The sequence below is a fragment of the Polymorphospora sp. NPDC050346 genome (assembly GCF_040655695.1).
GTDB classification, from domain to species: domain Bacteria; phylum Actinomycetota; class Actinomycetes; order Mycobacteriales; family Micromonosporaceae; genus Polymorphospora; species Polymorphospora lycopeni.
The window spans coordinates 1-57,671 of sequence record NZ_JBFAKM010000042.1 but is presented as its reverse complement, the minus strand read 5'-3'; the positions used below and the strand labels follow the sequence as shown (position 1 = coordinate 57,671).

The window sequence follows — 57,671 nt, the reverse complement described above, 5'->3', positions numbered from 1 at the left end:
GCCGGGTTGTTCAGCTCGTGGGTCAGGCCGGCCGAGAGCTGGCCGAGGGCGAGCAGCCGTTCCCGCTCCCCGACCGTGTTCTGGGCCGCCCGCATCCCGTAGAACAGGCCCTCCAGCAGGTGCATCGCCATCGGGAACCAGTCGCGCATGACGTCGGCGAACGTCTGCGCGGGCAGGACGAGGAACTGGGCGTCGGTGAGCGCGGTCAGCGAGTTGCGGTACGTCTGCGGCACCCGGTCGCCGAGGTACGCCTGGGTGGCGCCGCCGTACACCCCGCGCTGGTCGGTGCGGGTCACCTCGACGTCCTCGCCGCGGACCCGGCCGCGCAGCGCGATCGTGCCGTTCAGGAGCACGTAGAAGCAGGTGGCGTCGTCGCCCTCGGCCCAGACGGTGGCGCCGGCCGGATGCGCCTCGACCCGGCCCTGCCCGCTGAGGAAGGTCAGTTGTTCGTCGTCGAGCGCCTCGAACAGGAACAGGGTCCGCAGCTCGTCGACCCCGAGCGTCGGCAGGTCGGCCCCGCCCGGCACCGGCGCGGTCACTGGGCGGCCAGGTAGCGGTGGACCAGCGACACGGCCATGGCACCCTCGCCGACGGCCGACGCGACCCGCTTGACCGACTCGGCGCGTACGTCGCCGGCGGCGAACACCCCGGGCACACTCGCCTCCAGGTGGTAGGGGTCGCGGGGCAGCGCCCAGCCCGCTGGCCGCCCGCCGCCGGCCATCAGGTCCGGGCCGGTCAGCACGAAACCGCGCGGGTCGCGCCGCACGGCGCCGCCGAGCCATTCGGTGCGCGGCTCGGCGCCGATGAAGATGAACAGCCACGACGTGTCGACCGTGCGGGTCCGCCCGTCGCGGGTGTCACGCAGTTCGAGCCGTTCGAGATGGTCGTCGCCGGAGCCGCCGACGACCTCGGTGAACGGGTGCACCTCGATGTTGTCGATCCCCTGGATCTGCTCGATCAGGTACTGCGACATCGACCGCCGCAGGTCGCCGCCGCGGATCAGCATGTGCACCCGGCCGGCGTACCGGGAGAAGTGGACCGCGGCCTGCCCGGCGGAGTTGGCCCCGCCGACGACGTAGACGTCGGCGCCGGCGCAGCTCGGCGCCTCGGTGGTCGCCGAACCGTAGAAGACGCCCTGGCCGGTGAGCTCGTCGAGGCCGGGTGCGGCCAGCCGGCGGTAGGCGACACCGGTGGCGAGCACGACGGTGTGCGCGGCGATCGAGGTGCCGTCGGCGAACCGCAGCACCTTCGCCGAACCGGCCGCCTCCAGCCCGACGACGTCGCGGGCGCTGAGCAGCTCGGTGCCGAACTTCAGCGCCTGCCGGCGGGCCCGCTCGGTGAGCTGGGAACCGGACACCCCGTCGGGAAAGCCCAGGTAGTTCTCGATCCGGCTGCTCTGGCCGGCCTGGCCACCGGTGGCCCGCCGCTCGACCAGCATGGTGCGCAGCCCCTCGGACGCGCCGTAGACGGCGGCGCCGAGCCCGGCCGGCCCGCCACCGACCACGACGAGGTCGTAGAAGTCGGCGGCCGGGGTGGTGCTCAGGCCGATCTGCGCGGCCAGGTCGGCCTCGGACGGCATCACCAGCGACTTGCCGTCCGGCGTCACCACCAGCGGTACGTCGCTCGCGGTCACACCGGCGGCGGTCAGCAGCTGGCCGCCCTCGGGCTCGTCGGCGAGCAGCCACCTGAACGGCACGAGGTTGCGGGCCAGGAAGTCGCGTACGGCGAACGACGGCGCCGACCAGCGGTGCCCGACGACCCTCATCTCCGTGATCGCCGGATCGGGTGTCGCCTGCCATGCCTCGAGCAGGGTGTCGAGCACCGGATAGAGCTTCTCCTCCGGCGGGTGCCAGGGTTTGAGCAGGTAGTGGTCGAGGTCGACGACGTTGATCGCGTCGATGGCGGCGTTGGTGTCGGCGTACGCGGTCAGCAGCACCCGGCGGGCGCGGGGGAATAGGTCCATCGCGGCCTCGAGGAACTCGATACCGTTCATCGCCGGCATCCGGTAGTCGGCGAGCAGGACCGCGACCTGCTCGCCGCGCAACTTGATCTCACGCAGCGCGTCGAGGCCCTCGGCACCGGAGGCGGCCCGCACGACGCGGTAGCGGTCGCCATACCGCCGCCGCACGTCGCGGGCCACCGCCCGGGACACGGCCGGGTCGTCGTCGACGGTGAGGATCGCCGGGTTCGCCATGCGGTAATCAAAGCACCTTCCCGGTTACCGGCAGGCTACCGACCACGGCGGGCATCAGGGGGCCGGGCGTGGGTAGTCGCAGCCCGTGGCGCCAGACCCGTGGCACGACGTACGCCGCACCGCCCGCCGGACCCTGACCGTGCTCGGTCTGGTGCTGGCCGGCGCGCTCGGGCTGCTGCTGATCTACGCGACCCGCCGGATCCTGGTCTGGATCCTGGTCGCGCTCTTCTTCGCGGTGGCGCTGAACCCGGCGGTCGACTGGTTGCAGAAGCGCGTGCCCCGCTGCCGGCGCTGGCTGGCCACGCTGGTCGTGTTTTTGGCCGTGTTCGCCCTGCTGGGCGGCCTCGGTGCGCTGTTCGTGGTGCCGCTGGCGCAGCAGGGGGCGCGGATCGCCGACGAGCTGCCCCGGTTCGTGGAGCAGGTGCAGTCCGGTGACGGGCCGGTCGGCCGGCTCGCCGAGCGCTACCACGTCGTCGAGCAGGTACGCGCCAACGTCGAGCCGCTGCGCGGCCACGTCGCGGACCTCGGCGGCCCGACGGTGGCGATCGCCCGGGGCGCCTTGATCACGGTCGCCGCGATCGTGACGATCTTCGTGTTGTCGTACCTGATGGTCCTGCAGGCCCCGAAGGTGACCGGCGGCCTGCTCGGCCTGCTGCCCGAACGCCGGGCGCGGCGGGCCCGCCGGCTCGGGCACGAGTGCGCCCGTACGATCACCGGCTACCTCACCGGCAACCTGCTGATCAGTGTGATCGCGGGTACGGCGACGTTCATCGTGCTGACCGTCCTCGGCGTCCCGTTCGCGCCGCTGATCGCCCTGTTCGTCGGCATCACCGACCTGATCCCGCTGGTCGGCGCCACGATCGGGGCGGTGGTGGCGGTGCTGGCCGGGTTCACCCAATCGGTGACCGTGGGCATCGTCCTGATCGTCTTCTTCGTCGTCTACCAGCAGGTGGAGAACCACCTGCTCCAGCCGGTGATCTTCGCCCGTACGGTGAAGCTGAACCCGCTGACGGTGCTGATCTCCATCCTGGTCGGGGTGGAGCTGGCCGGGATCGCCGGGGCACTGCTCGCCATCCCGGTCGCCGCCATGATCCAGATCATCGCCCGGGACCTCTGGGCGGTGCACCGCGCCCGCCGGATCGCGGCCGCCGGACCGGCGCCGGACGGCTGACGGCACGGCGCATCCGGGCGTTCGGCATGCGGGGTACGGCGGGAGCCGGCAGGCTCGCAGGGGTGGACACCGCGCTCGAACTCGCCGGCCCGCTGACCCACGACGAGCTGCGCCGGCTCGACGCCTACTGGCGGGCCGCCAACTACCTGACGGTCGGGCAGATCTACCTGCTGGACAACCCGCTGCTGCGCGAGCCGCTACGCCCCGAGCACGTCAAACCCCGGCTGCTCGGCCACTGGGGCACCAGCCCGGGGCTGAACCTGATCTACGTACACCTGAACCGGGCGATCGTCGCCCGCGACCTGAACATGATCTACGTGGCCGGGCCCGGACACGGTGGCCCGGCGATCGTGGCCAACACCTGGCTGGAGGGCACCTACAGCGAGCTGTACCCGTCGGTCGGCCGCGACGAGGACGGCCTGCGCCGGCTCTTCCGGCAGTTCTCGTTTCCCGGCGGCATCCCCAGCCACGTCGCGCCGGAGGTGCCCGGCTCGATCCACGAGGGCGGCGAGCTGGGCTACTCGCTGTCGCACGCGTACGGGGCGGTGATGGACGACCCCGACCTGGTGGTGGCGTGCGTGATCGGCGACGGTGAGGCGGAGACCGGCCCGCTGGCCGGTAGCTGGCTGTCGAACATGTTCGTCGACCCGGCTCGCGACGGGGCGGTGCTGCCGATCCTGCACCTCAACGGCTTCAAGATCGCCAACCCGGCGGTGCTGGAACGCATCCCGACGGACGACCTGCTGTCGATGATGCGCGGGTACGGCTACCAGCCGTACCTCGTCGAGGGCGACGACCCGGCCCGGGTGCACCAGGAACTCGCCGGCACCCTCGACGTCGCCCTGGACGCGATCGCCGCCATCCAGGCCCGCGCCCGCGGCACAGCCGCCAACCAGGCCCGCGCCCGCGGCCACGCCGGAGCCGAACCCTCCCCCGACGGCCACCCCGGACACCGGCCCCGCTGGCCGATGATCATTCTCCGTACGCCGAAGGGCTGGTCCGGGCCACGGGAGGCCGACGGGCACCGCGTCGAGGGCACCTTCCACGCCCACCAGGTGCCGCTCGCGGTGTCCCGGGGCAACCCCGAACACCTGGCCCGGTTGGAGCAGTGGCTGCGCTCGTACCGGCCGGAGGAACTCTTCGACGCCACCGGTGCCCCGGTCCGCGACCTGGACCGGCTCGTACCGCCCCGGGACCGGCGGATGAGCGCCAACCCGGTCACCAACGGCGGCCTGCTCTTGCGCGACCTGGCCCTGCCCGACTTCCGCGCGTACGCCGTCACCGTCGACCGGCCCGGCGGCCCCGACGCCTCGGCGACCGGGGTGCTCGCCAACTGGCTGCGTGACGTGATCGCCGCCAACCCGGACCGGTTCCGGCTCTTCGGCCCCGACGAGGTCGAGTCGAACAAGCTCGGCGCCGTGTTCGAGGTCACCGACCGGGCGTTCGTCGGCCGGATCACCCCCGACGACCAGGATCTCGCCCCCGGCGGGCGGGTGCTGGAGGTGCTGTCGGAGCACCTGTGCCAGGGCTGGCTGGAGGGCTACCTGCTGACCGGCCGGCACGGCGTCTTCACCAGCTACGAGGCGTTCATCCACATCGTCGACTCCATGGTCAACCAGCACCTCAAGTGGCTGAAGGTGACCCGGAACATCCCCTGGCGGCGGCCGATCGCCTCGCTCAACTACCTGCTGTCCAGCCACGTCTGGCGGCAGGACCACAACGGCTTCTCCCACCAGGACCCCGGCTTCATCGACCACGTCGTCAACAAGAAGGCCGAGGTGGTCCGGGTCTACCTGCCGCCGGACGCCAACACCCTGCTGTCCACTATGGATCACTGCCTGCGCAGCCGGCACTACGTCAACGTCGTCGTCGCCGGCAAGCAGTCCGGGCCGAACTGGCTCGGCATCACCGACGCCATCCTGCACTGCCAGCGCGGCCTCGGCGTCTGGGACTGGGCCGGCACCCGCACCGGCGAGGAACCCGACGTCGTCCTCGCCTGCGCCGGCGACGTGCCGACCCTGGAGACCCTGGCCGCCGCCGCCCTGCTCCGCGAGCACCTGCCGGACCTGCGGGTACGCGTCGTCAACGTCGTCGACCTGATGCGCCTGCAGCCCGACACCGAACACCCGCACGGCCTGCCCGACGCCCAGTTCGACGCCATCTTCACCCGCGACCGGCCGGTCATCTTCGCCTACCACGGCTATCCGTGGCTGATCCACCGGCTGACGTACCGGCGTACCAACCACGCCAACCTGCACGTACGCGGCTACAAGGAGGAGGGCACCACGACCACCCCGTTCGACATGGTCATGCTCAACGACCTGGACCGCTTCCACCTGGTCACCGACGTCATCGACCGGGTGCCGGGGCTGGGCGGACGGGCCGCGTCGGTACGGCAGAGGATGGTCGACGCCCGCGTCGCGTGCCGCGCCCACACCCGCGAGTACGGCGAGGACCACCCCCGCATCACCGGCTGGCGCTGGCCCGCCCCCGCCTGATCCGCCTGATCCGCGTGATCAGGGAGTAAGTCGCGCGTGTCGTCGGCGGGTCGGCCTCTCCACTCCCTGATCACGCGGATCATGGCCGGGCGGCGCGGAGCGGGCGCCGGGGCCGACGGGGCGATGGCGGCTGTTAGCGTGCCGGTCATGCATCGCAGCCGCCTGTACGGCGTGTTCGTCGACTCACCCCGTGCCGAGGCCGACGCCGCCGTCTCCTTCTGGAGTGCCGCCCTGGGCGTGACACCCGAGCGGCCGGCCGACGACGAATACACCGTGCTGCCCGGCGCCGCCGGCCACGAGCTGGCGTTCGAGGTGCAGGCCGTCGACGACGCCCCGCGCTACCACCTCGACATCGAGACCGACGACGTGGCCGCCGAGGTGGCCCGGCTGACCGCGCTCGGCGCCAAAGAGGAGGCGCGGCACGACGGCTGGACCATCCTGCGCGCGCCCGGCGGCCACCTGCTGTGCGTCGTACCCGTACAGAGCGACCGGCCGTTCTTCTACCGCCACGCCCGCACCTTCGACTCCTGAGCACGTGCCACCGGCTCGAAGATCCGCGTGATCAGGCAGTGGAGACCACGACCCGCCGACGACCCGCGCGACTCAATCCCGGATCACGCGGATCGGTGCGGGGCGGGGAGGCCGATCGGGTTCATCGCCGGCAGGTGGGTGCGGGCCGCCATGGCGATCGGGTGGAGCAGGGAGGCCAGCCGCTCGGTCGCCGTACCGCCCAGGCCACGCCACGGCGCGACGGCCAGCTCGTCGGTGCGGCGTTCGATGTCGTCGCGGGCGGTCCGCGCGGCCGTGGTCGGCCTGCCGTCGGCCTCCAGCCAGCCACGCTCCACCAGCCGGGTGGCGGCCGCGTCCCACTCCTCGTCCGACCAGCCCCGGTTGGGTTGCAGGACCTCCCGGTCGCTGTCCAGGGCGGACCGCCACACCAGCGCCTCGACCCCGTCGAGACCGGCGTTGACCAGCGTCGCCACGTGCCCGTCACCGCGGTGCTCGCGCAGCACGGTCGCCGCCTGCCACAACATCCCGACCGGGTCGGCCGGCCACGGCAGGTCGGCGTGCGCGGCGGCCAGCGCCCGCCCGGCGAGATCGGCCTGACCGGCCGCCGCCCGCAGCAGTTCCGCCGCCTCGGCCACGTCGGCCGCCGGCACCGACCCGAGTACGTCGTCGAGCGCGGCCCGGGCACCGTCGAGCCGGGCGGCCAGGGTGTCGGCCGGGGTGGCCCGGGTCCACACGTCGGGCAGGGCCCGCCGCACCATCGCCGGGTGGAAGCCGAAGAACGTGGCGTGGACCGGGCCGGGGCCGACCGGCCCGAACGCCGCGGCCCGGCCGGCGAAGTAGCCGCGCCAGTAGCCGCGCAGCCCGACCGCCTCGTAGCGGGCCCGGGCCTGCGGCGCGAAGTAGGTGACCGCGTGTACCGGTTCGAAGAGGGTCCACATCCGTCGCGCCCGGTCCATGCCGTCTCCCGCCTCCGGTCCGATGATCATCCGACTGTCGCACACACGTCGGGCCAGTAAACCCGACGGCGGGAACACGGCACGTGCCATGTTCCCGCCGTCCCCCCGTTTCGGGACAAGAGGTGCCGGTCCGCACGGTTGGGGGGCAATCCGCGCGGACCGGCACCGGCCTAATTGGTTTCGACAACTCCGGAGCAGGCGAACCGCAGGGAGATGTCGATCTCGGCGTCGTAGCTGTTGGAATCGAGCAGCCCGGTCAGGACGATCTCGCCGGCCGGCAGCTTGTCGGCCGTACCCTCCTGGAGGGTGGCGCTGCCCGCGAACGAGTCGCCGGGCTCCAGTTCGACGAAGCCCTCCGGCTGGCTCATCTTGGCGTATCCCGCCGACATCGTGTTCAGGTACCGACCCTTGTGCCGCAGCAGGCTCAGCGTGATCGACGAGGTGTCCTCGGTGTCCACCGTGTAGCCGTCGCCGGACTTGACCAGCGAGACCTGACCCTGGCCGCCGACCTTGGCGTCGGTGTCGAAGTAGACGCTGACGATCAGGTCGCCGGTCGACTTCGAGCGGTAGCAGCGCGTCGTGGCGACCCAGCCCGGTGTCGTACCCGGCAGGTCCCCGCCTTCCAGCTTGATCTCGCCGCGCGGGACGGTCGAGACCGTCGCCGTACACGCCGAACCACCCTCGAGGCCGGCGAACACCAGCGTGTCGCCGCGCTGGAGCAGGTCGCCGGCCACCCCGCCGAAGCCGGCGATCAGCGCCAGCTCCTCGTCGCCGAGCTTGCCGTACGTCAGCCGGTCGACCAGCCGCCACTGGCCGGCGGCCAGCATCTTCGACAGGTCCTGGCAGGGGCGGGCGCTGGCCAGCGTCACCTGGGTCTCGGTCTGCGTCACCGGTACGACGTCGGCGGAGACGTACAGGCCGGCGAATGTGGTCAGTCCGCCCCCGGCGGTCGGGGCACCCGCGTCACCGCGGTTGCCCATCGTGGGTCCTTCGTCGTCGCCGGTGCAGGCGACCAGTCCGGCCATCGCCAGCAGGCCGGCGGCGAGCAGCAGCGCCCGGTGGGGTTTAGAGGCCGTCATAGGAGTACTTCACCTTCGGGCAACGCGGGTCCTCTTGCACCCGCACGATGGGCCAGGAGAGGTCGCTGAACGGGAAGCTGCTGCCGCCGAGCAGGATCTCGACGTCGCCGACCGGCCGGCCGACCCGGTAGTCGGCCAGCACCTCGAACTGGGTGCTGAGGAACGGATAGAAGCGCAGTACGCCGTCGAGGAACTGGGCGCCGCCCTCGCCCTTCATGATGAAGAACGGGTTCGGGCCCTGCCGGTCGTTGGTCATGACGCTGATCTCGTTGTCCTGGCCGGCGAAGCCCTTCGGCACGTTGACCCCGGTGACCGCGCCGGCGGCCTGGAGCATGCCACTGCTCTCCGCACCGGCGTACCCGGCCGTGCCCTTGAACGGACCGGCCACCCCGGTGCAGCTGACCAGGTCGACGTGGACGTCCATCAGCTTCGCCAGGAGAAGGTTCACCTCGCTGCTGCCCTGGGCCAGGATGATGTCCGCGCCGTGGTATTTCACCTCGATGGTGATGGTCTGCGCCGGCAGTCCCGCCTTGACCAGGACCTCCTTGAGCAGGTCGAAGGTCTTGCCGATACCGAAGCCGACGGCGTTGGACAGGAAGCCGTAGGCGTCGCCCAGCTCGAACGGGAAGCTCTCCTTGTCCAGCTTCGCGATGAACAGGGCCTTGCCCTTCAACTCCTCACCCTCGCCCGCCGGGTCCTCGACCGGTGGCTTGACTTCCAGGGTCGCCTTGCCGTCGTCACCGGTCTTCGACCCACGGGTGAGCTTGGCGCTGTCCGCCGAAATCGCCTTCAGCAGTTGGTTGCCACCCTCCTGGTACCCGCCGAGCAGTGGCTGCTCGCTGGCCCACTTGATGGTCATGCCCTTCATCGGGCCGGGCTTGGGGACGTCGACCCCGGCCAGTGCGTAGCACTCCAACTTGTCCAGGGCGATCCCCGCGTCGAAGAGCGCGGTCGCGGTGAGCGTGACATGTTCGTCCCGGGTGCCCGCCCGGTGCTTGAAGTGCGTGCTGCTCTTGTCGGCGGTGAGGTCGAGGCGGGCGCCGAGCATCAGCAGGATCGCGCTCGCCGCCGCACCGGCCTTGCCCCACGCCTCGTTCGCCTTGTCGAAGGCCTCCTTGCCGCCTTCGGTGAGGAACTCCTTGGACAGCCGGTCCTTCAGTTCACCCTTGAGGAAGTCGGCGTGGGCCTTGCCGGCCGCGTCGCCGGGACTGGCGAAGATGGCGGCGAACTCGCCGCACGGCCCGGCCGGGTCGGCGTGAGCGACCCCGCCGCCGAGCAACCGGTCGACCAGTCCGGGGCGTCCCAGTGCCTGCGGCTTGGCGCCCGGCTTCACCTCGCCGAACCGGCTGGTGGCGTGCCCCAGCAGCAGCGTGGTCTGCAACGGGTCGAGGAAGACCGACGCCGGGTCGGCACCGGGGAAGAACACCTGCTGGCGGTGGGCGGCGAGGGCGCGTACGCCGGCCGCCGCGGTGACGAAGACCGGGTTGTCGCCCGGCTCCTTGCCCCAGTTGCCGATCGCGGCGGTGAGCTGGGCGAACGTCGGGTCCTTCTCGGTCAGCCCGACCGAGGTGAGCAGGGTCGCGAACTCCTCGACGGAGTAGCGGTCACCGGCCCGGGTCGCCCGGGCCAGAAGCGGGACGAGCTCGGCGTAGACCGGCGCGTCGACCATCGCCAGCTGGTCGGGCACCGCCACGACCGGCCCCTTCGCGGACACGATCGCGTGTCCGGAGCGGCGCAGCAGTTCGGCGGTCGCCGCGGCCGACCGGTCCGCGTCGTCGGAGAGGATGTCGGCGACGAGTTGCTCGGCCGCCTGTGCCGGGTCGTCGGGCAGCCCCTTGGCCACCGCCTCGACCGCGGCGCTGTCGACGCTGCCGGCCTTGTCCGGCTCGTCGTCGTCGCCGGGGGTGCATCCGGTGGCGACGAGCGCGGCGCAGATGAGCGCCGCCGTCGATCGTCGCCATCGGGCTCGGGTGGTTCTGCGTCGTACGCCGCCACCTCGTGCACCGCAGGAGGTGCGTGTCATCGGTATTTCCCTTCGCAGCCGGGGCCTGCCCCGTGGTGGCACGCGTCAGTGCCGCCCATGAAGCAGTGAAGCCGCCGGCTGTCCCGGGCAACCAGGGACCGTTGTCCCACCGCTTCGGGATCTTCACGGGCGCTGAGTCCTGCCCACGCCGGCGTCGGCCCGGCCGATCGGTCCGGAAGCGCGACAGCCACCGAGCGCGGTGCTCGGTGGCTGTCGGAGCCGGTCGGGGCGGGCTCAGCCCTCGACGACGGTGATCACCAGCGGACCACCCGGTGGTTGCTCGGTCTGGCCCGGGTAGCCCACCCGGGTCCGGTTCCCGGCCGCGTCGGTCAGGGTGAAGCCGACCGTGTACTGACCGGGTGCGAGAGATCCCGGGTACGCGGTGAGCCCGATCAGGCCGTCCGCCGGCTCCTGGACACCGCGCGAGGAGCCTCCCCGCGACGCGCCGGCGGCGTTGTAGATCGTCATGCTCATCCCGGTCACCGGGGCGGGTGAGGTGGTGTCGACCGCCACCGTGAGCGGGATTCCCGCGCCGGCCTGCAACTCGGCCTGGGTCCAGTCCGTCTTGGACAGTGATGCCGACAGCACGGCCGGCGGGACCGAGTCGGCCACCCGGGTGATCGCGAGGCCCAGGTCGGCGTTGCCGTACGCGGTGCCGTAGAACGCTTCGTTGCCGGCGGCGTCCTTCAGCACGATGCCCGTGATCACGCACTCACTCGCGTGGGTACCCATCTCGATCGGCACCACGGCGGTGCCGTCCGCGCGGATGGTCGGCGTCGTGCTCGCCGCGCACCAGCTCACCTCGACGTGGACCGACGCCAGCCCGCCGACCCCGCCGGACGGGGTGAACACGAGTTCGGCGGTCTTGGGCGTACGCCAGTTGTCGACGACCTCGGGCGTCACCGTGAAGCCGGTCGCGGAGATCACGTCGTTGCGGCTCACCCGGACGGTCGGGGCGGACACCCCGGTGAGGACGTTGGTGTGCCCGGCGTTGTCGGTCAGCACGACCTTGAGCACCGACCAGGCACCGGCCGGACTGCCGGCCGGGATCACCGCCGTCACGGTGCACCACGCGAAGGTGGGGTCGGGGACGTCGTTGCCCTCGCCGCACTGGGGCGCCCAGCCGCCGAGGTGCTCAACGGCGAAGGGCGCGACGACGCGCTGCCCCTGCGGTCCGGCGAACACCACGCGTCCCTTCCAGAAGCCGCTGCCCTCGTCGCTGACCAGGGTGCGGTATCGCAGCGTCACCCCGTTGCCGTCGTCGTAGACGGCGGTCGGCTGGCCGGGTGCCAACGTGAGCCAGGTGACGTAGGGCGCCGTCCCGTCCACGAGCTGGGTCACGCTGAACTGGGCGGCCGGGTGGGCGAGCGCGGCCTGGCCGAGCGTGCGGCTGTTGCCCCGGTCGTCCTCGATCGTCACCTTCGTGACCCGCCAGACGGCCGCCGTCGCCGCGCCGTACTGGGGCACCTGGAAGGTGTATTCGTAGTCGGAACTGCGCACGTCGCCGGCATGCGACCACACCTGTGCGGGAGTGGAACCGAGGGCGTAGGTGACCGTCCGGGCCGAGCCGACCGGTGTCGAGTCCACGAACTGTCGGAACTGGACGGTGCCGTGAACCGTGGTGGCGGCACTGTCCTGATTGGCCACGGTCCAGGTGAGCTGGATCTGGGCCCAGCCCTCGCTGGCGTCGACGTCGGCGGCGCTCCAGGCGAGGTTCGGGACGGACAGTGTGGGGGTGCGTGGGGCGGCCTCGGCGGGTGTGCCGATCAGCAGGGCCGCGACCAGGGTCGTCACCACCGCTGCGGGCAGCATACGGATACGCGACAGGATCAAGTGCTCTTCCTCCTGTTGGGACGGTCGCCTCCCGCGACCGGGCGCAGAGCATAACGTCACCCTCCGACAACCCGCTGTCGATTTCCGCCGGCCCGCGGCCCGGTCGCGGTGGCGGTCACCGCAGGTCGCGGAAGAAGTCGCGGATGTCGGTGGTGAGCAGTGCCGGCTCCTCCAGCGCGGCGAAGTGGCCGCCCCGGTCGACGTCGGTCCAGCGGGTGATGGTGTGTGCCGCCTCGGCGTAGCGGCGGATGCCGACGTCGTGCGCGAAGACGATGGCCCCGGTCGGTACGCCGGAGTTCGCCGCCTGGGCGCCCCAGCCGTGCTCCTGGGCGTATCCGACGTACGCCGCCGAACCGGCCGTGCCGGTCAGCCAGTAGATCATGACGTTGGTGAGCAGCCGGTTCCGGTCGATCACCTTGTCCGGCTCGACCGGACGGGGGTGGGTCCACTCCCGGAACTTGTCCATGATCCAGGCGAGTTGGCCGACCGGGGAGTCGGTGAGGCCGTACGCCAGGGTCTGCGGGCGGGTGCCCTGGATCGCGATGTAGCCGAACTCCTCCCGCATGAACGCCTCGATGCGGCTGATCCGGTCGCGTTCGACGTCGGTGAGGCCGGCGAGTTCGTCGTCGGGCAGCGGCAGCTCGGGAATGTCTCCGGGACCGCCGTTGACGTGCACGCCGGCGACGAGGTCGGGTGCCACCCGGCCGAGTTCGGGGCTGACCGCGGCCCCGATGTCGCCGCCCTGCGCGCCGTACCGGTCGTAGCCGAGGCGGCGCATCAGTTCGGCCCAGGCGCGGGCGATCCGGGCGGTGTCCCAGCCCCCGTCGGCGGTCGGGCCGGAGAAGCCGAAGCCGGGCAGGGACGGGATGACGAGGTGGAAGGCGTCGGCCGGGTCGCCGCCGTGCGCGCGGGGGTCGGTCAACGGGCCGATGACGTCGAGGAACTCGACGACCGAGCCGGGCCAGCCGTGGGTGAGCACGAGCGGGAAGGCGTCCGGCTCGGGTGAACGGACGTGCAGGAAGTGGATCCGCTGGCCGTCGATCTCGGTCGTGAACTGCGGGTACGCGTTCAGTTCGGACTCGGCGGCCCGCCAGTCGTACCCGGTACGCCAGTGGTCGGCCAGGTCCCGCAGCCAGCCGGTCGGCACGCCGGTGTCCCAGCCGTCGCCGGGCAGGGCGGCCGGCCAGCGGGTGCGGTCGAGCCGGTCCCGCAGGTCGTCGAGCTGGGCCTGCGGGATGTCGATCCGGTACGGGGTGATGTCTTCGTTCATGCCGACGACGCTACGGACCGAACAGGACAGCTTCTGTCCTAGCTGACCGGCAGACTCGGGTTCATGCTGGAAACCTCGGCGCGGCTGCTGCGCCTGCTGTCCCTGCTCCAGACGCCCCGCGACTGGAGCGGCGCCGAACTGGCCGAGCGGCTCGAGGTCGACGTACGTACCGTGCGCCGCGACATCGACAAGCTGCGCACCCTCGGCTATCCGGTGCACGCCACGCCGGGTGTCGCCGGTTACCGGCTCGGTGCCGGCGCCAACGTGCCGCCGCTGCTGCTCGACGACGACGAGGCGGTCGCCGTCGCGGTCGGCCTGCGCACCGCCGCCAGCGGTGGCGTCGCCGGCATCGAGGAGACCTCGGTACGCGCCCTCGCCAAGCTCGAACAGGTGCTGCCGAACCGGCTGCGGCGCCGGGTGAACCTGCTGCACTCGGTCACCGTGACGATGCCGGCCGGCGGCCCGACCGTCGACCCGACCCAACTGACCGCCGTCGCCGCCGCGTGCCGCGACCACGAGCGGCTCCGGTTCGACTACCGCGGCCACGACGGGGCGGAGTCGACGCGTACCGTCGAACCGCACCGCCTGGTGCACACCGGTCGACGCTGGTATCTGGTCGCCTGGGACGTCGACCGGGCGGACTGGCGGACGTACCGGATGGACCGGATGGTGCCGAAGACCCCGACCGGGCCGCGCTTCCGGCCGCGCGAGGCGCCCGATGTCGACCTGGCCGACTACCTGTCGCGGGGAGTGACGACCGGCGCCTACCGCTACCGGGCCCGGATCACGCTGCACGTGCCGGCGGCGACGGCGGCCGAACTGGTCCCGCCGACGATCGGCGTCATCGAGGCTGTCGACGACGGGAACTGCCTGCTGCACACGGGGTCGAACTCGCTCGACGAACTCGCCGTCTACGTCGGGCTGTTCGACCTGCCGTGCACGGTGCACGAGCCGGCCGAACTCGTCGCCGTGATCCGCCGGCTCACCGCGCGGCTGGCCGCCGCCATCGACAGCCGGTGACCGTCGGTGGGTCCTGGCATCCTTGGGCGCATGTGCAGAAGCATCCGGGTCCTCCACAACTTCGAGCCGCCGGCGACCGAGGACGAGATCCACGCCGCCGCACTCCAGTACGTCCGCAAGATCAGCGGTGCGACGAACCCGTCGGCGGCCAACGCCGAGGCGTTCGACGCCGCCGTGGAGGCGGTCGCCGCCGCCACCCGTACCCTGCTGGAAAGCCTGGTGACCAAGGCGCCGGCACGGGACCGCGAGGTCGAGGCGGCCAAGGCCAAGGCCCGCGCCGCCGAACGGTACGGCAGCGCGGGCTGAACCCGCCGGGCCGGCGGGCCGGGGTCAGTCCCGGTCGGCGGCCAGCGCGGTCGGCGGCGCCGCCGCCAGCCGGTGGGCGGGCACCACGCTGGCGAGCAGTGCCAGCAGGTAGCAGGTGGCGACCAGCGGCAGCACCGTCGACCAGGGGATGACCAGATCGACCGGCGACCCGAGCAGTTCGGTGTAGCCGTTGCGGAGCCCGACCAGCGCGGCGAACGCGACCAGTCCGCCGAGTACCGCGCCGATGGTGACGGTCAGCGTGGTCTCCACCGCGACGGTCCGGGCAACCTGGCCGGGGGTCGCCCCGGTCAGCCGCAGCACGGCGAAGTCGCGCCGCCGGGCGGTGGTCGCCATCAGCAGCGTGTTGGCGATGGCGATGCCGGTGTAGCCGACCGACAGGGCGAGCAGCACCAGCAGGAAGATCCGGACGAGCCGGTCCTCCTCGGCGTCGGCGCGGTGGGCGTACTCGGCCGGGGTCGCCGCGAGTCCGCCCAGGCCCTCGACACCGGCCCGGTCGGGGGTGATGCCGGCGGCGTACAGGACCGGGGTCAGCGCGGACGGGTCGTGCGTGCGGGCGGTGTCCCGGTTGATCAGGACCGGGGCGGGCAGGGCGTGGTCGTCGGCGAGGGCGACCACCCGCAGGGTGGCGGTCTCGCCGTCGGCGAGGACGACCGGGGCGGTGCCGCCCAACTGCCAGCCGTGCCGGTGCGCCGTACCGACGGTGGTGACCAGCGCGTCCGGGGCGGACAGGTCGTCGAGCGAACCGGACGAGACGGACACCGAGGCGGCGGCGAGCGCGGCGGGTTCGACACCGGACGCCTCGACGGGCCATGCCTCGCCGGCCGGCCCGGTCACGAAGATCCGGGTCGGCAGCTCGGCGGCGGAGGTGCCGCCGCCGGCCGCGACCGCCGCCGCGACGGCGTCGGAGAGCCCGGGTACGCCGTCCGGGGAGACCACCACGTCGGCGGGCACCCGTTCGGCCCGCTGGGTGCCGAACGCGTGCGACTGGATCTCGAACAGGCCGGTGATGAGCACCGCGAACCCGACGGTGACCAGCACCGGGGCGGCGGTGGAGGCGACCCGGCGGACGGCGACGAGCGCCCCCTCCCGGACCAGTTCGCCGGTGGCACCGCGCGCCGGCCGGGTGACCAGCCGCACCACCGGCGGGATGATCACCGGGGCGAGCAGGAAGAGGCCGACGATCAGCGACATCGCCGCGTAGATCATGAGGTTGACCAGCAGTTCCGGGTCGAGCGCGGGGGCGCCGGCGATGACGGCGAGGCCGCCGGCGGTGCCGAGCACCCCGAAGATCCACCGGGCCGGGGTCATCGGCCGCCGGTCGACGGCCGCTTCCCGCAGCGCCTCCAGCGGACGCACCCGGCCGGCGCGGCGGGACGCCGACCAGACGCCGAGCAGGGCGACGGTCAGCCCGAGGGCGACCGCGCCGAGCAGCACCAGCGGGTCCGGCGGCACCGTGAAGCCGGCCGGCTGGAGGCCGGCCTCGACCATCAGGTCGCCGAGGATCGGACCGAAGACCGCGCCGAGCACCGCACCGCCGCCGGCGGCGAGAAGGCCGACGACGACCGCCTCGCCGTAGATGATCCGGCGGACCTGGCCCGGGGTGGCGCCGACCGCCCGCAGCAGGCCGAGTTCGCGGCGGCGCTGGGCGATGCCGAACGCGAACGTCGACGCCACCACGAAGATCGTGACGAAGCCGGCGAGGCTCGCCATCGCGATCAGCAACTGCGCGCCGATCCACCGGGTCCGGCCCTCGAACTCCGGTTCCAGGGCGGTCCGGCCGGCACCGGCGTACACGTCGGCCCGGTCACCGACGACGTCGCGGGCGGCGGCGGCGACCGCGTCCGGGTCGGCGCCGGGCGAGAGGCGCAGGCCGATGACGGTCACCCCGCCGGCCAGCCGGTCGGCGGTCGGGTCGGCGACGTGGAAGCCGGGCCCGTCGACGGTGCCGGTGACGGTCAGCGGCAGCGGGCCGGCACCGGTCAGCAGCGTCACCCGCTCCCCCGGCGTGTAACCGAGGTCGCGGTCGAGGGCCACCTCGCCGTCGGCGGCCGGCGCCCGGCCGGCGACGATCGGGTACGGCGCCAGCGCGGCGGTGGACCAGGCGTGCCCGTTGTGCTGCCCCTCGCCCGGCGCGCCGACCGGCCGGCCGTCCCGCACGAGCTGGGCGTAGAACGACAGGTCGGGTACGGCGGACTCGACCCCCGGCAGCGCCGCCAGGCGTCCGGCGAGCGGGCCGGCGTCGGCCCTGCTCCACGGCAGGAACTCGGGGAACGCCTCCGGGTCGGCGCCGGCCGGGGCGGCCCGCACCAGCACCTGCGCGCCGGCGTACCGGTCCGGCACCTTCGGCTGCGCCGCGACCAGGACCAGCAGGGTGCTGACGAGTACGGCGACGCCGAGCCCGAGGGCGACGAACGAGCCGAGGAAGGTGGCCCAGCGGGCCCGTACGGTGGCCAGGGCGAACGTCACGCGCCGGCCTCCAGGTGCGCCATCCGGGCGGCGATCGCCTCCGGGCCGAGCCGGGAGCCGGACATCGCCGGACCGTCGGCGCCCGGGCCGGGTCGCGCCCCGGTCAGAGCGGGTGCCGGTGCGGTCATCTCGTCGACGAGACGGCCGTCGGCGAGGAAGAGCACCCGGTCGGCGTACGCGGCCGCGACCGGATCGTGGGTCACCATGATCACGGTCTGGCCGTGCCGGTCGACGATCCCGCGCAGCAGGGCCAGTACGTCCCGCGACGCCCTCGTGTCCAGCGCCCCGGTCGGCTCGTCGGCGAACAGGACCGCCGGCCGGGTCACCAGCGCGCGGGCGATCGCCACCCGCTGCTGCTGCCCGCCGGACAGTTCGCCGGGGCGGTGTCCGGCCCGGTCGGCGAGACCGACCTCGTCCAGGGCGCGCACCAGGTCGGCACGGGCCGGGCGGCGGCCGGCCAGCTTCAGCGGCAGGCCGACGTTCTGTTCCGCCGTCAGCGCGGCGACCAGGTTGAACGACTGGAAGACGAAGCCGATCCGCTGCCGGCGCAACACGGTCAGCGCCCGTTCGCCCAGCGGGCCGAGGTCGGTGCCGGCGATGGTCACCGTGCCGCCGGTGGGCCGGTCGAGGCCGGCCGCGCAGTGCAGCAGCGTCGACTTGCCGGAGCCGGACGGCCCCATGACGGCGGTGAACGTGCCGGCGGGGAAGGCGACGGTGACGCCGTCGAGGGCGGTCACCGCCTGCGGGCCGGTGCCGTAGACCCGGCGCAGGTCCGCCAGCCGTACGGCGTCGGCGGTCGTTTCGTGGAGGATCGTGGTCACCGGCCCAGCCAACCGTCCGGTGCGGCCGGGCACATTGGCGCAGGGACGAGGATCGAAGGTATAGCCAGCTCTACCGTCACCGGACCGGGCCACCGGTAGCGTCTGCGGTGTGGTCGCCCGGACCGCCCTGGAGGCGCTGACCCTGCCGCCGCTGCGCCTGCTGCGCTCGCCGTGGCCGTGGCGGTCGCTGGCATACCTGGGTTCGGGGGTGCTCCTCGGCCTGGCCAGCGTCCTGGCGCTGGTCACCCTCGGCACGCTCGGGGTGGTGCTGCTGATCGGCGTGGTCGGCCTGCTGGCGCTGCCCGGCATGGTCTGGGTCGGGATCGTGGTGGCCCGGTTCGAGCGGCGCCGGCTGCGGCTGGTCGACACCGAGCCGGCGTACGACCCGCACCGCCGGCCGGGCCGGCCGGGCTGGCGGGCCTGGCTGTCGACCCGGACGCGGGAGGCGGCGACCTGGCGCGAGTTCGGCTACCTGCTGGTGTCGGCGCTGGCGCTGTGGTGGATCGACCTGCTGCTGGTGGCCGCCGTGCTGTACGTGCCGCTGATGTTCATGAGCGCGCCGTTCGTCGACTCCGACCTGCCGATCTACCTGACCGTGCCGTCGCTGCTGGGCGGGATCGGCATCCTGCCGCTGGCCACCTATCCGATCATGGCGTGGGCCGGGACCCGGGCCGCGATCGCGCGGGCGGTGCTGTCACCGCGGGACACCGAACTGACCGCGCGGCTGGTCGAGGTGTCCCGGTCCCGGGCCCGGCTGGTCGACGCCTTCGAGCTGGAGCGGCGGCGGATCGAGCGCGACCTGCACGACGGCGCGCAGCAGCGGCTGGTCGCGTTGAGCATGACGCTCGGCCTGGCCCGGCTCGACCTGCCGGCGGACTCGCCGGCCGGGCAGCAGGTGGCCCGGGCGCACGAGCAGGCGAAGGAGGCGCTGGCCGAGCTGCGGGAGCTGATCCGGGGCGTACACCCGCAGGTGTTGAGCGACCGCGGCCTGCCGGCGGCGGTCGAGGACGTCGCCGGGCGGTCGCCGCTGCCGGTCGACGTCGACCTGCCGCTGCCCGGTCGGCTACCGGCCGCGACGGAACAGGTGGCGTACTTCGTGGTCACCGAGGCGCTGGCGAACGTCGCCAAGCACAGCGGTGCCACCCGGGCCCGGGTCGGCGGCGGCGTCACCGGGGTCACCGGCGACTGGCTCATCGTCGAGGTACGCGACGACGGCGTCGGCGGCGCCGACCCGGCCGCCGGCAGCGGGCTGACCGGGCTCGCCGACCGGGTCGCGGCCGTCGACGGGCGGCTGCTGCTGTCGAGCCCGGCCGGGGGGCCGACCGTGGTCCGGGCGGAGATCCCGTGCGGGTAGCGCTCGCCGAGGACTCGGTCCTGCTGCGGGAGGGGCTGGCCGGGCTGCTCCAGCGGTTCGGGCACACCGTCGTCGCCTCGGTCGGCGACGCGACCGCGCTGGTCGAGGCGGTCCGGGTGCACGGGCCGGACGTGGTGGTCACCGACGTACGGATGCCGCCCGGCTTCAGCGACGAGGGGCTGCGGGCCGCCGTCGCGCTGCGCGCCGCCCGGCCGTCGCTGGCGGTGCTGGTGCTCAGCCAGTACGTCGAGCAGACGTACGCGGCCGAACTGCTCGACTCCGGCCGGGGCGCCGGGGTCGGCTACCTGCTCAAGGACCGCATCGGTGAGGTCGAGGAGTTCGTCGACGCGCTGGCCCGGGTCGCGGCCGGCGGCACGGTCGTCGACCCGGAGGTGGTCCGCCAACTGCTGCGCCGCCGCCGGGATCCGTTGTCCCGGCTGACACCGCGTGAGCGGGAGGTGCTGGGGTTGATGGCCGAGGGCCGGTCGAACGCGGCCATCGCCCGCACCCTGGTGGTGTCGGAGGCGGCGGTGGCCAAGCACATTGGCTCGGTGCTGGCCAAGCTCGACCTGCCGCCGGACGAGGACGCCCACCGCAGGGTCCTCGCCGTCCTCGCGTACCTGCGCGGCTGACCCTGCCCGCCCTGGCCCCGCGATCTTGCAGTTATCTCCCCCTTTTGTCGCTTCTGCCCGGCGACAAGTGCAAGATCGCGGAAAGGCCTACTTCTTGCGGGACATCGCCGGGGTGCGGGCACCGATGAACTGCATGATCGCGTTGTTCACCTCGTCGGCGTGCGTCCACGGGATCGCGTGCGGGGCGCCGGGCAGGGTCACCAGTTCGCTGTCCGGCAGCATGGCGTTCAGCCGGGGCGCGGTCAGCGGGTACGGCAGCACCCGGTCGGCGTCCCCGTGGATGATCAGCGTCGGTACGTCGATGCGCGCCACGTCGGCCCGGAAATCGGTCAGCCAACTGCTGACGCACTCGTAGGTGCCGATCGGCGACGCGCTGACCGCGAGGTTCCAGTTCGCCCGGTACGCCTCCTCGCTGACCTGCTTGCCCCTGGTCTGGTCGTAGTTGAAGAAGTCGTTGAGGAAGCTGGTCTGGTAGGCGTAGCGGTCCGCGACGATCGACTGCTGGAACCCGTCGAACACGGCCTTGTCGACCCCCTCCGGGTTGTCGGCGGTCTTGAGCAGGTACGGCGGGATCGTGCTGACCAGCACCGCCCGGCTGATCCGGTCGGAGCCGTACGTCCCGAGGTAGCGGGTGACCTCGCCGGTTCCCATCGAGTGGCCGACCAGCACCACGTCGCGGAGGTCCAGCTCGTTGATGAGCATGTTCAGGTCCGAGGCGAACGTGTCGTAGTCGTAGCCCTCGGTCGGCCGGGCCGACTGGCCGAAGCCGCGCCGGTCGTAGGCGATGGTCCGGTAGCCGGCCATCAGCAGGGCCGGCACCTGCTTCTCCCAGGCCGCGCTGCTCAGCGGGAAGCCGTGGATGAGCACGACGGGCTGGCCGGAGCCGTGATCCTCGTAGTAGAGGTCGATCGGCGCGGAGTTCTCGGTACCGACGGTCACGTAGGGCATGGCTGCTCCTCCTCCTGGGCGTACGCGCGGTGATCCCTGGCAGGCGCGTACAGGGGGCTTCCCGGCACGCGCGTGCGCGGCGGTATTCCCCACCGCCCGCGCGGTATTCGCGCGGGCCGGCCCGCGCTCAGAAGACGTCGGCCGCCGCGATCTCGGCCGCACCCCGGGCCAGCAGGGTCCGGGCGCGGTCCAGCCCGTCGAGGGTGAGGCGCCAAATCGGGCCGGCGGCGCTGAGCGCGGCCGGGCAGCGCCCGTCGGCGGTCAGCACCGGCACCGCGACCGCCCGGATGCCCTCGTTGCGCTCCTGCTCGTTCAGCGCGTAGCCCTGTGCGCTGACCTGCCTCAACTCGGCCCGCAGCTCGTCGGAGGAGGTGATCGTGTGGGCGGTGTAGCGGGGCAGGCCGCTGTCGATCACCTGCTCCAGGAGCGCGTCCGGGCCGAACGCCAGCAGCACCTTGCCGGCCGCGCTGGCGTGCAGGCTGGTCAGCGGTGCCGGCAGGACGCCCAGCCGGACGGCGTCGTCGGCCGGTTCGCGGCGGTCGACGTAGAGCAGCGAGCGGCCGCTGACCACGCCGAGGTGGATCGTCTCGTTGCACTGCGTGACCAGCCGGTCCAGGACCGGTCCAGCGACAGTCACCAGGGAGTTCCGGCGCCGGGCGTGATCGCCGAGCGCGATCAGCCGGGGGCCGAGGGCGTAGTCGCGGTTGGGCAGGCGGCGCACGTAGCCGCGCTCCTCCAGCAGGGCGAGCATCCGGTGTGCGGTCGGCTTGGTGACGCCGGTGGCCCGGGCGACCTCGCCGAGGCTGGCGCTGCCGCGTTCGTTCTCCAGGGCCTCCAGGATGGACAGGGCCTTGCCGAGGGAGGTTCCGGCCATGGCCATCGCCCTTTCCGATCTGTTCCGTACGGGTGTCGCCGACGCATGGTCGCACACCTACCGGGTCGGGTCGGTGGGTGTGGTGGCGGCCGCCGGGGGCGCCGGGGCCGGCGGGCCCGCGCGGCGGCTTCGACCCGGCGGCGATCACGCCGCGTCGATGGTGACGGGTACGTGACACCGGGACACTGATCACGCTGCGTCAGAGTCTCGACACACAGGGATTCGTCACTATACTCGCATTCGTCAATCATTCACTTGATCAGATATTGACGGAAAATTATGCGCGCATGAGAGTCAGTGGGTCCGCGAACGGCGCCTCGCGCGCCATGCGACACTTCCGTTTCCTCGCCGTCGGCAACGCCGTGTCCTCCTACGGCAGCTACCTCAACATGGTGGCACTCAACCTCTTCGCCTATCACCTGACCGGCAGCGCACTGCAGACCGGCCTGTTCATGGCGCTGCGGCTGGGCGCGAGCTTCCTCACCGGCCTGCTGGCCGGCAGCGCGGTGTCCAGACTGGACCGCAAGCGGGTGATGGTCACCGCCGACTCCACCCAGGCGGTCGCCATGGTGGTGCTCGTGCTCGCCCCGGTGGCGACGCAGAGCACCCTGCTCTACGCCATCGCCACCATCACCGGCATCTGCGGCACGCTGTCCAGCGTCGCGCTGCGCAGCAGCATCCCCGAGATCGTCGGGGCCGACCGGCGGGTACGCGCCAACGCCCTCCTGGTCACCGGGCGGTCCCTGGCGATGGTGGCCGGGTTCGCGTCCGCCGGGCTGGTCATCGCCACCCTCGGCTACACCGCGGCGTTCATCATCAACGCGCTGACCTTCGCCTTCGCCGCACTCAACCTGGCCCGGCTGCCGATCAGCACCCGCAGGACTGCCGCCGAACCGGCCGCCGACGGCACGGCCGGCGAAGCCGGCGCGAAACGGGAGAGCCTGCTCGGCGCGCAACTCACCGCGTTTCGCTTCCTCAAGGCCGCCCCGATCCTGCTCGCCATGATCGGCCTGCGGGCGATCGACGGATTCGGGTCCGCCTCGCACAACGTCGGCCTGCCGGTGCTCTCCAGCAGCATCGACCCGGGCAACCCGGCCGCGTTCATGTCGCAGTTCTGGACCGTCTGGGCGATCGGCAGCATCCTCGCCCAGCGCGCGGTGGCCTGGTGGTCGAAGCGGAGCGAACGCTCCATCAACGAACGGGCCTTCGCGATCGGCGCCATCGTGATGTCGCTGGCGTTCATCCTCGCGTTCACCACCCCACCGCTGATCTTCGGCATCCTCGTCGCGCTGCTGGCCGGCGTCGCCGACGGGTTCACCGAGATCGCGTACACCTCGCGGCTGCAGACCGCGCCGGACGAGCAGCGCGGCTACGTCTTCGGCTTCTCGGCGATGGCGGAGAACTTCGGCTTCGGTGGCGGCATGGTGCTCTGCGCCGCGCTGATGGAGCGGATGAGCCCGCTCGCGGTCGTGGCGATCTTCCACGGGCTGGCCATCGTGCTCGCCCTGGCATTCCTCGCCGTTCTCGTCCTGCGCCGACGGGGACGCGGGACCGCCGGGCCGACCGAAACCGAGAAGCCGGCCAGGACCGGTGACCCGGTTCCGGAACCGGCCGGCGGCGTACCCGAGGTCGTCAACCGCCCCACCGGCCCCACCACCGAACGCAGCGAGGCGGGCGCGGCCGAACGGAGCGAGGCGGGCACATGACCGAGCGCAGCGAGGGCATCGGCAAGCTCAGTACAAGTCATGGGCCGGCCGAGCGGAGCGAGGCAGGCACATGACCGAGCGCAGCGAGCGCATGGACCGGCGGATCGCGGTCATCGGGATGGCGTTCCGGCTGCCCGGTGCCGACAACCCGCAGACCTACTGGCGCAACATCCGCGACGGGGTGTGCAGCGTACGCCGCTTCGGCGACCGGGAGCTGGCCGCGGCCGGCGTACCCGCCGACCTGCGCGGCGCACCCGACTTCGTCGGGGTCAGCGGCGTGCTCGACGACATCGAGGGCTTCGACGCGGAGTTCTTCGGCATCAGCGCCCACGAGGCCCGGGTCACCGACCCGCAGCACCGGATCTTCCTGGAGACCTGCTACCACGCGCTGGAGCACGGCGGTTACGCCGCCACCGCGCTCGGGACCCGGGTCGGGGTCTTCGCCGGTGTCGGCTTCCACCTCTACCCGCTCAACACCTACCTGTTGAGCAACCTCGCCCATCCCGACCGGGCCGACGACTGGCTGTCGGGGATGCAGGTGGCGGTCGGCAACCACACCGACTTCCTCGCCACCCGGGCCTCCTACCGGCTCGGGCTGACCGGGCCGTCGATGGGGGTGCAGAGCGGCTGCTCGACCTCACTGGTCGCGGTCCACCTGGCCAGCCAGGCCCTGCTGTCCGGCGACGCCGACCTCGCGGTGGCCGGCGCGGCGGCGGTGCACGTGCCGGTGGCGCTGGGCTACCGCTACGTCAAGGGCTCGATCCTGTCCCGCAGCGGCCGCTGCCGGGCCTTCGACGCCGAGGCGGACGGCACCGTCGGCGGCAACGGCGTCGCCGCCGTACTGCTGAAGCGGTTCGACCGGGCGGTCGCCGACGGCGACACGATCCACGCGGTGCTGCTCGGCTGCGGGATCAACAACGACGGTGCCGGCAAGCACAGCTACACCGCGCCGAGCGCGGCCGGGCAGCGCGGCGCACTGCTGCGCGCGTACGAGGTCGCCGGGGTCTCGCCGGACGGGATCGGCTACCTGGAGACGCACGGCACCGGCACCTTCAAGGGCGATCCGATCGAGTTCGACGGCATGACCTCGGCGTTCCGCGAGCACACCGACCGGGTCGGCTACTGCGCGATCGGCTCGGTGAAGCCCAACATCGGGCACCTCGACGCCTGCGCCGGCATGGCCGGCCTGATCAAGACGATCCTGGTGCTGCGGCACGGCGAGATCCCGCCGATGGCGGGCTACCAGCGCCCCAACCCGGCCCTGGACCTCGACACGAGCCCGTTCTACGTGCCGACCGCGCCGCGCCCGTGGCCGGCCGGTGACGGGCCGCGCCGGGCGGCGGTGACCGCGCTCGGTGTCGGCGGCACCAACGTCCACCTGATCCTGGAGGAGGCGCCGGCGCGGCGCGTACCCGCCGGCGACGCGCAGGTCCCCGGCCTGCTGCCGCTGTCCGCCCGGCACCCCGACGCGCTCGCCGGTCTCGCCACGGCGCTGCGCGACCACCTGCGCGGCGACCCGGACGCCGGGGTCGCCGATCTGCTCACCACCACGGCGCTCGGGCGGCCGCACCTGCGACACCGCCTGGTCGCCTTCGGCGCCACCCCGTCGGCTCTCGCCGACGCCCTCGACGCGTATCTCGACCGGCCGGACCGGCCCGACCCCCGGTTCGTCACCGGCGAGCCGGCCCAGGACACGCCGGTCTTCCTCTATTCGGGGCAGGGCACCCCGGCACCGGGGATGGCCCGGGTCCTGTACGACCGTTTCCCGGCCTTCCGCGCCGTGCTCGACGAGTGCGACCGGCTGCACGCCGAGGCCGGCGGCCGGTCGCTGCTGGCCGCGCTCACCGGTGGGTCCACACCGGACGCGGTCTGGGACACCGAGTTCGCCCAGCCGGCGCTGTTCGCCTACCAGGCGGCGCTCACCGGGCTGTGGGCCGCGCTCGGGATCGCCCCGGGCCTGGTCGCCGGGCACAGCGTCGGCGAGTACGCGGCCCTGCACGCGGCCGGCGCGCTGTCGCTGGCCGACGGCATCCGGCTGACCCGGCTGCGCGGCGAACTGATGCACCGGGCGACCGCTCCCGGCGGAATGCTCGCGGTGCTCGCCGACCCGGAAACCGTCGACCGGGTCCGCGCCGAATGCCGTGACCTCGACCTCGCCGCCGTCAACACGCCGACGAACCGGGTGCTCGCCGGGCCGGCCGCCGCCGTGGACCGGGCCGGCGCGCTGCTCGACGGGTGGGGTGTGCGCTGGCAGCGGCTGGCGGTCGATCGGGCCTTCCACTCCGCCCTGCTCGATCCGGTGCTGGCCGACCTGCGCCGGGCGCTCACCACGGTGCCGCTGCGCCCGCTGCGGATTCCGCTGGTCAACGGCCTCGACGGCACGGTGCTGCCGGCCGGACACGTGGTCGACGTCGAGCACCTGCTGCGGCACGCCCGCGAGCCGGTCCGCTTCGACCTGGTGCTGGAGACGGTCGGCCGGTCCGGGGACGCGCCGCTGGTCGAGGTCGGGCCGAACGCCGTACTGGCCGGGCTGGGCCGCGCGGTGCTGCCAGACCGCCCGGTGACCGCCACCCAGCGGCGGGGCGCCGAGATCGAATCGCTCGGCCGGGCGGTCGCCCGGCTGCACGCGGCCGGCGCCGCCGTGAACTGGCCGGTGCTGCTCGCGGGCTGCGGCGGCGGGCGGGTGCCGCTGCCGGCCTACCCGTTCCAACACCGTCCACACTGGATCGAACCGGCCGCCGCCGGCGCGCCGCCCGCACCACCGGCGGACCCGCCGGCCGGGGCCGACGAACAGACGCTGCGGGCCGTCGCGGCCGTCGCGGAACAGGTACGCGGCCTGGCCACCACGCAGGCCCGGCTGCTGGGCCAACTCGCCGAGGTCGTCGCGGCACGACCGGCCACCGAACCGGGGGCACCGGCCCCGGCGACCGACCGCCACAACGGCAGCAGTGTCTCTGGGGTGTGACCCCGGCCAACCGCAAGCCTCTGGAGGAACGATGCTGGGAAACGGGGCCACGAGCCACACCGACCGGAGCCCGGGTGTCGAGGACGTCTCCGAACGGGTCCGCGAACTCACCGCACGACACCTGGGCTGCGCCCTGGCCGACGTACGGGTGGACACGCCCTTCCTCGACCTGGGCGCCGACTCCCTGACGATGATCAACATGCTGCGCGAGCTGGAGGGCGAGTTCTCGGTACGGGTCGCGATGCGCGAACTCTTCGACGAGGGCGACACCCCGGCCCGGCTGTCCCGGCTGGTCGTGGCCCGGATCGGCGGCGGCCCGACGGGCACTCCTCCCCCGGTCCCCGCCCCGGCCGCATTCCCTGCCGCGCCCGTGACGCCGTCCCCGGTGAGCACGCCGGCGGTTCCGGTCCCGCCCGCCCCGGTGCCCGCCGCGCCGGCCGTGATCGCGGCACCGGCGCTGCCCCCCATCGCACCCGCCCCGCCGGCCACCGTCCCGGCGCCACGGCAACCCGCCGAGTCCGTCACCGCGCAGGTTCCGCCTGCGGCAGCCGGGAGCCCGGCTGCGCCGGCCGGCGGCGCCATCGCCGACCTCGCCGCCCAGCTCCAGGAGATGGTCCGGCAGTCGCAGCTCATCGAGGAACAGCTCGCCGCCCTGCGTTCCGCCACCGCACCGCCGGCCGCCGCACCGGCGCCGGTCGCCGCCGAAGCCTCCGCCGCCGGGACCACCGTGGACGCCCCGGATACCCCGACCGTGGACGCGCCGGTCGTACACGGGCCGAGGGTGACCGTCGCGCACGGCTCGGGGATGACGGCCGGGCAGCGCACCGACGCCCAGCGGGCACACGTCGACGAGCTGCGGCAGCGGCTCGTGGCGAAGACCCGGACCTCCCGGGAGATCACCCAGCGCTACCGCCGGCCGCTGGCCGACAGCCGGGCCGTGGTCGGGTTCCGCAGCGGCACCAAGGAGATGTTGTATCCGATCGCCGGCCAGCGGGCCCGTGGCTCCTGGCTGGAGGACGTCGACGGCAACCGCTACGTCGACATCACGATGGGCTTCGGGGTGCTGCTCTTCGGCCACGAGCCGCAGTTCGTGACCGAGGCGGTACGCGAGCACCTGTCCCGGGGCGTCCAGCTCGGGCCGCGCAGCATCGACACCGGCGAGGCGGCGGTACTCCTCAGCGAGATGGTGGGGCTGCCCCGGGTCGCGTTCGCCAACTCCGGCACCGAGGCGAACTCGGCCGCGATCCGGCTGGCCCGGGCCGCCACCGGCCGGGACAAGATCGTCATGTTCCACGGGTCGTACCACGGCCACGCCGACAACGTGCTCGGCCGCTCGAACGGCACCGGCGCCGACCGGACCACCGTCCCGGTCTCGACCGGCATCCCGCACAGCGCCGTCAGCGACCTGGTGGTCCTCGACTACGGGGCGGCGGAGAGCCTGGCCGCCATCGAGTCGCTCGGCCCGGAACTCGCCGCCGTGATCGTCGAACCGATCCAGAGCCGGCACCCGACCCGGCAGCCGGCCGAGTTCCTGCACAAGCTCCGGGAGATCACCGCCCGGCACGGCGTCGTGCTGATGTTCGACGAGATGCTGACCGGCTTCCGGCCGCACCCGAGGGGCGCGCAGGGCCTCTTCGGCGTCACCCCCGACCTGGCGACGTACGGCAAGGCGCTCGGCGGCGGCTTCCCGATCGGCGCGATCGCCGGCCGCGAGGACATCATGGACGGCGTCGACGGCGGCTTCTGGCAGTACGGCGACGACAGCCGCCCGCCCCGCGAGACGACGTTCTTCGGCGGCACCTACATCCAGCACCCGGTGTCGATGGTGGCCGCCCGGGCGGTGCTGACCCATCTCAAGCAGCACAGCCCGCACCTCCAGGAGCGGCTGAACGCGCGCACCGACGAACTGGTCGGGTCGCTCAACCGGTTCTTCGAGGACGAGGAGTTCCCGGTCCGGCTGGGACACTTCGGTTCGCAGTTCCGCTTCGAGCACCGCGCCGACATGGAACTGCTCTACCACCACCTGCTGCTCAAGGGCGTCTTCGTGTGGGAGTGGCGGAACTTCTTCCTCTCCACCGCGCACACCGACGCCGACGTGGAGCAGATCGCCGACGCGGTACGCGACTCGCTGCGCGAGATGCGCACCGCCGGCTACTTCCCCACCGGCGGCGGCGTACCCGTCCCGGCCGCCACCCCGGTCCCGGCCCGGACCGCCGGCACCACCGCGCCGGCCACGGCCGGAACCCCCGGCACCGCCGCGCCGGTGGCCCGGACCGCCGAGGCGGCCGCGCCGGTGCCGCCGACGACGCCCGCCAGCGCGCCGGTGGCCCGTACCGCCGACGCGGTCGCCCGGACCGAACCGGTGTCGGAGCCGGCGCCGGCCGGCACCCGGACGGCGCCGGACTTCAGCGTCTACTTCTTCGGCGACTACCCGGCGGAGAGCGCCCCCGAAGACAAGTACCGCACGATCATCGAGACCGCCCGGTACGCCGACACCCACGGCTTCCACTCGCTGTGGATGCCGGAGCGGCACTTCCACTCCTTCGGCGGCGTCTTCCCGAACCCGGTGGTGCTCGCCGCCGCGCTCGCCCGGGAGACCACCCGGATCCGGCTCAACGCCGGCTCGGTCGTGCTGCCCCTGCACGACCCGCTCCGGGTCGCCGAGGAGTGGTCCATGGTGGACAACCTGTCCGCCGGCCGGGTCGGCATCGGCTGCGCGTCCGGCTGGCACGCCAACGACTTCGTCCTCGCCCCGCAGCACTTCGGCCGGCACCGCGAGGTCATGTACGAGCAGCTGGACCAGATCCGCCGGCTGTGGCGCGGCGAGTCGGTCACCCGCCGCTCGGGCAGCGGCGACGACGTGGCCGTACGCGTCTTCCCGCGCCCGGTGCAGTCGATGCCACCGATGTTCACCGCCGTCGTCGGCCGGCCCGAGTCGTTCCAGCTCGCCGCCGAGCACGACCTCGGCGTCATCACCAACCTGATGAGCCAGTCGGTCGAGCAACTGGCCGACAACATCGCCCTGTACCGCAAGGCGCGGGCGGCGCACGGGCTCGACCCGGGCCGGGTGGTGGTGCTGGCGCACACGTTCGTCGGCCCCGACGGCCGCCGGGCGCGGGCCGAGGCGTTCGAGCCGCTGCGGTCGTACATGCGCTCGTCGCTGTCGCTTTTCGGCCAGGTCACCAACAGCCTCGGCTTCCAGATCGACATGGACAACGTACGCGAGGACGACCTCGACTTCGTCTTCGAGCGGGCGTACGAGCGCTACTGCGAGTCCCGGGCGCTGATCGGCACCCCGGACGAGTGCGCGGCGGTGGTGGAGTCGCTGGTCGCGGCCGGCGTCGACGAGATCGCCGCCCTGGTCGACTTCGGGGTGCCGGCGGACCGGCTGGCCGCCGGCCTGCCCCACCTCGACCTGCTGCGCCGGCGGTCGGCCGCCGAACCGGCCGAACCCGCACCGGCGCCCGCCGCGCCGATCGACGTCGCGCCGGCCCCGGCCCGGCCGGCCGCCGACGTAGACGGGCCGCCGCGCACCGCCCCGCTGTCGCCCGGACAGCGCCGGATCTGGTTCCTCGACCGGCTCTTCCCCGGTCGCAGCGCCTACAACGAGCCGGCCTTCATCCGGCTCGACGGCCCGCTCGACGTGCCGGCGCTGCGCACCGCGCTGGACCAGCTCGTCGAACGGCACCCCGCGATCCGTACGGTTCTCGTCGAGGTCGACGGCGAGCCGGTGCAGCGGGTGCTGCCGCCGGCCGGCGCGCGGTTCACGGTCGAGGACCACACCGGCGCCGACGAGGCCGCCGTCTGCCGGGCCGCGGTGGAGCGGGAGAGCAGCCACGTGTTCGACCTGACCACCGGCCCGCTGTTCCACGCCCGCCTGCTGCGGCTGGCCGAGACCCGGCACGTACTGGTGCTGTCGTTCCACCACGTCGTGGTCGACGCGACGTCGGCGACCGTGGTGACCCGCGACCTGTCGGAGCTGTACCGGGCGCGGGTCGAGGGCGGGCCGGCGGCGCTGCCGGCCCTGCCGCGCGGGTACGCCGACTTCGCCGTGGCGCAGGTCGCCGCGCTCGGCGGCGAGAAGGCCCGGGACGACCTGGCGTACTGGCGGGAGCGGCTCGGCGGGGAACTGCCGGTGCTGGCCCTGCCGACCGACCGTCCCCGCCCGCCGGTGATGGGCACCCGGGGCCGGTCCGTGGTCCGGCTCGTCGAACCCGCCGTCGCCACCGCGCTGCGGACCCTGGCCAGCCGCCACCGCGCCACCCTGTTCATGGTCCTGACCAGCGCGTTCGCCGCGACGATCGGCCGGTTCAGCGGCCAGGAGGAGATCATCGTCGGCACCCCGGTCACCGACCGGCCGGCCGGCGCCGAGGAGGTCGTCGGCTTCTTCCTCAACACCCTGGCCCTGCGCCTCGACCTGACCGGCGACCCGGCGTTCACCGAGTTGCTGGCCCGGACCCGGGCGACGGCGCTGGCCGCCTACGACCACGCCGACGTGCCGTTCGAGACCGTGGTCGGCGCCCTGGCGCCGGAGCGGGACACCAGCCGCAATCCGATCTTCCAGGTGATCGCCGAGTTCGAGAACGACGTCGCGTTCCGGCTCGACCTGCCGGGTGTCACCGCGACGACGCTCGACGTCGGCGCCGACCGGGCCGTGGTCGACCTGGTGCTCTACCTGACCAACCGGTCCGACGGGATCGGTGCCCGGCTGGAATACAACGTCGACCTGTTCGAGGAGTCGACCGCGCGGCGGCTGGCCGACGCCTTCACCGGGCTGCTGGCGGCGGTCGCCGCCGACCCCGGGGCGCCGCTGTCGCGGCTCGGCGCTCCCACCGCCGCCGACCGGGAGACGCTGGACCGGTTGGGGTCCGGCCCGGTCCGACCGGTCTCCGACGAGTGCCTGCACACGGCCGTGGAACGCTGGGTGGCGGCGACGCCGCAGAGTGTCGCGGTCATCGGCGGCGGCGCGGTGCTGACGTACGGGCAGCTCGACGCGCGCGCCGACGAACTGGCCGGGCGGCTGCGGGCGGCCGGCACCGGCCCCGGTGACGTCGTCGCACTGTGGCTGCCCCGGTCGCCGGACCTGGTCGTGGCGATGCTCGCCGTCCTGAAGACCGGTGCCGCCTACCTGCCGCTCGACCCGGGCCTCGGCACGCCCCGGGTGCGGTTCATGGTGGAGGACAGCCGCGCCCGCGTGCTGCTGTCCACGTCGGACTCCGAGGTGCCGCCGCTGCCGGCCGGGGTGGCCACGCTGCACGTCGACATCACCGGCGACGCACCGGCCGCCGGCACCGGCGCGCCGGCCGACGACCCGGACGCGGCCGGCTACGTCATCTACACCTCCGGATCGACCGGCCGGCCCAAGGGGGTCGCGGTCAGCCACCGCGCCGTACGCAACCTGAGCCGGTGGCACGCCGACGCCACCGGCACGACCCCCGCCGACCGGCACGCCGTCGTGTGTGGACAGAGCTTCGACGCCTCGGTGCTGGAGGTCTGGCCGGCCCTGGTCGCCGGCGCCAGTCTGGCCATCGCCGACGACCACGTACGGCTCGACCCGGCGGCGCTGGCCCGCTGGTACCGCACCGCCGGGGTGACCCTGACGATCCTGCCCACCGCGCTCGCCGAGGCGGTGCTCGCCCTGCCGGTGCCGGCCCAGCCGCCGCTGCGGCACCTGATGATCGGCGGCGACCGGCTGCGGACCCGTCCCCACCCCGGGGTGTCGTACCAGGTCAGCAACGTCTACGGCCCGACGGAGACCACAGTGCTGGCGACCACGGCCGTCGTCGCCGACCCGACCGTCGACGACGGCCCGATCAGCGTCGGCCGACCGGTCGACAACGTACGCCTGCACGTGCTGGACCCGGCCGGCCGGGCGGTGCCGGTCGGCGCCCGGGGCGAGCTGTACATCGGCGGCCCCGGTCTGGCCCTGGGCTACCTGCACCGGCCGGACCTCACCGCCGAGCGTTTCGTCACCGGCGTCCCGGCGGCGCCCGGCGAGCGGCTCTACCGCACCGGTGACCTGGTCCGCTGGAACCCGGCCGGGGAGCTGGAGTTCCTCGGCCGGATCGACGACCAGGTCAAGGTCCGTGGCTACCGGGTGGAGCCGGCCGAGGTGGCCGCCGTGCTGCTCGGGCTCGCCGAGGTCGCCGACGGCGTGGTGACCGCGCCACGCGACCGGTCCGGCGACGCCTACCTCGCCGCGTACGTGGTGCCGGCCGACGGTGTCGCCCCGGACGGGCTCGCCGGGCGGTTGGCCGACGCGCTGGCCCGGGAACTGCCGGACCACATGGTGCCGCGCGCCTGGGCGTTCCTGCCGGCGCTGCCGGTCAACAGCAACGGCAAGGTCGACCGGGCCGCGCTGCCCGCCCCCGGGCTCCAGGCCGGCCCGTCCGGCACCGCACCCGCCGCCGGCCCGGCACCGTCGGCCGTCCCGGCCGAGCCGGCCGCCGCACCGCCGGTCCCGGCCGCCGCCGAGACCCCGGCGGCGCGCCCCGCACCCCCGGACGACCTGGAGCGGACCGTACGGGAGATGTGGCGCGCCGAGCTGGACCGGACGTCGGACCAGACGCCGGCCGACGCGTCGTTCTTCGCCCTCGGCGGTCACTCGATCACCGCGATGCGGCTGCTCGGCCGGGTACGGGAGGCGACCGGCGTGGAATACCCCGTGCTGCGGTTCTTCCGGGCACCGACGATCCGGGCGATGGCCGACCACCTGCGCGAGCAGCGGCCCGCCACCACCGCCCGGGTCAGGGGCACGCTGTGAACCTCGACGAACTGCTGGCGTACGCCGCCGGCCACGACGTGCGGCTGGCGGCCGACGACGAGGGGCAGCTCCGTTTCGACGCCCCCGCCGACGCGGTCACGCCCGAACTGATCACGGCGCTGCGGGCGTACCGGTCCGAACTGCTCGACCGCCTCGGCATCGGGCCGGCGCCGGAGCGGGTCGAGGTCGCCCGGGGTCCGCTCTCCTACCAGCAGGACCGGATGCTGTCGATCATCAACACGACCCCGCCGAGCGCCACCTGGAACGTCAGCATGCGGCTGGTCCTCACCGGCACCCTCGACGAGGCCGCGCTGCGGACCGCGCTGGACGCCGTCGTCGCCCGGCACGAGGCGCTGCGGTCCCGGTTCGTCGACGACGGCGACGGACCGGTGCAGATCGTCTACGCCCACCAGGAGGTGACGCTGCCCGTCGTCGACGTCACCGGCCTGCCGGATCCGGACCGGCTGGAGCGGGCCGAGAACGTCAGCCGGGCCATCGCCCAGGTCGCGTTCGACCTCGACCACGAACTTCCGCTGCGCCTGCAGCTGGTCCGGGTCGACGCGCACACCTGGTGGTTGATGATCGTCGTGCACCACGTCGCCTGTGACGGCTGGGCCGTGTCGGTGATGTTGCACGACATGGCGGCCGGCTACCGCCGGGCGCTGGCGGGTGAGGCCCCCGACCGTACCCCGCCGACCGTCCAGTCGATCGACTTCGCCCGCTGGGAGCAGCGGGTGTACGACGCCGAGACCCGGCGCCGACGGGCGGACTACTGGTCGACGGCACTGACCCTCGAAGGGTTCGCCCTCGACCTGCCGTACGACCGGCCGGCGCCGCCGGTGCCGACCGGCCGGGGCCGGGCCCACCACTTCCGGGTGCCGCCCGATGTGGAACGCGACGTCAGGGCGTTCTCCGTAGAGCGGAACACGACGCTGTTCCCGACGCTGGCCGCGGCGATGGGTGTGCTGCTCACCCGGCTGACCGGCCAGGGCGACGTCACCATCTCCCTGCCGTACGCCAACCGGGACCGGGTCGAGTTCGCCGAGACGGTCGCGATCGTGGCCTGCCCACTGCTGATCCGGGTACGCTCCGACACCGCGCCCACCTTCGCCGACCTGGTCGACCAGGTCGGGATGGGGCTGTTCGCCGGGGTCGACAACATGCTGCCGATCGGGTGGATCTACGACCGGCTGATCGAGGACGCCGGAGGCGGCGAGCAGCCGATGGCGGCGGTCAGCTTCGCCTACCAGAGCACGCTGAACCTGGAACTGGACCTGCCGGGGTTGACCACCGAGGTGGAGGACCGGCCGACCGGGGCCTCCCGCGTGACGCTGATCTGCGGGCTGATCCCCCGGTCGTTCGGGCTGGAGGGCTACCTGGAGTACGCGCTCGACCGGCTCGACCCGGCGACCGCGAAGTCCTGGATGGACGGTTATCTGGAGGTGCTGGCGACCGCCTGCCGGCAGCCGCACCGCCCGCTGCACGAGCTGACCGGGCTGCCGGCCCCCGTGCCGGCGGCCGCCTGACCGTCAGGCGGCATAGACCTCGAACTCGCCGATCTGGCCGGCCGGCCAGCCGGTGTTGGCGGTCACCGACAGCCGGACGTAGCGGGTCGGGGTCGCGGTGAACTGGATGGTCACCGTGTTGCCGGTGGCCGGGTCGAAGACCCGCCCGGCCGGCCCGGCGAGCGTGGTGAAGGTGGTCCCGTTGGTGCTGCCCTGCACCGACAGCGTCTGGGTACGCGCCTGCCAGGCCGCCGCCGGCGGCAGCTTCAGCACCACCCGGCCGACGGCGACGGCGGCGCCGAGGTCCACCTGGATCCACTGCGGGAAGGCGCTGTTGGCGCTCTCCCAGTAGCTGGCCGGGTTGCCGTCGACGGCGTTGCCGGACACCAGGTTCTGGGTGTGGCCGCTGGCCGAGGTCGGCCGGCCGGCGGCCAGGTTGGTGACGGGTTGCGCGGCCGTCCCGTAGACCTGCAGCCGGGAGAGCTGGGCCGCCGGCCAGCCGGTGTTGCCGGTGACGGTGACCCGTACGTGACGGGCGGCCGTCGCCGGGACGTTGATCGTCACCTGGTTTCCGGTGGCCGGGTCGAAGACCCGCCCGGCCGGCCCGGCGAGCGTCGAGAACGCGGTCCCGTCGGTGCTGCCCTGCACCGACAGGGTCTGGGTGCGGGTTCCCCAGCCGGCCGGCAGGGCCAGCACGACCCGCTCGACGGTCCGGGCCGCGCCCAGGTCGACCTGGAGCCACTGCGGCAGCGGCCCGGCGCTCTCCCAGTAGGTGGCGGCACTGGTGTCGACGGCGTTCGCGGCGACGTACGGGCCGTTCTGGCTGCTGGCCGAGGTGGGCCGGCCGGCGGCGAGATCACCGGTCGGGTCGGGGCCGCCGAGCGTCGGCGGGGTGGGCCGCACCGGGGTCAGGGCGAGCTGTCCCTTGAGCATCCGGCCGCCGTCGGCGGTGATCCGCAGGTAGTAGTCGGACGAGCAGGCCACCCCGTCCTCGTCGAGGGCCCGGATGCCGACGCCGGCCGGCACCCAGGCCGCCGTCTCGGCGGTCTTGGCGATCTGGTTGCCCTCGTTGTACTCGTCGAACATCGACACGTACAGGCCCTGCGCGCCGAGCCGGACCAGGTTGTAGAGGTGCCGCCAGTAGAAGTCGCCGTGCGCCCGGTGGCCGGCGGACAGGTCGCCGGGCATGACGCAGGGCTGGTAGTCGACGCCGCGGGCGTTGCAGTCGGCCTGGTCGGGGACGTTGACGTTGGTGTGGAACCAGTCGAGGCCGTCGAGGGTGCCGGTGCGGCCGACCATCCACGGCGAGATCATGTCGAAGGCGCGGTAGACGTCGGAGAAGCCGGGCCGGGAGTCGTTGATCCCGGTACGCCAGTAGGTCGGCACACCGCCGATGACGTAGCAGCCCTGAGCCTTGAACCAGTTGACCACCTCGAGGCAGGGCGCCGGGGCGAACGGGCGGCCGGGGTCGTTGAAGCCGAAGCCCCAGATGCAGACGACGGGCTTGCCGTTCTGCCGGGCGTACGCCGGGGACGCGGTGTACGCCGACATCTTCGTGGTCCAGTCCGTCTTCAGCTCGGTTTGCATACTGGACCAACTTGTTACGTCGTACATGATGTAGAACTTGCGGCCGAAGCGCTCGGCGGCGTCGCGGACCTTGACCGCCATGGCGTCGCGGGTCGGGCCCTCGTCGCCGAACGGGTTGAACCGTTGCAGGGCGGCGGTGTCGCAGCCGTAGTCGCGCATCCAGCGGAAGTGCGTGTCGACGGTCTGCTGGTCGTACGACGAGAAAAGCGTCGCCGGCTGGCCGTTGCCGAGATTGGGGTAGGCGGTCGGGTAGCCGCGGCTGTATTCGCGCATGTCGGGCCAGGAGACGATCGTGGTGTTGGCCGGTGAGGGCGGCTGGAAGCGGTCGCGGCTCCAGTGCCACCAGCCGCCGATCGGCGCGCCGTCGCCGGGGCAGGAGAACCAGCCCTGGTAGCCGACGGAGATCTTGCCGACGACGTCGCCGACCGGGCTGGCCGCGTGGGCGGGCGACGCCGCGGCGAGCAGCTCGGAGGTGGACACGGCGGCGAGGGCCGATCCGGCGACCACCGACGACACGAAACTGCGACGGGTGACAGGCATGGTTGCTCCATTTCCTGCGAGCAGGTGCATCGATGCCCGGCATACTGCCAGCTTTGTTCATAGCATCGCAATACTTGAATCAGTCGATGGAAATTTCCGACTGCCACCCCGCAAGATGCCGACGCCGCACCCCACCTCCCCGCGATCTTGCAGTCATCTCCCGCTTTTGCACGCCTTTGGGCGAATCCTTGTGCAAGATCGCGGGGCCGGCCGGGCGGTGGCGCCACCCGGGACGGCCCCGCGACTCGGGCTAGCTGCGGGCCAGGTATTCGCGCAGGTGGCGGGCGGTCAGCGAGTCGCCGCGCGCGACCAGGTCGGCCGGGGTGCCGGTGAAGACCACCTGCCCACCATCGTGACCGGCGCCCGGGCCGAGATCGATCAGCCAGTCGGCGTGCGCCATGACCGCCTGGTGGTGCTCGATGACGATGACCGTGTTGCCGGCGTCGACCAGCCGGTCCAGCAGGGCCAGCAACTGGTCGACGTCCGCCAGGTGCAGACCGGTCGTCGGCTCGTCGAGGACGTACGTCGCCGCCTTCTCGGCCATGTGGATCGCCAACTTCAGCCGCTGCCGCTCGCCGCCGGACAGCGTCGTCAGCGGCTGGCCGAGACCGAGATAGCCCAGGCCGACGTCACCGAGCCGGTCGAGGATGACCCGGGCCGCACCCGACGGGAAGAAGTCCCGGGCCTGCGCGACCGACATCGCCAGCACCTCGCTGATGTCCTTGCCCCGCAGCTTGTGGGTCAGCACCTCGGCGGTGAACCGCCGGCCCTCGCACGTCTCGCAGACGGTCGCCACCCCGGCCATCATCGCCAGGTCGGTGTAGACCAGCCCGATCCCCTTGCAGTTCTGGCAGGCACCCTCGGAGTTGGCGCTGAACAGGGCGGCCTTCACCCCGTTGGCCTTCGCGAACGCCGTACGGATCGGGTCGAGCAGCCCGGTGTAGGTGGCCGGGTTGCTGCGCCGGGAGCCACGGATGGCCGTCTGGTCGACCACCACCACGCCGTCGCGGCGGGTCAGCGAACCGTGGATCAGCGAACTCTTGCCGGAGCCCGCCACCCCGGTCACGACGGTGAGCACACCGAGCGGGATGTCGACGTGCACGTCCTTGAGGTTGTGCAGCCGGGCACCGGCGATCGACACCTGCCCGGTCGGCTTCCGTACGGTGTCGCGCAGCGTCACCCGGTGGTCGAGGTGCCGGCCGGTCAACGTGCCGGAGGCACGCAGGCCGGCGATGTCGCCGGTGTAGCAGATCTGTCCCCCGGCGGAACCGGCCCCCGGCCCGAGGTCGACGACGTGGTCGGCGATCTGGATCACCTCGGGCTTGTGCTCCACGACGAGCACCGTGTTGCCCTTGTCGCGCAGCCGCAGCAGCAGGTCGTTCATCCGGGCGATGTCGTGCGGGTGCAGCCCGACGGTCGGCTCGTCGAAGACGTACGTGACGTCGGTGAGGCTGGAGCCCAGATGACGGACCATCTTGACCCGCTGCGACTCGCCACCGGACAGGGTGCCGGACTCGCGGTCGAGGCTGAGGTAGCCCAGCCCGATCTCGACCAGCGAGTCCAGCGTCTCGGTCAGCCCGGCCAGCAGCGGCGCCACCGACGGGTCGGAGATCTTGCGGACGAACTCGGCCAGGTCGCTGATCTGCATCGCGGCGCATTCGGCGATGTTCCGTCCGGCGATCCGGCAGCCGAGCACCGCCGGGTTGAGGCGGGTGCCGCCGCAGTCCGGGCAGGAGGTGTAGACCACGGCCCGGTCGACGAACGCCCGGATGTGCGCCTGCATCGATTCCCGGTCCTTGGCCAGGATGGTGCGCCGGACCTTGACCAGCAGGCCCTCGTACGTGGTGTTGAGGCCGCTGATCTTGACCTTGGTCGACGGCTTGTTCAGGAAATCGTCCCACTGCTGCGGGGTGTAGTCCTTCAGCTTCACCGCCGGGTCGACGAACCCGGAATGGGCGATGCTCTGCCAGTACCAGCCGCCGACGTTGAACCCGGGAACGGTGATCGCCCCCTCGTCGAGCGACAGTTCCCGGTCGACCAACTCGGCTATGTCGATGTCGGTGACTCGGCCGAGCCCCTCACAACGCGGGCACATGCCGTCGGGGGCGTTGAAGCTGAAGGCGGTCGCCGGACCGACGTACGGCTCGCCGAGCCGGCTGAAGACGATCCGCAACATCGTGTACGCGTCGGTGGCGGTGCCCACCGTCGACCGCGAGTTGGCGCCCATCCGCTCCTGGTCGACGACGATCGCCGCGCTCAGGTTGCGCAGCGCGTCCACGTCGGGCCGGCTGGGGCTGCCCATGAACGACTGGAGGAAGGCCGTGTAGGTTTCGTTGATCAGGCGCTGCGACTCCGCGGCGATGGTGCCGAAGACCAGCGACGACTTGCCCGACCCGGAGACGCCGGTGAAAACGGTCAGCCGGCGTTTGGGGATGTCCAGGGAGATGTTGGTCAGATTGTTCTCGCGGGCACCACGCACCTCGATCACATCGTGGCTGTCGGCGGGCAGGATGCGGTTCGGCACGGCGTCCGGCATGGGGATTCCTTCCTGGAAGTTGGCACCCGATCTATCCAGGCGAGATAGCTTTATGCCATAAAGAAATACTCGGCAGGCAACCATACACCCCCGGGAGCAACGCGTGGTGGTATTCGTCGGACAGGGCGACGCACGGCGATCCATGACCCTGCTGTGGCGCGCCGACCGCACCGAACCCACCCCCGCCCGCCCCGGCCGGCGGCCGGGCCTGACGATCGACGAGATCGTCGACGCCGCCATCGCGCTGGCCGACGCCCGGGGCATGGCGGCCCTGTCGATGAACGCGGTCGGGGAACGGCTCGGCCGCACCGGAATGGCCCTCTACACGTACGTCCCCGGCAAGGCCGAACTCGTCGACCTGATGTACGACCGGGTGCTCGCCGAGGTGCCGACCGACCCGCCCGGCGGCGACGACTGGCGGGCCACCCTGACCACCTGGTCGGAAAGCCTCTGGGAGTTCTACCTACGCCACCCGTGGATGCTCCAGATCTCGCACGCCCGGGCGGTGCTCGGACCGAACGAGTACACGATGCTGGAGACGGTCGTCGGCATCCTGGCCGGCAGCGGCCTGCCGGCCCCCACCCTCTGGCGCACCGTCGGCTCCCTGCTGCACTTCGTACGCGGCGTGGCCCGGACGATCGCCGAGACCCGGCAGGCGCCCGGCGCCACCGGTGTCCCCGACGACCAGTGGTGGTACGCCCGCTCCGCCCTGCTCGACGAGGTCGCCCCCGACTTCGCCGAGCGGTTCCCGACCATCAGCCGGCTCGCCGAGGAGCGGGCCTTCGAAATGGCCGACGAATCCGTGCCCTACCTGGAGCAGGAAGCCCGCGAGACGTTCCACATCGGACTTTCCGTCTTCCTCGACGGCATCGAAACGCGGATCAGGCGCCCGCCGGCGAGTCCGGGTCCGGCCGGGCCGCCAGCGGGCCGCTGAACACCACCAACTGGTCGATGCGGTCGTCGCGTACGTGCACCATGTCGACGCCGTCGAGCACCACCGCGCCGCTGGCGTCCCGGTAGGCCCAGGCGTACCTGGCCCACTCCCCCGGCGCGTCGACCGCGCTGGTCCGCACCATGCGCCCGGGTCCCCGCCCGTGGCCGCGCAGATACGTCACGAAGTTCTCCAACGCCATCAACCCCTGGGTACGCCCCAACGGCCCCCAGAACGTGACGTCGCGAGTGAACGCCCCGGCCAGCAGCTCGGACATCCGGTCGCCGGACGGGGTGTTGAAGGCCGTGAGAAAGGTGTCCACCAGCCGTTGCGCCGGATCATCATGCATCCACTGGTCATACCACCGACCCGCCGGCGGCGCCCGCGCCGGGGTGCCGGTCACGCCCGGGCGGGGTGCCGGCCGCGCCCGCGCCGGGGTGCCGGGCGCACGGCGGGCCAGGGTGCCGGCCGCGCCCGCGCCAGGGTGTCAGCCACGCCCTGCGCCGGGGTGTCGGCCGCACGGCGGGCCAGCGGGCCAACGGGCCAACGGGCCAACGGGCCAACGGGGATGCTCGCCGGATGCCGCGTGTCGCTCAGGTCCCCAGGGAACTCGCCTTCCTGCCCTTCCGCGCAAGCCGGGCGATCGTCAGCGGCCTGCTCACCAAACGGATACTGCGCGGGCGGTCCTGGCACCGGCTGCTGCCCGATGTCTACGTCCATGCCGACGGCTACCAGCCCGACGACCACCGGATGTGGTGCGACGCGGTCGCGTTGACCCTGCCACCGGGCGCGGCCATCGGCGGGCGCAGCGCCGCCTACCTCTGGGGCGTGAATCTCCTTGATCGGCAAAGTCCCGTTGCGGTCGTGCTGCCGGGCAACTACCGGCCCCGCGGGCACCAGCGCATGGCAGCCAGCTACCAGCGACTGACCGGCGACGACATCACCCGCTTCGCGAACCTGCCGATCACCACACCGACCCGCACGGCGTTCGATCTCGGCCGCCTGCTGCCCCGCGTCGACGCCGTCGTAGCCGTCGACGCGCTGCTCGCCCGACGGCTCGTCCGGGTCGACACCCTCGCCGGCTATCTCGCCGCCCACCCACCCTGCCCCGGAATCAGGCAACTCCGGCAGGTGCTCGCCCTCGCCGAGCCGCACAGCGGGTCACCGATGGAGACCAGACTCCGACTCGTCCTGATCGACGGGGGTGCCCCACGTCCGGTCGCCCAGCACGAGGTGCACGACCACCGGGGCCGGTTTGTCGGCCGCGTCGACCTGGCCTATCCGCAGTGGCGGATCGCCATCGAGTACGAGGGCGACCACCACCGGGAACGCACCCAGTTCCGCCGCGACATCGCCCGGCTCAACGACCTGCGCGCCTGCGGCTGGCTCGTGCTGCGATTCACCGCCGACGACGTGCTCCGGCACCCGGACCGGATCATCGCCCTGGTGCGCCAGGCCATCGCCGAGCGCGGGCGCCCCGCCTGAAGCGGCGGGCAGCCATGTTGATCTGGGCGGCTGAGACCTTATCCAGCCCCCGTAAGGTCTCTGCCGCCCAGATCAACAACGGGGCACGCCACGGCGCGGGCGCGCGGGCGGCCGTCGGGCCGCCCACACGCGGCCGCCAACGCGGGCGGCCACCCACACTCGGCCGCCAGCATGGGCGGCCGCCGGGGAGCGCGGGCAGCCGCCAGCGCAGGCAGTCGCCATGTGTGGTTCGCCCAGTCGCCACCTGGCGTTGAGCCGGCGCTACCGCTCACGTCGTCCACCGCCCGGATGCTGTCCGGCGACCGGCCCCGTGGCCCGCCAATCGTGCGGGATCGGGACAACCCCGACGCGACACCAGCCGGAGGGCGGCGCCCATGCCCCTGTTGAGCCTGATCGTCCCGGTGTACCGGGTCGAGGACTACCTCGCGCAGTGCCTGGACTCGATCTTCAACCAGTCGTTCGCCGAGCGGTCGCCGGACGAACTGGAGGTGATCGCGGTCGACGACGCCTCCGACGACGGCTCCGCGAAGATCCTCGCCTGGTACGCCGAACGCCACGGCAACCTCAAGGTCGTCACCCTGGAACGCAACGGCGGGCTCGGCGCCGCCCGCAACACCGGCATCGACCACGCCACCGGTCGTTACGTGTGGTGCGTCGACAGCGACGACTGGCTGCCCGACGGCACCCTCGACGCGGTCGCCGAGCGGGTCACCGCCACCGACCCGGATCTGCTCGTCACCGGCTACGCCCGGGTCTACCCCGACCGGCCGGCCGAGCACCATCCGGTCACCGACGCCGGCGCCGACCTGCCCGAGACGTTCACCTTCGCGCAGCGCCCGAAGCTGCTCGACATCCTGTGGATCGCCTGCAACAAGGTGATCCGCCGGGACTTCCTGACCCGGTACGGCCTGCGTTTCGGCCCCGGCTGGTACGAGGACGTCGCGTTCGTGCTGCCGGTGATGCTCGCCGCGGAACGGATCAGCGTGCTCGACCGGTACTGCTACGCGTACCGGCAGCGACCCGCCGGCGCGATCACGTTCACGGTCAGCGAGCGGCACTTCGAGGTCTTCGACCAGTGGACGCGGGTCTTCGACTTCCTCGACACCGACCCCGGCCGATACGGCGCACTGCGTCCGCTACTCTTCCAGCGGATGATCTGGCACTGCTTCCAGGTGCTCGGCCACGAGAGCCGGGTGCCCCGGTCGATGCGCCGGGCCTACTTCGCGCGCCTGACCGAGCAGTACGCACGCCACCTGCCGACCGGCGGCGCTCCGATACCGCCCGGCAACGACGGCGTCAAGCAGCGGATGGCGGCGGCGGGTGCCTATCGTCTGTTCGAGTTGTCGATGACCGCATGGCAGTTGCGGAACCGGATGTCCGGTCAGACCGGTCAGCCGGGCACCCGCCGGCCGGCGGTGGCTACGGGAGGAACAGGCTGACATGTCGCGGGAAGACGCCCGGTCCGGTCCGGATCACCAATCCCCGGGCGCCGGCCCGTCCGGCTGGCGGCTGCTCGGCGCGCCGCCGCCCGAGCGCGAGGAGCGGATCAGCCGTACGGTCGGGTTGCGGGTCCTGCGGCTGCCCGGCTCGCGCCGGGTGCTGATCGTCGCCGGTTCCGTCGACCGGCTGCGGGAACTGGCCGCCGACCCGTTCGCGGTCACCCCGTTCCGGGTCGTGACCGTCGTGGTGGCCTGGTGGCGCCGGCCCCGGCAGGGCTGGTCCGGGGCGATCGGCCCGCTGCCCCGGGTGCTCAGCCACCAGGTGTCCTTCCCCCGCCTGCGGCGCGGCTCCGCGACGGTCACCGTACGGCTGGCCCAGGCGCTGCCGCTGCGCGAGATCCTGCGGGCGGTGCTGCCGGCGGTCGGGTCGGCCAGCCCGCTGCCGGCACCGGTCAGCGCCGACCTGACCAGCCACGGCCGGCCACCGGCCTACCTGCCGGCGACGGGGGCGGTCGCCCTGCGGGAGTTGCCGCTCAGCAGCGACATCCGGGCCCATGACGTGGTGCTCGAACACGACGGTCCGGCCCCCCGCGACGGCTACGGCGACGACGGTCCGCCGTACGGGATCGGTTTCCGGACCGGCCCGCACGGCCTGACCGCCCCGGCGGCGGTGCTGATCGACGCACGCCGGATCAACCCGCGCGGCCGGCGGGCCGACGCCAACCGGCCGGACGCCCCCCGGGTACGCCTCGACTTCGGCCCGGCCGGCCGCGGCCTCGGTGGCCGGCTGAACGGCACCGGGCCGGACGCGACGACGTTGGCGACCCTGCGCCAGGTCGGTGTGGTGGAGTGCCCGCAGGTGCCGGCGACCGCTCCGGTGGAGACGGCGGCGCTGCTGGTTCAGCTCGCCGCGACGGGCGCCGTGCTGCACGCGCCGAAGCTGCCCGCCCCGGTCGCCGACCTGATCGTGCCGGAGTTGCGGGACATCATCACCGGCCCGGCACCCGCCGGTGACGAGCTGGCGATGGAGGCCCGCAGCGTACGCCAGCGCCGGGCCGCGCTGCGCGGGCACGCCACCGACTTCGCGCTGCCCCGGATCGCCGCCGGCCGGTTCCCCGAACTCGGCCGCCCGCCGACGGTGAGCGCGCTCCTGGCCACCCGGCGGCCGGAGATGCTGGCCGGGGCGCTCGACGCGATCATCGGCCAGACCTACCCGGAGCTGGAGATCGTCCTCTGCCTGCACGGGATCGAGCTGCCGGCGGAGATCCGGGCCCGGCTCGCCGGCTGCGGCCGGCCGGTCGAGATCCTGGAGGTGCCGGACACGATCAGCTTCGGCGAGGCACTCGGTGCCGCGACCCGGCGGGCGAACGGCACGCTGGTCACCAAGTTCGACGACGACGACAGCTACGGCACCGAGCACGTCTGGGACCTGGTCCTGGCCCGGCAGTACTCGGGGGCGACGCTGGTCGGCAAGGGCAGCGAGTTCGTCCACCTGGAGACGCTGGGCATCACCGTACGGCGGCCTTCGGGTGTGTCGGAGGCCGACGGCGAACTCGTCGCCGGCGGCACGATGCTGCTCGCCAGGGGTGACCTGGAGGCGGTCGGCGGCTGGCGTCCGGTGCCCCGCTCGGTCGACTTCGGGCTGCTGGAGCGGCTGCGGCAGGCCGGCGCGGTGATCTTCCGGACGCATCCGCTGGGCTACGTCTACCACCGCCGCGACAGCGGGCACACCTGGGATCCGGGCCAGAACTACTTCCTCGAGGCGGCCCACACCCGGTGGACCGGCATCCCCGAGGACGCGTTCGCCAACCCGCCCCAGCCCGCCGGCGAGCCGCTCGCGCTGCACTGACCCGCATCGGGTGGTCGCCACCCGGCGACCACCCGTCCGTCCACTCTCGAACGGCCTCCGGCGGGTGCGCGGCCCACTGCGCGGGTACGGCGACGCCGCCGGGTACGGTGACGCTGCCCGGTACCGCCGCCGCCAGGAGGAGGAGCGAATGACCGCCGTACCGTCCCTGACCTTGTCGGGTGTCGTGCTCGGATCGCCGGACCCGCAGGCGCTCGCCGCCTTCTACCAGCGGCTGCTCGGCTGGTCGGTGGAGCAGTTCGAACCGAACTGGGTCAAGCTGCGATCGCCCGAGGGTGGGGCGGGACTGTCGTTCCAGACGGAGTCCGACTACCGGCGGCCGACCTGGCCGGCCGGCCCCGACGACCAGCAGATGATGGTCCACCTCGACATCGCGGTCGACGACCTCGACGAGTCCGGCGCGCACGCGGTCGCCGCCGGGGCGACTCTCGCCGGCTTCCAGCCGCAGGACGACGTACGGGTCTATCTCGACCCCGACGGTCACCCCTTCTGCCTGTTCCTGCGCGACTGACCGGCGCCGGCGCCGGGTCTCAGCGACGGGTGCGGCGGACCAGGTAGAGCAGCGCACCGGCGGCGACGACGGCGGCACCGGTCAGCACCGACGACAGCGGCAGTGCCACCGCCAGCACCAGGCAGCCGACCAGGCCGACGGCCGGCACCAGCCGGCGCCGGCCGAGCGTCCAGGCGGACGCGTTCGCGACGGCGTAGTAGAGCAGCACCCCGAACGAGGAGAACCCGATCGCGCCGCGCAGGTCGACGAGGGCGACCAGGACGGCGACGACGAGTCCGACGGCGAGGTCGGCGTGGTGCGGCACCCCGTGGCGCGGGTGCACGGCGTCGAGGGCGGCGGGCAGGTGCCGGTCGCGGGCCATCGCGAACGCGGTCCGGGAGACGCCGAGCACCAGGGCCAGCAGGGCGCCGGCGGCGGCGAGCGCGGCACCGGCCCGGATGACCGGGGCCAGCCAGGACGCGCCCGCGACGGTCACCACCTCGGCCAGCGGCGCGGCCGCCGCCGCGGTGCGCTCGGGTCCGAGTACGAGCAACAGGGTGACCGCGATCGCGGTGTAGACGACGAGGGTGACGCCGAGCGCGGTGCCGACGGCGCGGGGGATGGTGCGGGCCGGGTCGGTGACCTCCTCGCCGAGCGTGGCGATCCGGGCGTAGCCGGCGAACGCGAAGAACAGCAGTCCGGCGGCCTGGAGCACGCCGGGCGCCGGGAACGGTCCGGAGCCGAAGACCCCGCCGGCCGGCCCCGGCGTGCCGGCGGCCCCGACCAGGCCGGCGACCACGACCGCCACCAGCACGGCCAGCACGACGGCCACGATGACCCGGGTCGCGGTGACCGAACGTTGCACGCCGTGCCAGTTCAGGGCGGTGACGGCCAGTACGGCGAGGACGGCTGCCGGCCGTTCGAACCCGGGTACGGCGTAGGCGGCGAAGGTGAGCGCCATGGCGGCGCAGGAGGCGGTCTTGCCGACGACGAACGACCAGCCGGCCAGGTAGCCCCAGAACGGCCCGAGGCGCTCGCGGCCGTACACATAGGTGCCGCCGGACAGCGGGTAGCGGGCGGCGAGGCGGGCCGACGAGGCCGCGTTGCAGTAGGCGACCAGTGCGGCCAGGGCCAGCGCGACGAGCAGCCAGCCGCCGGCGGCGGCCGCGGCCGGCGCGAACGCGGCGAACACCCCGGCGCCGATCATCGCGCCGAGGCCGATCACGACGGCGTCGGGCAGGCTGAGTCGCCGGGCGAGCCGGTTGTCGGGCATGACGTCATTGCAGCACCGGCGGATCAGGGCCGTACGGGCGGGGCGGCCGAAGCGGATCGATCGGTCTGAGTACCCGGGCTGATCCGGTCCGGCGGGCGTTGATTAGGTTTGCCGGTATGGCTATTTCCAGGCGGGGCCGGATCGTCCTGCTCGTACACGCCGCCGTCGTGCTCGTGCTGGTGCTGGCGTTCGTGGTGATCGACGCGAACAGCGGGCCGGACGCCAACATCGGTGCCGGGCTCGTCGGCCTGCCGCTGCTCGCCCTCGGGGTGCCGTGGTCGCTGTTCTACTTCGCCGACCCGTACGCCTTCGACGACGTGGCGGCGCCGCTGCGGCTGCTGGCGATCGCCGGCCCGGCGGTGCTCAACGTGGTCCTGCACGCGCTGGTCTGGTGGCTCGTCGGCCGGCGGCGGGCCTGACGCCGAACGGGGTGCGGCCGGCCGGTGGTCCGCCGGCCGGCCGCATCCGGTGATCAGGGCTTCGGTACGTTCAGGATCCGCTCCTGCACCGCCTCGGCGTTGCCGGAGATGTCGACCGAGAACCAGCGCACCGTGGTCTTCGCGCTGATGGTGATCTGCTCGGCGCCCTCCCGGTAGCCGGCGAAGCCGAGCTTCGCCGACGAGGTGGTCGGCTCGGACCCGTCCAACGTGTAGTAGATGTTGGCCGGCTCGTCGACCTTGAAGGTGAAGGTCGTGGTGCCGGGGCCCTTGCCCTTGACGAGCAGTTCCGACGTCGGCTTGCTCTGGTCGGCCGCGTACTGCTTGGCGACCTCGAGGATCGCGATCTGGCCGTTGGCGAACTCCATCGCCTCCTGGTGGCCTTCGGCGAAGTCCGGTTGGAAGCCGACCGGCTGCCACCGGTTGGTCGCCGGGTCCCAGACGTCGGCGCCGACCTCGAAGTTCCAGGCGATGATGTCGTGGTTGTACCAGTGCGCGTCGGCGCTGTTACCGGCCGCCGAGTAGAGCACGTCGGTGACCGGGCCGGTGCGTCCGGGCCAGATAGCCGTACCGCGCCACGCCTGGACCGCGCTGAGGATCTTCGTCGAGGCGTTCCAGAAGTAGTTCTCGGTGCCGTAGTCGGGGCGCGGCAGCACCTCACGGCCGGCCGACTTGTAGGCGCCCGGTGCCCACATGAAGTAGCCGCCGTAGGAGTGGGTGTTCATCGAGAACTTGATGTTCGGGAAGGTTTCGACCAGCCAGTCCTCGTTCTTCGCCTCCGGCTCGGACTGCTCGGCCGGGCCGGCGTACGAGCCGGAGGTGCAGCTCGACGACGCGCCGGAGTAGCCGTCGAACAGCGAGCCGACGTCCTGGTTGCGGTTGAGGTCGACGCCCCACGCGTTGCGCTGGGCCGGGTCGGACCAGACGGCGTCGCAGTGGTTGGTCAGGTTCTTCCGCTGGCCGTTGAAGTCGTACATGCTGTAGTGCCCGCCGTCGGGGTTGATCACCGGCACGACGAAGATGTCCAGCCCGTTGACCAGGTTGCGGGTCTTGGTGTCCAGCTCGTAGTTGCGCACCAGCCGCTCGGCGGTCTCCAGGCAGGTGATCGGGGTGACCCACTCCCGGGCGTGCTGCTGGCAGAAGAGGTAGACGCCGGGCTTGGAGCCGTCGCGGGCCCGGCCGATCCGCAGCGCCTTGGTCTGGAACGGCTCGCGGGAGATGTGGGCCGGGGCGTTCAGGTTGTCGCTGAGCCGGCTGGTGCCGACCGGGCGCACCACGCCGGCGCCGGCGTTGCCCCGGTAGGTGGCGGCGGTCAGCAGCGCCGAGGAGGCCTGGTCGCCGTTGAGGGCGGCGACGACCTGGGCGGCGGTGCTGGTGACGGCGCCGGAGCCGTCGGTCGCCAGCGAAACCACCACGGTACGGCCGTTGACGAGGACGGTCAGCGGCTGGCCGGCGGCGCCCGGGTCGATCATCGAGATCGTGGTGTCGTTGCCGCCCTCGTGCCCCCACGCCTTGGTGGTGACGTAGAAGGTGTTGTCGGTGGCGGAGCCGAACTGCGCCTGCGCCTTACGGCGGTAGCCGTTGGTCAGGTACGGCAGGTCGATGATCTGCGTGATCTTGGGGAACTCCTCGGACAGCGACACGATCCGCTCGGTGATCTCGGTCGGGTCCATGTAGCGGTCGATGAAGTCGGTGAGGTAGTGCGGTCCCGGTGCCGGTCGCGGGTTGCCGAGCCACTTCGTCACCGGCGCCTTGGCGGTCCCGCCCCGGTTGCTGGTGAAGGTGACCCGGGCCGGTTGCGCGGTGTTCAGCGCGAGCGGTGCGGAGAACCGGTGGTACATGTACTGCCCGGCGTCGCTGAACCGGGTCATCGTCGCGGTGCCGCCGGAGGCGGGCGGGGTGTCCTTGCCGGTGTCCCAGCTCGCGGTCAGCACCGTCTGGGCGTCGGTCGCGCTCGACTTGACCTCGAACGACAGGAAGCGCTTGCCGTCGAGGCTGGTGAACCACTCGGCCCGCAGCACGGTCAGGGTGTCCGTCTCGGCCTCGGCGGCCTCGGCCGAGGCGATCGCCGCCGCCCGGTCGGCGACGTTCTCGGCATGGTCGGTCTGGTCGGCGATGGCGTCGCGTACGTCGAAGCCCATCTCCCGCAGCGCGGTGCTCTCCGGCGGGCTGAGTACGGCGTGCACCTCGATGCCGCCGGGCACCGGCTTGCTGTATTCGGTGAGGTCGACGCCGAGCGCGTTGAGCTGGTCGATCTGGGCCTGGTCGGTGGCGACGACCCGCATGAGGGCGACGCCGTTCTGCTCGAAGGTGGACTTGCGCTCGGGCTCGACCTGCCCGTCCGCGCCGGGCGGGGTGGCCAGGCTGGGCAGGGCGGCCATGCCCAGTAGGGCGGGGATCGTGAGCAGTGCCAGCAGGCGGCTCACCCGGGACCGTCTTGCGCGACTTCTCATGCGGGCTCCTCCGGTTAGAGGCGTGCGGCAGCCCCGCCCGGTGCCGAGGGAAGCGACTTTCCCCGGTGTGCTGCCGGCGCGGCCCCACTCGAAGCGGGGCTGCGCCGAAGTTTCCGCCCGACTTCAGCCCTTGTCAATATCCATGATCATCACATTTCCGGCATGCCGGTTACCACGTCACCACTCCGGGTGGTTTTCTCGGCCGGCCGACCGACGAGTGCGGTCAGGGCGGTTTCGAGCATGTCGGGATCGGGCGCCGCACCGGTCACCATCGCCTGGAGGATGACCCCGTCGAGCAGGGCACCGACCGCTGCGGCCGGCCCGGCCCCGATCAGCGGCGTGAGCAGGGTACGGATCTCCCGCAGCCACAGCCCGGCCAGTTCGCGCAGCTCGTCGTTGCGGACGGCGGCCAGGTAGAGCTCGTACTCCAGCAGCATTCGCTTCCGGTCCCCGACGGCCAGCCCGGTCATCCAGACCAGGGCACCGACCAGGTCCCGCCCGTCGCCGATCTTCCCGGCCAGGTCGCGGATCTCGCGGCGGACCCGCTCGGCGGCCTGCTCCAGCGCGGCGGCGACCAGGTCGGGCAGGGTCGGGAAGTAGTAGGTGGTGGAGCCCAGCGGTACGCCGGCCCGTTCGGCGATCGCGCGGTGGCTGGTCCGGGCGATGCCGACCTCGATCACGAGTTCGAGGGCGGCGTCGAGGATGGCCTGCCGGCGACCCTGCGGGTCACGCGCGCGGCGACCAGAATTCATCGGCACTCCCTGCCCCGCTACTGTACGGTCGTACATGTACGACCGTACAGCAACATGCGCCGATCCGGCGCGGAGGATCGGAGTCCCCAGGAATGCGCGACAGGCTGACGCCGGCCGCCGACACGAGCACGGACGCGGGCGCGGGTTGGCGGGAGTGGACCGGGCTCTTCGTGCTCATGCTCCCGGTCCTGCTGATCTCGGTCGACATGACGGTCCTCGGCTTCGCCGTACCCAAGCTCAGCGCCGACCTCGACCCGTCCAGCACCCAACTGCTGTGGATCGTCGACATCTACTCGTTCATCCTCGCCGGCCTGCTGGTCACCATGGGCAACCTCGGCGACCGGATCGGCCGCCGCCGGCTGCTGATGATCGGCTCCGTCGGGTTCGGGGTGGCGTCGCTGGTCGCCGCGTACGCCCCCGACCCCGCCACCCTGATCGCGGCCCGCGCCCTGCTCGGCGTCGCCGGCGCCACCCTGATGCCGTCCACGCTCTCGCTGCTGCGCAACATGTTCACCGACGAGCGGCAGCGCCTGCTGGCCGTCGCCGCCTGGGGTTCGGCGTTCAGCGCCGGCTCCGCCCTCGGCCCGCTGATCGGCGGCTGGCTCCTCGAACACTTCTGGTGGGGCTCGGTCTTCCTGATCAACCTGCCGGTGGTCGCCGTCGCCCTGCTCGCCCTCCCCCTGCTGGTGCCCGAGACCCGCGACCCGGCACCCGGCCGCTTCGACCTGCCCGGCGCCGCCCTGTCGCTGCTCACCATGCTGCCCACCGTCTACGGCATCAAGACCCTCGCCAAGCGGGAGTCACCGCTGGTCGCCGTCGCGACGATCGCGGTCGGCCTGGTGTTCGGCTACCTGTTCGTACGCCGCCAGCGCGCCATCGCCGACCCGATGATCGACATCTCGCTCTTCCGCATCCGTCGCTTCAGCGCCGCCATCGCCACCAACCTGCTGGTGGTCTTCGCGCTGATCGCGGCGATGTTCTTCCTTCCGCAGTACCTCCAGTCGGTCGCCGGCATCTCGCCGCTGCGCGGCGGCCTGCTGCTGCTACCCGGTGCCCTGCTCTCCATCGTCGCCGGATTCACCGCCGCCGCCACCGCCCGCCGGGTCGGCATGCAGCGCCTGATCAGCGCCGGGATCACCATCTGCGCCCTCGGATTCGCCGTCATCCTGCTGCTGCCGTACTTCGACGGAGCCATGATCGTCACCGTCTCGTTCGCGATCACCAACGTCGGCGCCGGCCTGGTCATGACGCTCACCAACAGCATCGTGCTCTCCGCCGTGCCACCCGCCCGCGCCGGCGCCGCCGCCGCGGTCTCCGAGACCGGGTTCGAACTCGGCGGCGCCCTCGGCGTGGCCGTACTCGGCAGCGTCCTCGCCACCACCTACGCGGCGCGGCTGCCCGACATACCCGGGGTCGCCGGGACGGCCATGGACGACGCCCGGGAGACCATCGGCGGCGCCGTCGCGGTCGCCGCCGAGACCGGCGGTACGGCGGGCCAGGTCCTGCTCGACACCGCCCGGGACGCGTTCACGTTCGGGGTGCAGGTGACCAGCGCCGTCGGCGCGGTGCTGCTGGCGGCCACCGCGGTGCAGGCCTGGTTCCTGCTGCGCCCCGCCGCCGTCCGGCCGTCCGCCCCGGCCGCCCCGGCCGCTGACCGAAAGCCCGCCGCTGACCAGCAGCCCGCCGCTGACCGCAACCCGGCCGGGTGACGGCTCAGGGCTGGAGACGGACGCTCAGGCCCTTGCCGCCGAACTCCTCGCACACGAACACCGGCTGGCCCGGCCGGCTCGCCCCGGCGTCGAACCGGTAGCCGATCTCGTCGAACTCCTCGATCCCGGCCGCCGCGTCGACCCGCCGGGTGACCAGCCACCGGGCGAACGCGCCACGGGCGATCTTCGCGTGCACGGTCACGAACTTCGGCTCGCCCGACTTCGGGTCGACGGTCAGGAACTTCGGCGTGACCAGCCGGGCCGCGTCGACGTACGACGTCACCGTACGGCTGTATTCGACGGCGGCCAGGTTGACGATGAGCCCGGTCGCCGGGACGCAGCGCGCCACCGCGTCGCCCCAGAAGTCGTACAGGCTGCCGTACTTCGGCCCGGGCAGCTTGTAGCCCATCTCCAGCCGGTAGGGGCGGATCCCGTCGTACGGGCGCAGGATGCCGTAGAGCCCGGACAGGATCCGCAGCCGCTCGTCGGCGTACTCCCGGTCGGCTTCGGACAGGTCACCGATCCGCAGGCCGCTGTAGATGTCACCGATGAAACTGTGCACCGCCGGCGACTGGTGTTCCGGCACCGCGTCCCACCCGGCGATGACCTCGTGCGTCTTCTCCGCCAGCGACTCCGACAACTGCATCACCTCGGCGAGCCGCGCCGGGGGCAGGGTCTTCAGGTAGCCGGCCAACTCCTCGGCCCGGTCCACCAGTGCGGGCGTGCCCAGCGGCATCCCGTCGCGCGGTGCCGCCCGCATCGCCTTCGAACTGTGGATGAGAATCATCATCGCCGGACCACGAGCCCTTCCATCGCCTTTGTCCGGCCCATGATGGCATCCTCGCGGTTCCGGCCGGCGACGCCGCCGGCCGGGACCGCCGTGGTGCCCTGGCGCGCGGCCGGCCGGCACCACTACGCCGGCTGGCCGCGGCTCACGTGCCGTTCCGCGGCCTCTTGGTCTCCCGGCCGCCGTCGTTGCTCAGCTTCCGTTTCGTAGCCCCGGTGGGGGTCACGATCTCGACCTCGGACTGATCCTCGGGCTCGTCCTCGGACTCACTCTCGGACTCGGGCTCGATCTTGGCCTTCTTCGCCGAACGGCCGCCGTCCTCGGCCGCCTTCCGCTTCGTGGGCCCGCCCGTCGGCTCCTTCCGGAGTTGCTTGACCTGCGTCACGGTCAGCTCCCGCTTCGTCACCAGCGGTTCGCCGTCATCGCCGGTGTCCGAATCGGAGTTGTACTCGTCGGTGACCGAGTTCAACTTCTGCGCCTCGCCCTTCGTGCGACCCCGGCCGGACAGCGCCATGATGTAGTTCGGGCAGGCGTACAACAGCGTCACGTAGGTGTTCGGAATCGCCCGCTCGATCCGGTCGGCCAGCTCCGTCACGTCCCGGTCGACGTACTCTTCGATGTCGATGTTGGCCGCCTCGCTCGGCCAGTACGGCCCGGGGCGCACCCCCCGCCCCTGGAACAGGTCGAGGTAGCAGGCGACACACGGCCGCTTCACGCCCGCGATGTGCGTCGGGGTGACCCCCACCGCCCGGCTGATCCGGCGCTCGGCGTGCAGTCCCTCCTCGCCGCCCGCGCACACGACGACCTGCTCGGTGAGGGTGGCGCACACCAGGGGATAGTCTTCGTCCCACCCCGTCGACTCGTCGAGGATCCGTAGGCGCAGCTTCGCCCGGTGCCGCTCCTCGCGCTCGCTGAAGGTCAGCGCGGTTCCCGGTACTCGACCGAGCCGGTCCAGTTCGTCGAGGATCCGGGTGACGAACTGCGTACCGGTCTTGTACCTTCCGGCGATCCTGGCCAGTTCGGTGTTGCCCTTCCCGCTGTTGGCGGCGATGTACAGCGCTCCATCATGGACGGCGGCCTGCACCTCGACGGGGTTGAGGTCAAGGTGGTTCAGGTACTTGAACACCAGGGTCGAGATCCACCGCAGCGCCTGCCCCTCGCGGTCGGAGCCGTACGAGCGCGGCTCGACGACGTTGTCCGAGTCGGCGTAGAAGTCGGCCAGCTTCCCCTTCTTCAGCCCGAGTTCGGCACCGGCCTCGCCCTCGGTGGTCACCCGGTGAAGGGTCACTCCCATCTGCGGGATCGGCGCGTCCCTGGTCTCGTCCCAGGTCGCCTTGGCCCCCTGGAGATGCCACCGCCGACGGCGAAACTCGTCGTAGAGCTGCTCGATGAATCGGGCCCGGGCCCGGGCCGGCGAATCCGTCGTCTGGGCTGGCTGGGTCATGCCGATCTCTCCCCGGATCAGAGGTTCCGCGATACGGAACCGTGCGCGTCGCCACAACCAATCACCCGCCGGCCCCGGACGGGACAGATACGTTTGATTCCCGACTCAGCACATGTCCACCGGCCGACGCCGGCACGCGTACGATCACGGTGACCGTCCGCAACCGCCGGGGCAGGTGCCAGATGACCGATTACCGACACGACCTGCTCTTCGGGACGTTCCTCACCCCGAGCGCCCGGGACGCCGAACGGGTCGTCGAACTGGCCCGGCTCACCGAACAGGTCGGGCTCGACCTCGCCACCGTGCAGGACCACCCCTACCAGGCCAGGTTCCTCGACACCTGGACCCTGCTGTCGGTGATCGCCGCCCGCACCACCACGCTGCGGGTCTCCCCCAACGTCGCCAACCTGCCGCTGCGGCCGCCGGCCGTACTCGCCCGCAGCGTCGCCACCCTCGACATCCTCACCGGCGGCCGGGTCGAACTCGGGCTGGGCGCCGGTGGCTTCTGGGACGGCATCGCCGCCCTCGGTGGCCCGAAACTCGACGGCGCCGAAGCGGTCACCGCCCTGGAGGAGGGCATCGCGGTCATCCGGGCCATGTGGGCGGCCGGCGGCCCGACCGTACGCCTCGACGGCACCCACCACCGGGTACGCGGCGCCCACCCCGGCCCGGCACCCGCCCACGACGTCGGGATCTGGCTCGGGGCGTACAAGCCACGCATGTTGCGCGTCACCGGACGGCTCGCCGACGGATGGCTGCCCAGCAGCTCGTACACCGGCCCCGAGACGCTGCCCGCGCTCAACCGCGCCATCGACGATGCGGCGGAGAGCGCCGGCCGGGCGCCCGCCGACGTACGCCGCCTCTACAACATCGGGGGCTCCTTCGAGGGCACCGGCGACGGTTTCCTGCGCGGGCCGGCCGCCGTGTGGGCCGAGCAACTCGCCGAACTCACCCTCGACCAGGGAATGAGCGCCTACATCCTCGCCAGCGACGACCCGGACCAGATCCGCCGGTACGCGGCCGAGGTCGTACCCGCCGTACGCGAACTCGTCGCGGCCGCCCGGTCCGGGCCGGCCGCCTGAGCGACCTACGGCGGTCGTGGATCTGAGCGTCAGCGACCTTTCCCGACGCCGGTAAGGTCCCTGCCGCTCAGATCAACGTGCGGTCGGCCGCCGGAATGCGCGGGGACGGCCGGTGGTTGCACATGGCCGCGGCCGGTGAAGTGCCCGCCGGAGAGCGCCAAGATCCCCGGCATAGGTGACACTCCCGGCACGTGAACCGGGTCGGCTGGAATGCCACCGCGACCCGATCCGTTACACCCTGTCCGCACCCGTTCACCAGCGCGGTGCGGGTCCCCCGCGTGCGAGGCAGACGTGGGTAGCGGCCGTCCCCCGGCCGTCACACATCCCCCTCGAACAAAGGACATCCCCCATGACGAAGTTCGCGACGTACACCCGAACCGCACTGCTGGCCACCGCCGGCCTGGCCCTCGCCGCCGGCCTGGCCGGCCCCGTCACCGGCGACCCGGCGACCACGCAGACCGCACCCTCGGTGGTGCAGTCCGCGCCGGCCTTCCTCGCACCGGACACGGCGGACAAGCCGACCGTCGAGCAGCTGATGCCGCTGGGCGAGCCGACGAACCAGTCGAGCTTCGCCCCGAGCGCGGAGCAGATGGACAACGCCCGCAAGATCGTCGACGCGGGTAAGGACATGGACCTGCCGCCGCGGGCGTGGACGATCGCGATCGCGACCGCGTTGCAGGAGTCGAAGCTGGAGAACCTGGGCCACCTGGGCGAGCGGAACGACCACGACTCGCAGGGCCTGTTCCAGCAGCGGCCGTCCAGTGGTTGGGGCACGGTGGCGCAGATCACCGACCCGGACTACTCGTCGAAGGCGTTCTACAAGGGCCTCACGCAGGTCGACGGCTGGGAAGAGATGCCGCTGACCGTGGCCGCCCAGACCGTGCAGGTCTCGGCCTTCCCGAACCACTACGCGCAGTGGGAGAAGATGGCCGCCGACATCGTCACCGACGTCACCAAGTGACGCTTACGCACGCGTGGGCGCCGTCCATCCGGACGGCGCCCACGTTCGCGTCTCCGGCTCATTCACCGAGCACCAGCAGCACGTGCTCGTCCGCGCCGTGCCGCACCGATCCGGTACGGGTGAAGCCACATCGTTCCAGCAGCCGGATCGACCCGGTGTTCCCGATGTACGGATCGGCGTAGAGCGGGCGGTTCCGCTCCCGCGCGAGGAACAGGGTGAGGGCCCGCGTGCCTATGCCGCGTCCCCAGAACCGTCGGCCGAACCAGTAGCCGATGAACCGCCGGTCCCCTTCCCACCAGGCGACGGCGTTGCCGGCCAACTCGCCGTCGACGGTGACCGCCTGCACGAACACGGTCGGATCCCCGAGCACCCGCGTGGCCCAGTGCGTCATGAACCGCTCCCGCCCGCGCGGCGGAAAGTTCGACCGACGGGTCGCCTCCGGATCGTGCTCCTGCTCGAAGAAGACCGGCAGATCGGCCTCCTCGACGTCTCTCAGCCGTATGTCGCCCGGCGACACCTCGCTGCCCATGCGGTCGAGTCTCGCACCGGGGGCCGACAGTTCCGCACCGCGAATCCGGACATCCGACGCTTTGCCGTCCGGTGGTGACGTCTGCCCGGGGGCCGATCGGCGGAATGGCCGGCGGGCGCGGGTCGTTGTACATGACCGCGGCCGAGGTGGCACCGCTGCGGTGCCCCACCCGATCGTGCCGCGCCCGATCCGGAAGATCCCCCAGCCGGATGTCGCCGGGCCGGAATGGTCCGGGGTGCGGGTGCGTTACACCCGGTCCGGACGTGAGCAGCACCCCCGCCGCGTCGCGTCCGCCACAGTTTTGCCCCGCGTGAGAGGCATGCGTGAGGGCGGCCATCGGACAACCCCCTGTCCAGGTGGCCACCATCCCCCTCGAACAAAGGACACCCCCGATCATGACTGTCTTCGCCACGTACACCCGCAAGGCCCTGCTCGCCACCGCCGGCATCGCCAT

Annotated in this window: 41 protein-coding genes (1 of these 41 running past the window's edge); 21 read left to right on the top strand and 20 right to left on the bottom strand. The window is 72.7% G+C overall.

Features of this window, described 5'->3' with window-relative positions; genetic code table 11:
* On the bottom strand, positions 1-539 hold the start of the coding sequence (locus AB0I42_RS31295) for an ATP-binding protein (RefSeq protein ID WP_357543013.1). The gene continues 907 nt to the left of window position 1, outside the view; only the first 539 of its 1,446 coding nucleotides appear in the window; the start codon lies at positions 537-539; the stop codon falls past the left edge of the window.
* Positions 536-2,194: an FAD-dependent oxidoreductase gene (locus AB0I42_RS31290; protein ID WP_357543011.1), complete on the bottom strand. Its 1,659-nt coding sequence runs from the start codon at positions 2,192-2,194 to the stop codon at positions 536-538. The genes AB0I42_RS31295 and AB0I42_RS31290 overlap by 4 nt, the downstream gene beginning before the upstream one ends.
* Positions 2,195-2,279: 85 nt before the next feature.
* On the opposite strand from AB0I42_RS31290, the gene AB0I42_RS31285 reads away from it, so the two are divergent.
* The 3 genes from AB0I42_RS31285 (at position 2,280) to AB0I42_RS31275 (ending at position 6,394) form a co-directional block, all read left to right on the top strand.
* Positions 2,280-3,365, top strand: coding sequence for an AI-2E family transporter (locus tag AB0I42_RS31285; RefSeq protein WP_357543009.1), 1,086 nt, complete (start codon positions 2,280-2,282; stop codon positions 3,363-3,365).
* A 62-nt stretch (positions 3,366-3,427) separates the two neighbouring features.
* Positions 3,428-5,863 (top strand): phosphoketolase family protein, encoded by a 2,436-nt coding sequence (locus AB0I42_RS31280; protein WP_357543007.1) that lies wholly within the window; start codon positions 3,428-3,430, stop codon positions 5,861-5,863.
* 147 nt (positions 5,864-6,010) lie between these two features.
* Entirely contained in the window at positions 6,011-6,394 is a 384-nt protein-coding gene (locus tag AB0I42_RS31275) for a VOC family protein (protein WP_357543005.1), read from the top strand.
* Positions 6,395-6,477: 83 nt separating this feature from the next.
* Here the strand turns inward: AB0I42_RS31275 and AB0I42_RS31270 are convergent, their stop codons facing one another.
* The 5 genes from AB0I42_RS31270 to AB0I42_RS31250 form a co-directional block, all read right to left on the bottom strand.
* Complete coding sequence (locus AB0I42_RS31270) at positions 6,478-7,311, bottom strand: hypothetical protein (protein ID WP_357543039.1); 834 nt, start codon at positions 7,309-7,311, stop codon at positions 6,478-6,480.
* 188 nt (positions 7,312-7,499) lie between these two features.
* Positions 7,500-8,408, bottom strand: a complete 909-nt coding sequence (locus AB0I42_RS31265; protein WP_357543003.1) for a hypothetical protein — start codon at positions 8,406-8,408, stop codon at positions 7,500-7,502.
* Positions 8,395-10,431: a hypothetical protein gene (locus AB0I42_RS31260; RefSeq protein WP_357543001.1), complete on the bottom strand. Its 2,037-nt coding sequence runs from the start codon at positions 10,429-10,431 to the stop codon at positions 8,395-8,397. Before AB0I42_RS31260 ends, AB0I42_RS31265 begins: the two co-directional genes overlap by 14 nt.
* 234 nt (positions 10,432-10,665) lie before the next feature.
* Positions 10,666-12,243 (bottom strand): hypothetical protein, encoded by a 1,578-nt coding sequence (locus AB0I42_RS31255; RefSeq protein ID WP_357542999.1) that lies wholly within the window; start codon positions 12,241-12,243, stop codon positions 10,666-10,668.
* Positions 12,244-12,379: 136 nt separating this feature from the next.
* Positions 12,380-13,534 carry an epoxide hydrolase family protein gene (locus AB0I42_RS31250; RefSeq protein WP_357542997.1) on the bottom strand — a complete coding sequence of 385 codons (1,155 nt, stop codon included), beginning with the start codon at positions 13,532-13,534 and terminating at the stop codon, positions 12,380-12,382.
* A gap of 63 nt (positions 13,535-13,597) precedes the next feature.
* On the opposite strand from AB0I42_RS31250, the gene AB0I42_RS31245 reads away from it, so the two are divergent.
* Positions 13,598-14,554 (top strand): YafY family protein, encoded by a 957-nt coding sequence (locus tag AB0I42_RS31245; protein WP_357542995.1) that lies wholly within the window; start codon positions 13,598-13,600, stop codon positions 14,552-14,554.
* Between the two features lie 30 nt (positions 14,555-14,584).
* Positions 14,585-14,860, top strand: coding sequence for a DUF2277 domain-containing protein (locus tag AB0I42_RS31240; protein ID WP_357542993.1), 276 nt, complete (start codon positions 14,585-14,587; stop codon positions 14,858-14,860).
* A gap of 24 nt (positions 14,861-14,884) precedes the next feature.
* Here AB0I42_RS31240 and AB0I42_RS31235 read toward each other — a convergent pair whose 3' ends face one another.
* Together AB0I42_RS31235 and AB0I42_RS31230 are read right to left on the bottom strand one after the other, a co-directional pair.
* A complete protein-coding gene (locus AB0I42_RS31235; RefSeq protein ID WP_357542991.1) occupies positions 14,885-17,347 on the bottom strand; it encodes an FtsX-like permease family protein in 2,463 nt (820 codons plus the stop codon).
* Complete coding sequence (locus tag AB0I42_RS31230) at positions 17,344-18,168, bottom strand: ABC transporter ATP-binding protein (RefSeq protein ID WP_357542989.1); 825 nt, start codon at positions 18,166-18,168, stop codon at positions 17,344-17,346. Before AB0I42_RS31230 ends, AB0I42_RS31235 begins: the two co-directional genes overlap by 4 nt.
* A gap of 109 nt (positions 18,169-18,277) precedes the next feature.
* Between AB0I42_RS31230 and AB0I42_RS31225 the strand changes: the two genes are divergently transcribed.
* Both AB0I42_RS31225 and AB0I42_RS31220 read left to right on the top strand, forming a co-directional pair.
* Complete coding sequence (locus tag AB0I42_RS31225) at positions 18,278-19,522, top strand: sensor domain-containing protein (RefSeq protein ID WP_357542987.1); 1,245 nt, start codon at positions 18,278-18,280, stop codon at positions 19,520-19,522.
* Entirely contained in the window at positions 19,513-20,154 is a 642-nt protein-coding gene (locus AB0I42_RS31220) for a response regulator transcription factor (RefSeq protein WP_357542985.1), read from the top strand. Before AB0I42_RS31225 ends, AB0I42_RS31220 begins: the two co-directional genes overlap by 10 nt.
* 87 nt (positions 20,155-20,241) lie before the next feature.
* Here the strand turns inward: AB0I42_RS31220 and AB0I42_RS31215 are convergent, their stop codons facing one another.
* Both AB0I42_RS31215 and AB0I42_RS31210 read right to left on the bottom strand, forming a co-directional pair.
* Entirely contained in the window at positions 20,242-21,102 is an 861-nt protein-coding gene (locus tag AB0I42_RS31215) for an alpha/beta hydrolase (RefSeq protein ID WP_357542983.1), read from the bottom strand.
* Positions 21,103-21,229: 127 nt separating this feature from the next.
* On the bottom strand, positions 21,230-21,976 hold the full coding sequence (locus tag AB0I42_RS31210) for an IclR family transcriptional regulator (protein WP_357542981.1): 747 nt from the start codon (positions 21,974-21,976) through the stop codon (positions 21,230-21,232).
* On the opposite strand from AB0I42_RS31210, the gene AB0I42_RS31205 reads away from it, so the two are divergent.
* The 5 genes from AB0I42_RS31205 to AB0I42_RS31185 all read left to right on the top strand — a co-directional run bounded on the left by AB0I42_RS31205 (position 21,975) and on the right by AB0I42_RS31185 (position 34,936).
* Positions 21,975-22,151 carry a hypothetical protein gene (locus AB0I42_RS31205; RefSeq protein WP_357542979.1) on the top strand — a complete coding sequence of 59 codons (177 nt, stop codon included), beginning with the start codon at positions 21,975-21,977 and terminating at the stop codon, positions 22,149-22,151. The genes AB0I42_RS31210 and AB0I42_RS31205 overlap by 2 nt on opposite strands.
* 112 nt (positions 22,152-22,263) lie before the next feature.
* A complete protein-coding gene (locus AB0I42_RS31200) occupies positions 22,264-23,682 on the top strand; it encodes an MFS transporter (RefSeq protein ID WP_357542977.1) in 1,419 nt (472 codons plus the stop codon).
* Between the two features lie 70 nt (positions 23,683-23,752).
* Positions 23,753-26,647 (top strand): type I polyketide synthase, encoded by a 2,895-nt coding sequence (locus tag AB0I42_RS31195; RefSeq protein ID WP_357542975.1) that lies wholly within the window; start codon positions 23,753-23,755, stop codon positions 26,645-26,647.
* Positions 26,648-26,678: 31 nt separating this feature from the next.
* Entirely contained in the window at positions 26,679-33,410 is a 6,732-nt protein-coding gene (locus AB0I42_RS31190) for a MupA/Atu3671 family FMN-dependent luciferase-like monooxygenase (RefSeq protein WP_357542973.1), read from the top strand.
* Positions 33,407-34,936 carry a condensation domain-containing protein gene (locus AB0I42_RS31185; protein WP_357542971.1) on the top strand — a complete coding sequence of 510 codons (1,530 nt, stop codon included), beginning with the start codon at positions 33,407-33,409 and terminating at the stop codon, positions 34,934-34,936. The genes AB0I42_RS31190 and AB0I42_RS31185 overlap by 4 nt, the downstream gene beginning before the upstream one ends.
* 3 nt (positions 34,937-34,939) lie before the next feature.
* Here AB0I42_RS31185 and AB0I42_RS31180 read toward each other — a convergent pair whose 3' ends face one another.
* Both AB0I42_RS31180 and AB0I42_RS31175 read right to left on the bottom strand, forming a co-directional pair.
* Positions 34,940-37,042 carry a discoidin domain-containing protein gene (locus tag AB0I42_RS31180; RefSeq protein WP_357542969.1) on the bottom strand — a complete coding sequence of 701 codons (2,103 nt, stop codon included), beginning with the start codon at positions 37,040-37,042 and terminating at the stop codon, positions 34,940-34,942.
* A 250-nt stretch (positions 37,043-37,292) separates the two neighbouring features.
* Complete coding sequence (locus tag AB0I42_RS31175) at positions 37,293-39,578, bottom strand: excinuclease ABC subunit UvrA (RefSeq protein ID WP_357542967.1); 2,286 nt, start codon at positions 39,576-39,578, stop codon at positions 37,293-37,295.
* Between the two features lie 142 nt (positions 39,579-39,720).
* Here AB0I42_RS31175 and AB0I42_RS31170 point away from each other — a divergent pair, with 142 nt between their 5' ends.
* On the top strand, positions 39,721-40,512 hold the full coding sequence (locus tag AB0I42_RS31170) for a TetR/AcrR family transcriptional regulator (protein ID WP_357542965.1): 792 nt from the start codon (positions 39,721-39,723) through the stop codon (positions 40,510-40,512).
* On the opposite strand, the gene AB0I42_RS31165 is transcribed toward AB0I42_RS31170, so the two are convergent.
* On the bottom strand, positions 40,460-40,858 hold the full coding sequence (locus AB0I42_RS31165; protein WP_357542963.1) for a nuclear transport factor 2 family protein: 399 nt from the start codon (positions 40,856-40,858) through the stop codon (positions 40,460-40,462). The two genes, AB0I42_RS31170 and AB0I42_RS31165, sit on opposite strands and share 53 nt — an antisense overlap.
* Before the next feature lie 230 nt (positions 40,859-41,088).
* Between AB0I42_RS31165 and AB0I42_RS31160 the strand changes: the two genes are divergently transcribed.
* From AB0I42_RS31160 to AB0I42_RS31145, 4 genes are all read left to right on the top strand, one after another.
* Positions 41,089-41,994 carry a DUF559 domain-containing protein gene (locus tag AB0I42_RS31160; protein WP_357542960.1) on the top strand — a complete coding sequence of 302 codons (906 nt, stop codon included), beginning with the start codon at positions 41,089-41,091 and terminating at the stop codon, positions 41,992-41,994.
* Between the two features lie 374 nt (positions 41,995-42,368).
* The gene (locus tag AB0I42_RS31155; RefSeq protein ID WP_357542958.1) at positions 42,369-43,433 is read left to right on the top strand and encodes a glycosyltransferase family 2 protein; all 1,065 of its coding nucleotides are present in this window, start codon (positions 42,369-42,371) and stop codon (positions 43,431-43,433) included.
* A gap of 1 nt (position 43,434) precedes the next feature.
* The gene (locus AB0I42_RS31150) at positions 43,435-45,282 is read left to right on the top strand and encodes a glycosyltransferase (protein WP_357542956.1); all 1,848 of its coding nucleotides are present in this window, start codon (positions 43,435-43,437) and stop codon (positions 45,280-45,282) included.
* A 148-nt stretch (positions 45,283-45,430) separates the two neighbouring features.
* Entirely contained in the window at positions 45,431-45,811 is a 381-nt protein-coding gene (locus tag AB0I42_RS31145; protein ID WP_357542954.1) for a VOC family protein, read from the top strand.
* Between the two features lie 19 nt (positions 45,812-45,830).
* Here AB0I42_RS31145 and AB0I42_RS31140 read toward each other — a convergent pair whose 3' ends face one another.
* Entirely contained in the window at positions 45,831-47,063 is a 1,233-nt protein-coding gene (locus AB0I42_RS31140) for an APC family permease (RefSeq protein WP_357542952.1), read from the bottom strand.
* A gap of 116 nt (positions 47,064-47,179) precedes the next feature.
* Between AB0I42_RS31140 and AB0I42_RS31135 the strand changes: the two genes are divergently transcribed.
* A complete protein-coding gene (locus tag AB0I42_RS31135; RefSeq protein ID WP_357542950.1) occupies positions 47,180-47,482 on the top strand; it encodes a hypothetical protein in 303 nt (100 codons plus the stop codon).
* 53 nt (positions 47,483-47,535) lie between these two features.
* On the opposite strand, the gene AB0I42_RS31130 is transcribed toward AB0I42_RS31135, so the two are convergent.
* Both AB0I42_RS31130 and AB0I42_RS31125 read right to left on the bottom strand, forming a co-directional pair.
* Complete coding sequence (locus AB0I42_RS31130) at positions 47,536-49,953, bottom strand: M14 family metallopeptidase (RefSeq protein ID WP_357542948.1); 2,418 nt, start codon at positions 49,951-49,953, stop codon at positions 47,536-47,538.
* A 149-nt stretch (positions 49,954-50,102) separates the two neighbouring features.
* Complete coding sequence (locus tag AB0I42_RS31125) at positions 50,103-50,705, bottom strand: TetR family transcriptional regulator (RefSeq protein ID WP_357542946.1); 603 nt, start codon at positions 50,703-50,705, stop codon at positions 50,103-50,105.
* A gap of 92 nt (positions 50,706-50,797) precedes the next feature.
* Between AB0I42_RS31125 and AB0I42_RS31120 the strand changes: the two genes are divergently transcribed.
* On the top strand, positions 50,798-52,414 hold the full coding sequence (locus AB0I42_RS31120; RefSeq protein WP_357542944.1) for an MFS transporter: 1,617 nt from the start codon (positions 50,798-50,800) through the stop codon (positions 52,412-52,414).
* A 4-nt stretch (positions 52,415-52,418) separates the two neighbouring features.
* Here the strand turns inward: AB0I42_RS31120 and AB0I42_RS31115 are convergent, their stop codons facing one another.
* The gene (locus AB0I42_RS31115; protein ID WP_357542942.1) at positions 52,419-53,204 is read right to left on the bottom strand and encodes a YaaA family protein; all 786 of its coding nucleotides are present in this window, start codon (positions 53,202-53,204) and stop codon (positions 52,419-52,421) included.
* Positions 53,205-53,346: 142 nt separating this feature from the next.
* A complete protein-coding gene (locus AB0I42_RS31110; protein WP_357542940.1) occupies positions 53,347-54,645 on the bottom strand; it encodes a hypothetical protein in 1,299 nt (432 codons plus the stop codon).
* A 182-nt stretch (positions 54,646-54,827) separates the two neighbouring features.
* Here AB0I42_RS31110 and AB0I42_RS31105 point away from each other — a divergent pair, with 182 nt between their 5' ends.
* Together AB0I42_RS31105 and AB0I42_RS31100 are read left to right on the top strand one after the other, a co-directional pair.
* Entirely contained in the window at positions 54,828-55,727 is a 900-nt protein-coding gene (locus AB0I42_RS31105) for an LLM class flavin-dependent oxidoreductase (protein ID WP_357542937.1), read from the top strand.
* Between the two features lie 349 nt (positions 55,728-56,076).
* Positions 56,077-56,688: a hypothetical protein gene (locus AB0I42_RS31100; protein WP_357542935.1), complete on the top strand. Its 612-nt coding sequence runs from the start codon at positions 56,077-56,079 to the stop codon at positions 56,686-56,688.
* 58 nt (positions 56,689-56,746) lie between these two features.
* Here the strand turns inward: AB0I42_RS31100 and AB0I42_RS31095 are convergent, their stop codons facing one another.
* On the bottom strand, positions 56,747-57,217 hold the full coding sequence (locus tag AB0I42_RS31095) for a GNAT family protein (protein WP_357542933.1): 471 nt from the start codon (positions 57,215-57,217) through the stop codon (positions 56,747-56,749).
* Between the last annotated feature and the right edge of the window lie 454 nt (positions 57,218-57,671).

Excerpts from the sequence above, each read along its gene's own strand:
- AB0I42_RS31260 (WP_357543001.1), bottom strand. The coding sequence starts at position 10,431 with ATGACACGCACCTCCTGCGGTGCACGAGGTGGCGGCGTACGACGCAGA.
- AB0I42_RS31190 (WP_357542973.1), top strand. The coding sequence starts at position 26,679 with ATGCTGGGAAACGGGGCCACGAGCCACACCGACCGGAGCCCGGGTGTC.
- AB0I42_RS31135 (WP_357542950.1), top strand. The coding sequence starts at position 47,180 with ATGGCTATTTCCAGGCGGGGCCGGATCGTCCTGCTCGTACACGCCGCC.
- AB0I42_RS31265 (WP_357543003.1), bottom strand. The coding sequence starts at position 8,408 with ATGACGGCCTCTAAACCCCACCGGGCGCTGCTGCTCGCCGCCGGCCTG.
- AB0I42_RS31180 (WP_357542969.1), bottom strand. The coding sequence starts at position 37,042 with ATGCCTGTCACCCGTCGCAGTTTCGTGTCGTCGGTGGTCGCCGGATCG.
- AB0I42_RS31145 (WP_357542954.1), top strand. The coding sequence starts at position 45,431 with ATGACCGCCGTACCGTCCCTGACCTTGTCGGGTGTCGTGCTCGGATCG.
- AB0I42_RS31245 (WP_357542995.1), top strand. The coding sequence starts at position 13,598 with ATGCTGGAAACCTCGGCGCGGCTGCTGCGCCTGCTGTCCCTGCTCCAG.
- AB0I42_RS31155 (WP_357542958.1), top strand. The coding sequence starts at position 42,369 with ATGCCCCTGTTGAGCCTGATCGTCCCGGTGTACCGGGTCGAGGACTAC.
- AB0I42_RS31105 (WP_357542937.1), top strand. The coding sequence starts at position 54,828 with ATGACCGATTACCGACACGACCTGCTCTTCGGGACGTTCCTCACCCCG.
- AB0I42_RS31100 (WP_357542935.1), top strand. The coding sequence starts at position 56,077 with ATGACGAAGTTCGCGACGTACACCCGAACCGCACTGCTGGCCACCGCC.
- AB0I42_RS31210 (WP_357542981.1), bottom strand. The coding sequence starts at position 21,976 with ATGGCCGGAACCTCCCTCGGCAAGGCCCTGTCCATCCTGGAGGCCCTG.
- AB0I42_RS31115 (WP_357542942.1), bottom strand. The coding sequence starts at position 53,204 with ATGATGATTCTCATCCACAGTTCGAAGGCGATGCGGGCGGCACCGCGC.
- AB0I42_RS31275 (WP_357543005.1), top strand. The coding sequence starts at position 6,011 with ATGCATCGCAGCCGCCTGTACGGCGTGTTCGTCGACTCACCCCGTGCC.
- AB0I42_RS31195 (WP_357542975.1), top strand. The coding sequence starts at position 23,753 with ATGACCGAGCGCAGCGAGCGCATGGACCGGCGGATCGCGGTCATCGGG.
- AB0I42_RS31160 (WP_357542960.1), top strand. The coding sequence starts at position 41,089 with ATGCCGCGTGTCGCTCAGGTCCCCAGGGAACTCGCCTTCCTGCCCTTC.
- AB0I42_RS31130 (WP_357542948.1), bottom strand. The coding sequence starts at position 49,953 with ATGAGAAGTCGCGCAAGACGGTCCCGGGTGAGCCGCCTGCTGGCACTG.
- AB0I42_RS31215 (WP_357542983.1), bottom strand. The coding sequence starts at position 21,102 with ATGCCCTACGTGACCGTCGGTACCGAGAACTCCGCGCCGATCGACCTC.
- AB0I42_RS31205 (WP_357542979.1), top strand. The coding sequence starts at position 21,975 with ATGGCCATCGCCCTTTCCGATCTGTTCCGTACGGGTGTCGCCGACGCA.
- AB0I42_RS31175 (WP_357542967.1), bottom strand. The coding sequence starts at position 39,578 with ATGCCGGACGCCGTGCCGAACCGCATCCTGCCCGCCGACAGCCACGAT.
- AB0I42_RS31120 (WP_357542944.1), top strand. The coding sequence starts at position 50,798 with ATGCGCGACAGGCTGACGCCGGCCGCCGACACGAGCACGGACGCGGGC.
- AB0I42_RS31150 (WP_357542956.1), top strand. The coding sequence starts at position 43,435 with ATGTCGCGGGAAGACGCCCGGTCCGGTCCGGATCACCAATCCCCGGGC.
- AB0I42_RS31125 (WP_357542946.1), bottom strand. The coding sequence starts at position 50,705 with ATGAATTCTGGTCGCCGCGCGCGTGACCCGCAGGGTCGCCGGCAGGCC.
- AB0I42_RS31250 (WP_357542997.1), bottom strand. The coding sequence starts at position 13,534 with ATGAACGAAGACATCACCCCGTACCGGATCGACATCCCGCAGGCCCAG.
- AB0I42_RS31095 (WP_357542933.1), bottom strand. The coding sequence starts at position 57,217 with ATGGGCAGCGAGGTGTCGCCGGGCGACATACGGCTGAGAGACGTCGAG.
- AB0I42_RS31200 (WP_357542977.1), top strand. The coding sequence starts at position 22,264 with ATGAGAGTCAGTGGGTCCGCGAACGGCGCCTCGCGCGCCATGCGACAC.
- AB0I42_RS31170 (WP_357542965.1), top strand. The coding sequence starts at position 39,721 with ATGACCCTGCTGTGGCGCGCCGACCGCACCGAACCCACCCCCGCCCGC.
- AB0I42_RS31290 (WP_357543011.1), bottom strand. The coding sequence starts at position 2,194 with ATGGCGAACCCGGCGATCCTCACCGTCGACGACGACCCGGCCGTGTCC.
- AB0I42_RS31165 (WP_357542963.1), bottom strand. The coding sequence starts at position 40,858 with ATGCATGATGATCCGGCGCAACGGCTGGTGGACACCTTTCTCACGGCC.
- AB0I42_RS31270 (WP_357543039.1), bottom strand. The coding sequence starts at position 7,311 with ATGTGGACCCTCTTCGAACCGGTACACGCGGTCACCTACTTCGCGCCG.
- AB0I42_RS31255 (WP_357542999.1), bottom strand. The coding sequence starts at position 12,243 with ATGCTGCCCGCAGCGGTGGTGACGACCCTGGTCGCGGCCCTGCTGATC.
- AB0I42_RS31140 (WP_357542952.1), bottom strand. The coding sequence starts at position 47,063 with ATGCCCGACAACCGGCTCGCCCGGCGACTCAGCCTGCCCGACGCCGTC.
- AB0I42_RS31110 (WP_357542940.1), bottom strand. The coding sequence starts at position 54,645 with ATGACCCAGCCAGCCCAGACGACGGATTCGCCGGCCCGGGCCCGGGCC.
- AB0I42_RS31240 (WP_357542993.1), top strand. The coding sequence starts at position 14,585 with ATGTGCAGAAGCATCCGGGTCCTCCACAACTTCGAGCCGCCGGCGACC.